General features: G+C 66.6%; 57 protein-coding genes (1 of these 57 running past the window's edge). 36 read left to right on the top strand and 21 right to left on the bottom strand.

What is annotated here, in order from left to right:
- Positions 1-383: the 3' end of an amino acid ABC transporter substrate-binding protein gene (locus AC1DN0_RS22715; protein ID WP_441628658.1), read on the top strand. 523 nt of this gene lie to the left of the window's left edge; only the last 383 of its 906 coding nucleotides appear in the window; its start codon lies beyond the left edge, outside the window; its stop codon occupies positions 381-383.
- Between the two features lie 40 nt (positions 384-423).
- Positions 424-1,392 carry a threo-3-hydroxy-L-aspartate ammonia-lyase gene (locus AC1DN0_RS22710; RefSeq protein ID WP_441628656.1) on the top strand — a complete coding sequence of 323 codons (969 nt, stop codon included), beginning with the start codon at positions 424-426 and terminating at the stop codon, positions 1,390-1,392.
- A 65-nt stretch (positions 1,393-1,457) separates the two neighbouring features.
- Here the strand turns inward: AC1DN0_RS22710 and AC1DN0_RS22705 are convergent, their stop codons facing one another.
- Positions 1,458-2,996 carry an amino acid permease gene (locus tag AC1DN0_RS22705; RefSeq protein WP_441628654.1) on the bottom strand — a complete coding sequence of 513 codons (1,539 nt, stop codon included), beginning with the start codon at positions 2,994-2,996 and terminating at the stop codon, positions 1,458-1,460.
- A gap of 533 nt (positions 2,997-3,529) precedes the next feature.
- Between AC1DN0_RS22705 and AC1DN0_RS22700 the strand changes: the two genes are divergently transcribed.
- From AC1DN0_RS22700 to AC1DN0_RS22630, 15 genes are all read left to right on the top strand, one after another.
- Positions 3,530-5,611, top strand: a complete 2,082-nt coding sequence (locus AC1DN0_RS22700; protein WP_441628652.1) for a 3-hydroxyacyl-CoA dehydrogenase NAD-binding domain-containing protein — start codon at positions 3,530-3,532, stop codon at positions 5,609-5,611.
- A 96-nt stretch (positions 5,612-5,707) separates the two neighbouring features.
- Entirely contained in the window at positions 5,708-6,343 is a 636-nt protein-coding gene (pncA, locus tag AC1DN0_RS22695; protein WP_441628650.1) for a bifunctional nicotinamidase/pyrazinamidase, read from the top strand.
- 128 nt (positions 6,344-6,471) lie between these two features.
- Positions 6,472-7,650: an acetyl-CoA C-acyltransferase gene (locus AC1DN0_RS22690; protein ID WP_045236328.1), complete on the top strand. Its 1,179-nt coding sequence runs from the start codon at positions 6,472-6,474 to the stop codon at positions 7,648-7,650.
- 16 nt (positions 7,651-7,666) lie between these two features.
- A complete protein-coding gene (locus tag AC1DN0_RS22685) occupies positions 7,667-8,095 on the top strand; it encodes a PaaI family thioesterase (protein WP_441628648.1) in 429 nt (142 codons plus the stop codon).
- A 199-nt stretch (positions 8,096-8,294) separates the two neighbouring features.
- Positions 8,295-10,145 (top strand): acyl-CoA dehydrogenase, encoded by a 1,851-nt coding sequence (locus AC1DN0_RS22680; protein WP_441628646.1) that lies wholly within the window; start codon positions 8,295-8,297, stop codon positions 10,143-10,145.
- 69 nt (positions 10,146-10,214) lie between these two features.
- On the top strand, positions 10,215-10,997 hold the full coding sequence (locus AC1DN0_RS22675; protein ID WP_441628644.1) for an SDR family oxidoreductase: 783 nt from the start codon (positions 10,215-10,217) through the stop codon (positions 10,995-10,997).
- Between the two features lie 89 nt (positions 10,998-11,086).
- Entirely contained in the window at positions 11,087-11,530 is a 444-nt protein-coding gene (locus tag AC1DN0_RS22670) for a PaaI family thioesterase (protein ID WP_045236331.1), read from the top strand.
- A 123-nt stretch (positions 11,531-11,653) separates the two neighbouring features.
- Complete coding sequence (locus AC1DN0_RS22665) at positions 11,654-13,009, top strand: serine hydrolase domain-containing protein (RefSeq protein ID WP_441628641.1); 1,356 nt, start codon at positions 11,654-11,656, stop codon at positions 13,007-13,009.
- 76 nt (positions 13,010-13,085) lie between these two features.
- On the top strand, positions 13,086-14,096 hold the full coding sequence (locus AC1DN0_RS22660; RefSeq protein ID WP_035867707.1) for an NADP-dependent oxidoreductase: 1,011 nt from the start codon (positions 13,086-13,088) through the stop codon (positions 14,094-14,096).
- Between the two features lie 87 nt (positions 14,097-14,183).
- Positions 14,184-15,038 carry a class II aldolase/adducin family protein gene (locus tag AC1DN0_RS22655; protein ID WP_441628639.1) on the top strand — a complete coding sequence of 285 codons (855 nt, stop codon included), beginning with the start codon at positions 14,184-14,186 and terminating at the stop codon, positions 15,036-15,038.
- A gap of 4 nt (positions 15,039-15,042) precedes the next feature.
- The gene (locus AC1DN0_RS22650; protein ID WP_441628637.1) at positions 15,043-15,864 is read left to right on the top strand and encodes an SDR family oxidoreductase; all 822 of its coding nucleotides are present in this window, start codon (positions 15,043-15,045) and stop codon (positions 15,862-15,864) included.
- A 51-nt stretch (positions 15,865-15,915) separates the two neighbouring features.
- Positions 15,916-16,851 (top strand): glutathione S-transferase family protein, encoded by a 936-nt coding sequence (locus AC1DN0_RS22645; protein WP_441628635.1) that lies wholly within the window; start codon positions 15,916-15,918, stop codon positions 16,849-16,851.
- 65 nt (positions 16,852-16,916) lie between these two features.
- Positions 16,917-17,822 carry an SDR family oxidoreductase gene (locus AC1DN0_RS22640; RefSeq protein WP_441628633.1) on the top strand — a complete coding sequence of 302 codons (906 nt, stop codon included), beginning with the start codon at positions 16,917-16,919 and terminating at the stop codon, positions 17,820-17,822.
- A 119-nt stretch (positions 17,823-17,941) separates the two neighbouring features.
- On the top strand, positions 17,942-18,862 hold the full coding sequence (locus AC1DN0_RS22635; protein ID WP_441628631.1) for an alpha/beta fold hydrolase: 921 nt from the start codon (positions 17,942-17,944) through the stop codon (positions 18,860-18,862).
- Positions 18,863-19,019: 157 nt separating this feature from the next.
- Positions 19,020-19,730: an aspartate/glutamate racemase family protein gene (locus tag AC1DN0_RS22630; RefSeq protein ID WP_441628629.1), complete on the top strand. Its 711-nt coding sequence runs from the start codon at positions 19,020-19,022 to the stop codon at positions 19,728-19,730.
- A 42-nt stretch (positions 19,731-19,772) separates the two neighbouring features.
- Here the strand turns inward: AC1DN0_RS22630 and AC1DN0_RS22625 are convergent, their stop codons facing one another.
- The 5 genes from AC1DN0_RS22625 to AC1DN0_RS22605 all read right to left on the bottom strand — a co-directional run bounded on the left by AC1DN0_RS22625 (position 19,773) and on the right by AC1DN0_RS22605 (position 23,007).
- Positions 19,773-20,153 (bottom strand): type II toxin-antitoxin system VapC family toxin, encoded by a 381-nt coding sequence (locus AC1DN0_RS22625; RefSeq protein ID WP_441628627.1) that lies wholly within the window; start codon positions 20,151-20,153, stop codon positions 19,773-19,775.
- Positions 20,150-20,356 (bottom strand): type II toxin-antitoxin system VapB family antitoxin, encoded by a 207-nt coding sequence (locus tag AC1DN0_RS22620; protein ID WP_441628625.1) that lies wholly within the window; start codon positions 20,354-20,356, stop codon positions 20,150-20,152. The genes AC1DN0_RS22625 and AC1DN0_RS22620 overlap by 4 nt, the downstream gene beginning before the upstream one ends.
- A gap of 194 nt (positions 20,357-20,550) precedes the next feature.
- Positions 20,551-20,919 (bottom strand): VOC family protein, encoded by a 369-nt coding sequence (locus tag AC1DN0_RS22615; protein WP_441628623.1) that lies wholly within the window; start codon positions 20,917-20,919, stop codon positions 20,551-20,553.
- 336 nt (positions 20,920-21,255) lie between these two features.
- Positions 21,256-21,777, bottom strand: coding sequence for an O-acetyl-ADP-ribose deacetylase (locus AC1DN0_RS22610; RefSeq protein ID WP_441628621.1), 522 nt, complete (start codon positions 21,775-21,777; stop codon positions 21,256-21,258).
- 81 nt (positions 21,778-21,858) lie between these two features.
- Positions 21,859-23,007 (bottom strand): iron-containing alcohol dehydrogenase, encoded by a 1,149-nt coding sequence (locus tag AC1DN0_RS22605; protein WP_441628619.1) that lies wholly within the window; start codon positions 23,005-23,007, stop codon positions 21,859-21,861.
- A 287-nt stretch (positions 23,008-23,294) separates the two neighbouring features.
- Between AC1DN0_RS22605 and AC1DN0_RS22600 the strand changes: the two genes are divergently transcribed.
- The 3 genes from AC1DN0_RS22600 to AC1DN0_RS22590 all read left to right on the top strand — a co-directional run bounded on the left by AC1DN0_RS22600 (position 23,295) and on the right by AC1DN0_RS22590 (position 25,919).
- On the top strand, positions 23,295-24,263 hold the full coding sequence (locus AC1DN0_RS22600; RefSeq protein ID WP_441628706.1) for an alpha/beta hydrolase: 969 nt from the start codon (positions 23,295-23,297) through the stop codon (positions 24,261-24,263).
- A gap of 131 nt (positions 24,264-24,394) precedes the next feature.
- Positions 24,395-25,381 (top strand): tripartite tricarboxylate transporter substrate binding protein, encoded by a 987-nt coding sequence (locus tag AC1DN0_RS22595; RefSeq protein WP_045236343.1) that lies wholly within the window; start codon positions 24,395-24,397, stop codon positions 25,379-25,381.
- Between the two features lie 100 nt (positions 25,382-25,481).
- Positions 25,482-25,919 (top strand): YbgC/FadM family acyl-CoA thioesterase, encoded by a 438-nt coding sequence (locus tag AC1DN0_RS22590; RefSeq protein WP_441628617.1) that lies wholly within the window; start codon positions 25,482-25,484, stop codon positions 25,917-25,919.
- A 90-nt stretch (positions 25,920-26,009) separates the two neighbouring features.
- On the opposite strand, the gene denD is transcribed toward AC1DN0_RS22590, so the two are convergent.
- From denD to AC1DN0_RS22555, 7 genes are all read right to left on the bottom strand, one after another.
- Entirely contained in the window at positions 26,010-26,987 is a 978-nt protein-coding gene (denD, locus tag AC1DN0_RS22585) for a D-erythronate dehydrogenase (RefSeq protein WP_441628615.1), read from the bottom strand.
- A 52-nt stretch (positions 26,988-27,039) separates the two neighbouring features.
- Positions 27,040-27,822: a 2-oxo-tetronate isomerase gene (gene otnI, locus AC1DN0_RS22580; protein ID WP_441628613.1), complete on the bottom strand. Its 783-nt coding sequence runs from the start codon at positions 27,820-27,822 to the stop codon at positions 27,040-27,042.
- A 39-nt stretch (positions 27,823-27,861) separates the two neighbouring features.
- On the bottom strand, positions 27,862-29,205 hold the full coding sequence (locus tag AC1DN0_RS22575) for an MFS transporter (RefSeq protein WP_477146024.1): 1,344 nt from the start codon (positions 29,203-29,205) through the stop codon (positions 27,862-27,864).
- Positions 29,206-29,356: 151 nt separating this feature from the next.
- Positions 29,357-29,995: a 3-oxo-tetronate 4-phosphate decarboxylase gene (gene otnC, locus AC1DN0_RS22570; RefSeq protein WP_441628609.1), complete on the bottom strand. Its 639-nt coding sequence runs from the start codon at positions 29,993-29,995 to the stop codon at positions 29,357-29,359.
- The gene (gene otnK, locus AC1DN0_RS22565; RefSeq protein ID WP_441628607.1) at positions 29,992-31,296 is read right to left on the bottom strand and encodes a 3-oxo-tetronate kinase; all 1,305 of its coding nucleotides are present in this window, start codon (positions 31,294-31,296) and stop codon (positions 29,992-29,994) included. The genes otnC and otnK overlap by 4 nt, the downstream gene beginning before the upstream one ends.
- A 10-nt stretch (positions 31,297-31,306) precedes the next feature.
- Positions 31,307-32,203, bottom strand: a complete 897-nt coding sequence (gene ltnD, locus AC1DN0_RS22560; RefSeq protein ID WP_477146023.1) for an L-threonate dehydrogenase — start codon at positions 32,201-32,203, stop codon at positions 31,307-31,309.
- Between the two features lie 26 nt (positions 32,204-32,229).
- A complete protein-coding gene (locus AC1DN0_RS22555; protein ID WP_441628603.1) occupies positions 32,230-32,982 on the bottom strand; it encodes a FadR/GntR family transcriptional regulator in 753 nt (250 codons plus the stop codon).
- Between the two features lie 175 nt (positions 32,983-33,157).
- Between AC1DN0_RS22555 and AC1DN0_RS22550 the strand changes: the two genes are divergently transcribed.
- Positions 33,158-33,583 carry a GNAT family N-acetyltransferase gene (locus tag AC1DN0_RS22550; RefSeq protein ID WP_441628601.1) on the top strand — a complete coding sequence of 142 codons (426 nt, stop codon included), beginning with the start codon at positions 33,158-33,160 and terminating at the stop codon, positions 33,581-33,583.
- Here the strand turns inward: AC1DN0_RS22550 and AC1DN0_RS22545 are convergent.
- Positions 33,580-34,803 carry an MFS transporter gene (locus tag AC1DN0_RS22545; RefSeq protein ID WP_441628704.1) on the bottom strand — a complete coding sequence of 408 codons (1,224 nt, stop codon included), beginning with the start codon at positions 34,801-34,803 and terminating at the stop codon, positions 33,580-33,582. The genes AC1DN0_RS22550 and AC1DN0_RS22545 overlap by 4 nt on opposite strands.
- Positions 34,804-35,019: 216 nt before the next feature.
- On the opposite strand from AC1DN0_RS22545, the gene AC1DN0_RS22540 reads away from it, so the two are divergent.
- Positions 35,020-35,919, top strand: coding sequence for a LysR substrate-binding domain-containing protein (locus AC1DN0_RS22540; protein WP_441628599.1), 900 nt, complete (start codon positions 35,020-35,022; stop codon positions 35,917-35,919).
- 86 nt (positions 35,920-36,005) lie between these two features.
- Entirely contained in the window at positions 36,006-36,488 is a 483-nt protein-coding gene (locus AC1DN0_RS22535) for a hypothetical protein (protein WP_477146022.1), read from the top strand.
- A 31-nt stretch (positions 36,489-36,519) separates the two neighbouring features.
- Here the strand turns inward: AC1DN0_RS22535 and AC1DN0_RS22530 are convergent, their stop codons facing one another.
- From AC1DN0_RS22530 to ygfZ, 3 genes are all read right to left on the bottom strand, one after another.
- On the bottom strand, positions 36,520-37,347 hold the full coding sequence (locus tag AC1DN0_RS22530; protein WP_441628596.1) for an NRDE family protein: 828 nt from the start codon (positions 37,345-37,347) through the stop codon (positions 36,520-36,522).
- 109 nt (positions 37,348-37,456) lie between these two features.
- Positions 37,457-37,747, bottom strand: coding sequence for a DUF4936 family protein (locus AC1DN0_RS22525; RefSeq protein ID WP_035867655.1), 291 nt, complete (start codon positions 37,745-37,747; stop codon positions 37,457-37,459).
- Positions 37,748-37,774: 27 nt separating this feature from the next.
- Positions 37,775-38,770 carry a CAF17-like 4Fe-4S cluster assembly/insertion protein YgfZ gene (gene ygfZ, locus AC1DN0_RS22520; protein ID WP_441628589.1) on the bottom strand — a complete coding sequence of 332 codons (996 nt, stop codon included), beginning with the start codon at positions 38,768-38,770 and terminating at the stop codon, positions 37,775-37,777.
- 352 nt (positions 38,771-39,122) lie between these two features.
- Between ygfZ and mltG the strand changes: the two genes are divergently transcribed.
- The 5 genes from mltG (at position 39,123) to AC1DN0_RS22495 (ending at position 42,943) form a co-directional block, all read left to right on the top strand.
- A complete protein-coding gene (gene mltG / locus AC1DN0_RS22515) occupies positions 39,123-40,118 on the top strand; it encodes an endolytic transglycosylase MltG (RefSeq protein WP_441628702.1) in 996 nt (331 codons plus the stop codon).
- Positions 40,119-40,126: 8 nt separating this feature from the next.
- Positions 40,127-40,741, top strand: coding sequence for a dTMP kinase (gene tmk, locus AC1DN0_RS22510; RefSeq protein WP_477101693.1), 615 nt, complete (start codon positions 40,127-40,129; stop codon positions 40,739-40,741).
- A gap of 117 nt (positions 40,742-40,858) precedes the next feature.
- The gene (locus tag AC1DN0_RS22505; RefSeq protein WP_441628585.1) at positions 40,859-41,866 is read left to right on the top strand and encodes a DNA polymerase III subunit delta'; all 1,008 of its coding nucleotides are present in this window, start codon (positions 40,859-40,861) and stop codon (positions 41,864-41,866) included.
- Between the two features lie 84 nt (positions 41,867-41,950).
- A complete protein-coding gene (locus AC1DN0_RS22500; protein ID WP_441628583.1) occupies positions 41,951-42,373 on the top strand; it encodes a PilZ domain-containing protein in 423 nt (140 codons plus the stop codon).
- Positions 42,374-42,421: 48 nt separating this feature from the next.
- Positions 42,422-42,943, top strand: a complete 522-nt coding sequence (locus AC1DN0_RS22495) for a GNAT family N-acetyltransferase (protein WP_441628581.1) — start codon at positions 42,422-42,424, stop codon at positions 42,941-42,943.
- A gap of 15 nt (positions 42,944-42,958) precedes the next feature.
- Here the strand turns inward: AC1DN0_RS22495 and AC1DN0_RS22490 are convergent, their stop codons facing one another.
- Positions 42,959-43,855: a LysR family transcriptional regulator gene (locus AC1DN0_RS22490; protein WP_441628579.1), complete on the bottom strand. Its 897-nt coding sequence runs from the start codon at positions 43,853-43,855 to the stop codon at positions 42,959-42,961.
- A gap of 156 nt (positions 43,856-44,011) precedes the next feature.
- On the opposite strand from AC1DN0_RS22490, the gene AC1DN0_RS22485 reads away from it, so the two are divergent.
- The 5 genes from AC1DN0_RS22485 to AC1DN0_RS22465 all read left to right on the top strand — a co-directional run bounded on the left by AC1DN0_RS22485 (position 44,012) and on the right by AC1DN0_RS22465 (position 49,748).
- Positions 44,012-44,989: a Bug family tripartite tricarboxylate transporter substrate binding protein gene (locus AC1DN0_RS22485; protein ID WP_477111164.1), complete on the top strand. Its 978-nt coding sequence runs from the start codon at positions 44,012-44,014 to the stop codon at positions 44,987-44,989.
- A 39-nt stretch (positions 44,990-45,028) separates the two neighbouring features.
- The gene (locus AC1DN0_RS22480) at positions 45,029-46,264 is read left to right on the top strand and encodes a CaiB/BaiF CoA transferase family protein (RefSeq protein ID WP_477146021.1); all 1,236 of its coding nucleotides are present in this window, start codon (positions 45,029-45,031) and stop codon (positions 46,262-46,264) included.
- A gap of 42 nt (positions 46,265-46,306) precedes the next feature.
- The gene (locus tag AC1DN0_RS22475; protein ID WP_441628573.1) at positions 46,307-48,127 is read left to right on the top strand and encodes an acyl-CoA dehydrogenase family protein; all 1,821 of its coding nucleotides are present in this window, start codon (positions 46,307-46,309) and stop codon (positions 48,125-48,127) included.
- 135 nt (positions 48,128-48,262) lie between these two features.
- Positions 48,263-49,057 (top strand): TatD family hydrolase, encoded by a 795-nt coding sequence (locus AC1DN0_RS22470; RefSeq protein ID WP_276288844.1) that lies wholly within the window; start codon positions 48,263-48,265, stop codon positions 49,055-49,057.
- A 1-nt stretch (position 49,058) separates the two neighbouring features.
- Positions 49,059-49,748: an ankyrin repeat domain-containing protein gene (locus AC1DN0_RS22465; protein WP_441628700.1), complete on the top strand. Its 690-nt coding sequence runs from the start codon at positions 49,059-49,061 to the stop codon at positions 49,746-49,748.
- A gap of 46 nt (positions 49,749-49,794) precedes the next feature.
- On the opposite strand, the gene egtB is transcribed toward AC1DN0_RS22465, so the two are convergent.
- On the bottom strand, positions 49,795-51,084 hold the full coding sequence (egtB, locus tag AC1DN0_RS22460; RefSeq protein WP_441628571.1) for an ergothioneine biosynthesis protein EgtB: 1,290 nt from the start codon (positions 51,082-51,084) through the stop codon (positions 49,795-49,797).
- Positions 51,085-51,449: 365 nt separating this feature from the next.
- Positions 51,450-52,052 carry an FMN-dependent NADH-azoreductase gene (locus AC1DN0_RS22455; protein WP_441628569.1) on the bottom strand — a complete coding sequence of 201 codons (603 nt, stop codon included), beginning with the start codon at positions 52,050-52,052 and terminating at the stop codon, positions 51,450-51,452.
- Between the two features lie 148 nt (positions 52,053-52,200).
- On the opposite strand from AC1DN0_RS22455, the gene AC1DN0_RS22450 reads away from it, so the two are divergent.
- Together AC1DN0_RS22450 and AC1DN0_RS22445 are read left to right on the top strand one after the other, a co-directional pair.
- Positions 52,201-53,157, top strand: a complete 957-nt coding sequence (locus AC1DN0_RS22450) for a LysR family transcriptional regulator (protein ID WP_477146020.1) — start codon at positions 52,201-52,203, stop codon at positions 53,155-53,157.
- Positions 53,158-53,334: 177 nt separating this feature from the next.
- Positions 53,335-53,748 (top strand): DoxX family protein, encoded by a 414-nt coding sequence (locus tag AC1DN0_RS22445; protein WP_045236369.1) that lies wholly within the window; start codon positions 53,335-53,337, stop codon positions 53,746-53,748.
- Positions 53,749-53,791: 43 nt separating this feature from the next.
- Here the strand turns inward: AC1DN0_RS22445 and AC1DN0_RS22440 are convergent, their stop codons facing one another.
- A complete protein-coding gene (locus tag AC1DN0_RS22440) occupies positions 53,792-55,006 on the bottom strand; it encodes an EAL domain-containing response regulator (RefSeq protein WP_441628565.1) in 1,215 nt (404 codons plus the stop codon).
- A 258-nt stretch (positions 55,007-55,264) separates the two neighbouring features.
- On the opposite strand from AC1DN0_RS22440, the gene AC1DN0_RS22435 reads away from it, so the two are divergent.
- Positions 55,265-55,892: DNA translocase FtsK 4TM domain-containing protein (locus AC1DN0_RS22435; protein WP_477146019.1), on the top strand; the 628-nt coding region annotated here is incomplete at its 3' end.

Below are 55,892 nucleotides of genomic sequence, written 5' to 3'. Positions count from 1 at the left end.
AGTACGCATTCAACGACGTGTATGCGAAGGATCATAACGAGTCCTTCCTGTTGCTGGAGACCGGCCGCGCCCAGGCGTTCGTGCTGGATGATGTGGTCCTGTACGGCCTGCGCGCGAATTCGAAGGCCCCGTCTCAGTACACCGTTGCCGGACCGGCGCTGTCCATCGAGCGTAATGCGCTGATGCTGCCGAAATCCGATCCCGAGTGGAAGCAACTGGTCGACCAGACGCTGACATCGGTCTTCGCCGGCCCCGAGGTGGTCGCATTGCAGAAGCGCTGGTTCCAGCAGCCCATCGGCGCACGCGGCATCAACCTCGCACTGACGCCGTCTCCCGAAGTGCTGGCCGCCTGGAAGCAGCCCACCGATCAGGCAGCGGAGTGAGGCCGGTGTCCTGTCCAACTGCGATGCGGGGAGCCGGCCGATGAGCGAAGTCCTGCCGACCTACGACGATGTGGTGGCCGCCGCGAGCCGGCTGGCCGGGCACGCATGGCGCACGCCGGTACTGCGCTCGCCGGCGATGGATGCCTGGGTGGGGGCCGAACTGTTCTTCAAGTGCGAGAACCTGCAGCGCACCGGCGCCTTCAAGTTTCGTGGCGCATTCAATGCCCTGGCGCGATTCGATGCCGTGCAGCGCCGCCGTGGCGCGATCGCGTTCTCCGGCGGCAACCACGCGCAAGGCATCGCGCTCGCCGGGCAGGTGCTTGGCATTCCGGTGACGGTGGTGATGCCGCGCGACGCGCCGGCGTCCAAGGTGGAGGCGACCCGCGCCTGCGGTGCGCAGGTGGTCCTGTACGACCGCCAGGTGGACGACCGCGAAGCGATCACGCAGCGCTTGTCGGAGGAGCGCGGACTGACCCTGATCCCGCCATACGACCATGCCGATGTCATCGCCGGACAGGGCACGGTCACGCGCGAACTGATCGAGGAAACCGGACCGCTCGATGCGTTGCTCGTTTGCCAGGGTGGTGGCGGCCTGCTCGCTGGTGCCGCGCTCGTGACGGAGCGGCTCTCGCCCGGCTGCCGGCTGTACGGCGTCGAGCCCGAGACCGGCAATCATGGGCAGCAGTCGCTTCGCCGCGGCGCCATCGTGCATATCGATCCGCCCGATACGATCGCCGACGGGGCGCGCGCACAGCATCTCGGCGCGCTGACGTTCGCCCTGATTCGCCGCCGCGTGACCGACATCGTCGCCGTGCCGGACCTTGCGCTGATCGAATGCATGCGCATGTTCGCGCAGGCCATGAAGCTGGTGGTCGAGCCGACCGGCTGCCTTGGCCTTGCGGCGGCGCGTCATGCGGGATTGCCGGTGCAGGGCAAGCGTGTCGGCATCGTGGTCAGCGGCGGCAATGTCGACCTGCCGCGCTATGCGGAATTGCTGTCGGCACGTTGAAGGGACACGCCGGATGACCAGGAAGCCTGGCCGGTCCCCGGGCGTGGCACGCCCGGGGTGCGTGGCTAGCGCATCAGCGGGCTGCCCGCTTCTTGCGCGAGCGGCGAGGCCGTGGCCTGGTCGGCCGCCCGCTTGCAGTTGAACGGCATGTCTTCATAGTCGATCAGCCGGGTTTTCCGTACCAGCCGGTAGCCGAGCCAGAGCAACAGGAACAGCGGCACGCCAATATAGGTGCCGACAATCTCCATCCAGCGCCCGCGCACGTCGGTGAAGGCCTGGTAGTTCTGGCCCAGCACGATCACCACGCACAGCACGATGGCAAAGATCGGGCCGAAGGGATAGAGCGGCGAGCGGTAGGCCAGGTCGGACGCCTTGAAGCCCTGGTGCACCAGCCCGCGGCGGAAGCGGTAGTGGCTGACAGCGATGCCGAGCCAGGCGATAAAGCCGGTCATGCCGGACGTGTTGAGCAGCCACAGGTAAACCGCCTTGTCGCCAAACAGCGAGCTGAGGAAGCACAGGGCGCCGATGGCGGTGGTGGCGAACAGGGCGTTGTAGGGCACGCCGCTGGCCGAGAGCCGGGCGAGCGCCCGTGGCGCGCGGCCGCTGACGGCCAGGCCGTACAGGATCCGCGTGGAGGCGTACATGCTGGAGGTGCCGGCGGAGAGCAGCGCGGTCAGCACCACGGCGTTCATCAGCCCGGCGGCGAAGGCCAGGCCGGCGTGGCGGAACACCAGCGCGAAGGGGCTGACGCCGATGTCGGTGACGTCGTTGCGCAGCAGGCTGGGGTCGGTGTAGGGGATCAGCACGCCGATGATGAGGATCGCCAGCACATAGAACAGCAGGATGCGCCAAAAGGTCTGGCGGATGGCGCGCGGGATGGTGCGTGCCGGGTCGGCGGCTTCGCCGGCGGCGACGCCGACGGTTTCCGTGCCCTGGAAGGAGAACCCTGCGATCATGGCCACGCCGAACATGGCGGGGATGCCGCCGACGAATGGGGCATCGCCAAGCGTGAAGTTCTGCCAGCCGGATTGCGGGCCGCCCTGCATGATGCCGAAGATCATCATCAGCCCCGCCGCCAGGAAGATCAGGATCGTGGCCACCTTGATCAGCGCGAACCAGTATTCGGCCTCGCCGAAGCCGCGTACCGAGAACGCGTTCAGGCCGAACATCAGCAGCAGGAAGCCCGCACTCCAGACCACGCCGGAGACATGCGGGAACCAGTACTGCATCACCAGTTGCGCCGCCACGAGTTCCACGGCAATGGTCACGGCCAGGCTGAACCAGTAGCTCCAGCCGAGGGCGAAGCCGAAGCCTTCCTCCACATAGAGCGCGCTGTAGGTGACAAAGGAGCCGGCCACCGGCATATGCACGGCGAGTTCGCCCAGGCTGGTCATCAGGCAATACACCATCAGGCCGATCAGGCAATACATCAGCAGCGCGCCGCCGGGTCCCGCCTGGGAGATCGACGCGCCGGAGGCCACGAACAGCCCGGTGCCGACCGCGCCGCCAATGGCGATCATGGTCAGGTGGCGGGCTTTGAGTTTGCGCTGCAGGTCGTCGTGCTCGACGACGGGGTGCTGGTGAGGATGAGGATGGGAAGACATCAGGGTCACTGGAACTTCGGCGGGCGGGGCCGCGGCTTCGGCACGGGCGACACCTCGTGGGGCGCCCGAGCGGGCAAAGGGCGCGAGTTTACCGGGTTATCCGGGTAAATCCGAGGGTTATGGCGGTTTATGTCAGGAAAGTCGCCTACTGTGACTAGAGGCATTCCTCGGGATCAGGGGAATGTGCTGCATGGGGCATGGCGGTCCGGATTTACCCTAGCTTTCCGGGTGCCTTTCCCAGCTTGAATGCACGCCGGTGAGCTCGCCCATGAACCGGGCGCATGGCGCCACCGGACGGGCCCCAAAATGAAATTGAACGACCGTGCTATTTTGTGTATGCTTGTCCCGCTTGCACCGGCGGCACCAGGGGCGGGCACCGGCAAAGGGGCGCTGGCATGCGTTCCCCGGCAGCCGGGCGGTGGTCGGGCGGAACACGGCGGCGTTGGCCGCGCCGGCGCTCTCCACAGCGCGCAGAACAACATCATTCGAGAATTCGAATCCCGAGACAACATCCAGTTACCAAAGGAACCAGCATGACAGCGCAGTATCAGGTTCAGGACGGCGTAGCCGTCATCACGCTCGACAATCCCCCCGTGAACGGCCTGGGTCTCGGCACCCGGCTCGGCATCGTCGAAGGCATGACCCGTGCGCTGGACGATGCGGCCGTCAAGGCCATCGTCATTACCGGCGCCGGCAAGGCTTTTTCCGGCGGCGCGGACATCCGTGAATTCAATACGCCCAAGGCCACCCAGGAGCCGACGCTGCATTCGGTGATCAAGGTGGTGGAAGGCTCGGCCAAGCCGGTCGTGGCGGCGATCCATTCCGTGGCCATGGGCGGCGGCCTGGAACTGGCGCTGGGTTGTAACTACCGTGTGGCTTCGAAGGGCGCGCAGATCGCCCTGCCGGAAGTGAAGCTGGGCCTGCTGCCCGGCGCCGGCGGCACGCAGCGCCTGCCGCGCGTGATCGGCCTGGAAGCCGCCCTGAACATGATTGTCTCGGGCAACGCCATCCCCAGCGAGAAGTTTGCCGGTACCAAGCTGTTCGACGAGATCGTCGACGGCGACGTGCTGCCCGCGGCCGTGGCCTTCGCCAGGACGGCGGCGGCCAACCCCGGCCCGTACCCGAAGGTGCGCGACCTGAAGGTCAAGCACGAGAACGCGGAAGGCTTCATCGCCTTTGCCCGCAACACCGTCGCAGCCGTCGCCAAGAACTTCCCCGCGCCGCTGAAGTGCGTGGACGCCGTGGCAGCCTCGCTCAAGCCGTTCGATGCCGGCCTGAAGGACGAGCGCGAAGGCTTCATGTACCTGATCACCACGCCGGAATCGCGCGCGCTGCGCCACGCCTTCTTTGGCGAGCGTGCCGCCAGCAAGATCCCCGACGTGCCGGAAGGCACCGCCACCCGCAAGCTCGAGAAGATCGCCGTGATCGGCGCGGGCACCATGGGCGGTGGCATCACCATGAACTTCCTGAACGCCGGCATCCCGGTGATCATGCTGGAAACCAAGCAGGAAGCGCTGGACCGTGGCGTGGCCACCATCCGCAAGAACTACGAAAACAGCGCCAAGAAGGGCAAGCTCACGCAGGAGAAGGTCGAGCAGCGCATGGGCCTGCTGACCACCACGCTGTCCTATGACGAGATCAAGGACGCGGACATGGTCATCGAAGCCGTGTTCGAGGAAATGGGCGTCAAGGAAATCGTCTTCAAGAAGCTGGATGAAGTGATGAAGCAGGGCGCGATCCTGGCTTCCAACACCTCCACGCTGGACGTCAACAAGATCGCTTCCTTCACCAAGCGTCCGCAAGACGTGGTCGGCATGCACTTCTTCAGCCCGGCCAACGTGATGAAGCTGCTGGAAGTGGTGCGCGGCGAAAAGACCGGCAAGGACGTGCTGGCCACGGTCATGCAGGTCGCCAAGAAGATCAAGAAGACCGCCGTGGTGTCGGGTGTGTGCGACGGCTTCATCGGCAACCGCATGATCGAGCAGTACAGCCGCCAGGCCGGCTACCTGCTGGACGAAGGTGCGCTGCCGGAGCAAGTGGACAAGGCCATCGAGAAGTTCGGCTTTGCCATGGGCCCGTTCCGCATGGGCGACCTGGCCGGCAACGACATCGGCTGGGCCATCCGCAAGCGCCGCGCCGTGGACAAGCCGGACATCCAGTACTCGAAGACCGCCGACCTGCTATGCGAACAGGGCCGCTATGGCCAGAAGACCGGCGCGGGCTGGTACGACTACAAGGCGGGCGACCGCAAGCCGTACCCGAACCAGCAGGTCAACGACATGATCGTGCAGCACTCGAAGGACCTGGGCATCACCCGCCGCAAGATTTCCGATGAGGAAATCGTCGAGCGCCTGGTGTTCGCGCTGGTCAACGAAGGCGCCAAGATCCTGGAAGAAGGCATTGCCTCCAAGGCCTCGGATATCGACATGGTCTACCTGACCGGCTACGGCTTCCCGCTGTTCCGCGGTGGCCCGATGCTGTACGCGGACCAGGTTGGCCTGTTCAACGTGGCGCAGTCGATGGCGCGCTATGCCAAGGGCTACCACGGCGAAGCCTGGAAGCCGGCAGCGCTGCTGGAGAAGCTGGCTGCCGAGGGCAAGGGCTTCAACGGCTAAGCATAGCCAGCGGCGATTCGATCCTGCGCGGCCAGGCTGGCCGCGCAGGGTTTCCACCACAGATCGCAAACCGGTCACAAAGCGGGGAGTAGCGGCATGGCCAAGCAATACGGCCCGGAAGATTGCCTGCTGGTCATCGACGTGCAGAACGATTTCATGCCCGGCGGCGCGCTTGCCGTGGCGCAGGGCGATGAAGTCGTGCCCGTGATCAACCGCCTCGCGGCGGCGTTTGCGCATGTGGTGCTGACGCAGGACTGGCATCCCGCCGGCCACGTTTCGTTTGCCGCCAACCATGCCGGCACCCAGCCGTTCCAGACCGTGGCGTTGCCCTATGGCCAGCAAGTCCTGTGGCCCACGCACTGCGTGCAGGGCACCCATGGCGCGGCGCTGCATGCGGGGCTGGATGTGCCGCATGCGCAGATGGTGATCCGCAAGGGCCATCATCGCGAGGTGGACAGCTATTCGGCCTTCATGGAGGCCGATCGCGCCACCCCGACCGGGCTTGCGGGCTACTTGCGCGAGCGTGGCGTGCGCAGGGTGTTTTGCGTGGGACTGGCGACGGATTACTGCGTTGCCTGGAGCGCGCTCGATGCCCGCGCGGCGGGGTTCGGGGCCATCGTGGTCGAGGACGCCTGCCGCGCCATCGACCTTGGCGGATCGCTGGCCCGTGCGTGGCAAGACCTGCAAGCCGCGGGCGTGCAGCGCCTGCAGTCCGCCGGCCTGCTGTCCTGAAACGGAAGAATCGCCAAGCCAACCCAAGCTAACCCGGCTGAACCCAGCCAACGACATATTGCATGACACTGCCGGACGTGAATGCACGCCGCAGGTCACCAGATACCAGAGATACCGAGGAGCAAGACATGAAAGAGGCAGTCATCGTTTCCACCGCACGGACCGGCCTGGCCAAGAGCTGGAAGGGCGGTTTCAATATGACCCACGGCGCCACCCTGGGCGGCCATGCGGTCCAGCACGCCATCGCCCGCGCCAAGATCGACGCCGCTGAAGTGGAAGACGTGCTGATGGGCTGTGCCAACCCGGAAGGCGCCACCGGTGCCAACATCGCGCGCCAGATTGCCCTGCGCGCAGGCTGCCCGGTTACCGTGCCCGGCGCCACCGTCAACCGCTTCTGCTCGTCCGGCCTGCAGACCATCGCCATGGCCGCGCAGCGCGTGATCGCCGATGAGGGCGATATCTTCGTGGCCGGCGGTGTGGAAAGCATCTCCTGCGTGCAGCAGGAAATGAACCGCCACATGATCCAGGAAAGCTGGCTGACCAAGAACAAGCCGGAAATCTACTGGAACATGCTGCAGACCGCCGAGAACGTGGCCAAGCGCTACAACATCTCGCGCGAGCGCCAGGACGAGTACGGTGTGCGCAGCCAGCAGCGCGCCTTCGCCGCCCTGGAAGCCGGCAAGTTCAACGACGAAATCGTGCCGATCACGGTGCTCGCGGGCGTGGCCGACAAGGCCACCGGCCAGTTGATGACCAAGGAAGTCACGGTCTCGGCCGACGAAGGCATTCGCGGCGACACCACGCTGGAAGCCGTGTCCAAGATCCGCACCGCCATGCCCGGCGGCGTGGTTTCGGCCGGTAACGCATCGCAATTCTCCGACGGCGCTTCGGCAGTCGTGGTGATGGACGCCAAGGTGGCCGAGGCCAAGGGCCTGCAGCCGCTGGGCGCCTTCCGCGGCTTCGCCGTGGCCGGTTGCGAGCCTGACGAAATGGGCATCGGCCCGGTGTTCGCGGTGCCCAAGCTGCTGAAGAAGGCCGGCCTGACCGTGGCCGACATCGGCCTGTGGGAACTCAACGAAGCCTTTGCCGTGCAGGTGCTGTACTGCGCCGACACGCTGGGCATCCCGATGGATCGCCTCAACGTCAACGGCGGCGCCATCGCGGTGGGCCACCCCTACGGCGTGTCCGGCGCCCGCCTGGTCGGCCATGCGCTGATCGAAGGCAAGCGCCGCGGCGTCAAGTACGTGGTGGTGACCATGTGCATCGGCGGCGGCCAGGGTGCTGCCGGCCTGTTCGAAGTCCTCTGAGCGCCAGGGCGAGCCCGTGAGCGAGCAAGCGGATGCCCTGCTGGCGCATGGCCGGGAGGTGCTGGCCAGCCAGCCCTTCTCGGTGCTGGTCGGCACGGAGCTGGCCGCGCTCTCGCCCGGCCGTGCCGAACTGCGCCTGGCCATCCGGCCGGACCTGCAGCAACAGTACGGCTTCCTGCACGGGGGCGTGGTCAGCTATCTGGCCGACAATGCACTCACCTATGCGGGCGGCGCGGCCATGGCCGCGCCGGTGGTGACTTCGGAGTACAAGATCAACTACCTGCGTCCGGCGATCGGAGATACGCTGATTGCCCGTGCCGAATGCCTCAGCCGGGGCCGCCAGCAGGCGGTGGTACGGTGCGATGTATTCGTGCTCAAGGATGGCGAGGAAAAGCTCTGCGCGGTAGCGCAGGGCACGATCGCCCGCATGGGCGAAGGCAGCTAGAGTACGGCAAGGGAGGGAAGGGCGCGCGAGCGCCTTTTTCTTTCCCCGCGCCATTTACAGAATTAGCAGAATTTGCGGCGCGCCATGCAGCGTGCCGTTGTGGAGACAGYGACGATCCATGCCGCGAGGCCGCCACTGGCGCCAACGCCGGGTCGCGCATCTTTGATTTTCCCTTTCAGTCTGGGAGCCGTTTCCTGCCATGTCGCTGATCCTTTCCCGCCGTGACCTGAACTTCGTGCTGTACGAGTGGCTCAAGGTCGAGGGGCTGACCCGCATTCCGCGCTACGCCGACCATTCCCGCGAGACCTTCGACGCCGCGCTCGATACCTGCGAGAAGATCGCCACCGACCTGTTCGCGCCGCACAACAAGAAGAACGATCAGCAAGAGCCGCATTTCGACGGCGAGACTGTCGCCATCATTCCCGAGGTCAAGACCGCGCTGAAGGCCTTCTGCGAGGCCGGCCTGATGGCCGCCGGGCAGGACTACGACATCGGCGGCATGCAGTTGCCGGTAGTGGTGGAGAAGGCCGGCTTCGCCTATTTCAAGGGTGCCAACGTCGGCACCAGTTCCTATCCCTTCCTGACCATCGGCAATGCCAACCTGTTGCTCGCGCACGGCACGCCGGCGCAGGTGGAGACCTTCGTCAAGCCGGAGATGGAAGGCCGTTTCTTCGGCACCATGTGCCTGTCCGAGCCGCAGGCGGGCTCGTCGCTGTCGGACATCACCACGCGCGCCGACTACGAAGGCGAATCGCCACTCGGCCAGCAGTACCGCCTGCGCGGCAACAAGATGTGGATCTCGGCCGGCGAGCACGAACTGTCCGACAATATCGTGCACCTGGTGCTGGCCAAGATCCCCGGGCCGGACGGCAAGCTGATTCCGGGCGTGAAAGGCATCTCGCTGTTTATCGTGCCGAAGTACCTGGTCAATGCCGACGGCAGCCTGGGCGAGCACAACGACGTGGTGCTGGCCGGCCTGAACCACAAGATGGGCTATCGCGGCACCACCAACTGCCTGCTGAACTTCGGCGAAGGCATGAAGTACAAGCCCGGCGGCAAGGCCGGCGCGATCGGCTACCTGGTGGGCGAAGCGCACAAGGGCCTGGCCTGCATGTTCCATATGATGAACGAGGCCCGTATCGGCGTGGGCCTGGGCGCGGTGATGCTGGGCTATACCGGCTACCTGCACTCGGTGGACTACGCGCGCAACCGCCCGCAAGGCCGCCCGATCGGCCCCGGTGGCAAGGATCCGGCCAGCCCGCAGGTGCGGCTGGTCGAGCACGCGGATATCCGCCGCATGCTGCTGGCGCAAAAGAGCTATGTGGAAGGCGGGCTGGCGCTCAATCTGTATTGCGCGCAACTGGTGGACCAGGAGCGCGCCGCCGAGGGTGCGGAGCATGAACGCCTGGCGCTGTTGCTGGATATCCTGACGCCCATCGCCAAGAGCTGGCCGTCGCAGTGGTGCCTGGAGGCCAACAGCCTGGCCATCCAGGTGCATGGCGGCTACGGCTACACCCGCGAATACAACGTCGAGCAGTTCTATCGCGACAACCGCCTGAATCCCATCCACGAAGGCACGCACGGCATCCAGGGCTTGGACCTGCTGGGCCGCAAGGTGGTGATGAAGGACGGTGCCGCGTTTGCGGCGCTGGGCGAAGAAATCCAGTCCACCATCGGCCGCGCCCTGGCCAGCGGCGATGCCGCGCTGGGCAGCCATGCGAAGGCGCTGGGCGCCGCCGTCAAGCGCGTGGCGGAAGTCACGCAGGCGCTGTGGGCGGCGGGCGACGCCAAGGTGACGCTGGCCAATGCCTCGGTCTACCTGGAAGCGTTCGGCCATGTGGTGCTGTCGTGGACGTGGCTGGAGCAGGAACTGGTGGCGCAGGCCGCGCTGGCGGGCGCCAGGAGCCAGGAGGACCAGGACTTCTACCGCGGCAAGCTGGCGGCTGCGGAATACTTCTTCCGCTGGGAACTGCCCAAGGTGGGCCCGCAGCTTGACCTGCTGGCCTCGCTCGACCGCACCACGCTGGACATGCAGGACGCCTGGTTCTGAGCGGCAGCCGCACTAGATGAACGAGCGCGCGCACCGATTTGCGCGCGCCACACCAAATCGGGAGACACCATGAATACCATCCAGCAATTGTTCGACCTGAAGGGCAAGACGGCGCTGATCACCGGCGGCTCGCGCGGGCTTGGCCTGCAGATCGCCGAAGCGCTTGGCGAGCAGGGCGCGCGCATCGTGCTGTCGGCACGCAAGGCCGACGAGTTGCAATCGGCGCAGGCTCACCTGAAGACGCTCGGCATCGATGCCGAATGGATCGCCGCCGACGGCGCCCGCGACGCGGATATCGCGCGCCTGGCCGACGAAGCACTGGCCAAGCTGGGCCATGTCGATATCCTCGTCAATAACGCTGGCGCCACCTGGGGTGCGCCCGCCGAGGATCATCCGGTGGAAGCGTGGGACAAGGTGATGAACCTGAATATCCGCGGCGTGTTCCTGCTGTCGCAGCGCATCGGCAAGCTGTCGATGATTCCGCGCCGCTATGGCCGCATCATCAACGTGGCTTCCATCGCCGGGCTGGCGGGCAACCCGCCGGGATCGATGGAAACGATCGCCTACAACACCTCCAAGGGTGCGGTGGTGAACTTCACCCGCACGCTGGCGGCGGAATGGGGCGAGCACAACATCACGGTGAACGCGCTGGCGCCAGGCTTCTTCCCGTCCAAGATGACCCAGGGTTCGCTGGACCGCCTGGGCGTGGAAGCCATGTGCGCGTCGGTGCCGCTGCACAGGCTGGGCGACGACGAAGACCTGAAGGGCGCGGCGCTGCTGTTCGCCAGCGCCGCCGGCAAGCACATCACCGGCCAGGTGCTGGCGGTGGACGGCGGCGTGAGCGCGGTTTAAGTCCATGCTCTAATGCGGTTGGCATATGGCTTGCGTGGCTCAACCCGAGCCTGCCGGCCAACCGTACTGTCCTCGCCTCTTTAGCAAACATGACTCAAACCAACGGTTTCCCCCTCAAGATTCCCTTTCTTGCCGATCTCGGCGTGCAATGCACGCGCATGGACAAGGAAGGCAGCGAGATCGAACTGGCGCTGGAAACGCGCCACCAGAATAGCTGGGACATGGCGCACGGCGGCGTGCTGATGACGCTGCTCGACGTGGCCATGGCGATTGCCGGCCGCGCAGCCGATCCCGACGGGCGCGGCGTGGTCACCATCGAGATGAAGACTACCTTCATGGCGCCCGGGCGCGGCAAGCTCATCGCACGCGGCCAGTGCGTGCACCGTACCAGCACCATGGCCTTCTGCGAAGCCGAGATTCTCGACGCCGATGGCAAGACCGTATCGCGCGGCTCCGGCACGTTCAAGTTTGTCAGGCGTGTGCCGCCGCAACGCGCGGCGGGCGGCGCCTCGGATACCGGCGCCGACGGCTGATACGGCACATGTCCGGCAGCGGCGCGCCGCATGCCGGGCCCGCCGGCGCAGGGAGCAGCACACCAAGAACCAGACCGGAAACAACCGGCACGCGGCACCGATAAAACTAATAATGGAGACCAGATGCTGTTTGAACGGATTGCCGCCACGCGGCTATTGAAACTGACCGTGCTCGCCGCCTGCGGCGCAGGAGCCCTTGCCATGTACCAGCCGGGCCATGCCCAGAATGCGCCAGCTCCTGCGCCCGCCGCGCCGAGCTTTCCGGATGCCGCCGCTACCGATCCCGTGACCGCGGGCTGGATGCAGGGCTTTCCCCCGGCAGCCGCCAAGATCATCAGCTTTACGCCCGCCAGCAACGGCTTTCCGCGCTCCCGCTGGAGCTTTTCGCATATCCGCGAACTGGTCCCGACCGCGTCGGTCTGGCACGGGCGGGGCCCGGCCGCGGCATTCCCGCGCGCCGAGCACGATATCGGCGGCGTGGCCTTTACCGATGCCGACGGCACGAGTCGCACCTTCAGCGACATGCTGGGCCTGACCTATACCGATGGCATCCTGGTGATGCACAAGGGCCGCGTGGTCTACGAGAAGTACTTCGGCGCGCTTGACGACCATACGCCGCACATCGCCATGTCGGTTACCAAATCCTTCGTCGGTACGCTGGCCGCCATGCTGGTGGCGGACGGCAAGCTCGATCCCGCCGCGCCGGTCACGCGCTACCTGCCGGAGATGGCCGGCACAGCATACGGCGATGCCACCGTGCGCGAAGTCATGGACATGACGGTAGGCGTGAAGTATTCGGAAAACTACGCCGATCCCAAGGCCGAAATCTGGGACTACAGCCGTGCCGGCGGCATGATGCCGCGCGAGCCTGGCTATGCCGGGCCCAAGACCTTCTATGAATTCCTCGCCACGCTGAAGAAGGAGGGCGAGCACGACCAGGCCTTCGCCTACAAGACCGTCAATGCCGAAGTCCTCGCCTGGATCGTCAAGCGGGTGTCGGGGCAGTCGCTGGCCAAGCTGCTGTCCGAACGCGTATGGCAGAAGATGGGCGCGGAGAACGATGCCTATTTCATGGTGGACAGCATCGGCAGCGAGTCCGGCGGCGGCGGCCTGAATACCACGCTGCGCGACCTGGCCCGCTTCGGCGAGACCATGCGCAACGGCGGCCGCTATAACGGCCAGCAGGTCATCCCGGCCGAAGTGGTGGCGGACATCCGCCGCGGCGGCGACCGCGCCAAGTTCGCCAAGGCCGGCTACGCCACCTTGCCGGGCTGGAGCTATCGCTCGATGTGGTGGGTCTCGAACGACGACCACGGCGTGTTCGAGGCGCGCGGCATCCACGGCCAACGTATCTATATCGATCCAAAGGCGGAACTGACCATCGTGCGCTACGCATCGCACCCCATCGCTGCCAATGGCGCCAACGACCCCGTCACGCATCGCGCATACCGGGCACTTGCGCTGTCATTGATGAAGTAATCGGCCCGCCATTGACAACGAACAACGCATGACAAAGGACGAGTGTCCTTGTCCATTTCACTGTAAGGAAACCATCATGTCGAAGACCTTCAAGCGCATCGTCCTGGCCTCGCGTCCCACCGGCGCCGTGACTCCGGACAACTTCCGCCTGGAAGAGGTGCCTGTGCCCGAACTGGGTGACGGCGAGGTGCTGGTCCGCAACCATTTCCTGTCGCTCGACCCCTATATGCGCGGCCGCATGAACGAAGGCAAGTCCTACGCCACGCCGCAGCCGCTGGGCGAAGTCATGATCGGCGGCACGGTCGGCGAGATCGTGGCGACGAAGAACCCCAAGTACGCCGTCGGCGACAAGGTGGTCGGCATGTTCGGCTGGCAGGAGATGGGTGTCACCAACGGCATCGGCATCCAGAAGGTCGATACCACCCATATCCCGCTGTCGGCGTACCTTGGCTCGGTTGGCATGCCCGGCGTCACCGCCTGGTATGGCCTGAACAAGATCATCCAGCCGAAGGCCGGCAAGACCATCGTGGTGAGCGCGGCTTCCGGCGCGGTCGGCAGCGTAGTGGGCCAGCTGGCCAAGCTGCAGGGCTGCCGCGTGGTCGGCTTTGCCGGCGGCAAGGACAAGTGCGACTACGTGGTCAATGAGCTGGGCTTCGATGCCTGCATCGACTACAAGGCGGCCAAGGACAGCAAGGAGCTGTACACCATGTTCAAGGAAGCCACCCCGGATGGCGTGGACGGCTACTTCGAGAACGTGGGGGGCGAGATACTCGATACGGTGCTGGCCCGCATGAACGCCTTCGGCCGCATCGCCATCTGCGGCATGATCGCCGGCTACGATGGCCAGCCGATGCCGCTGAAGAACCCGCAACTGATCCTGGTGTCGCGCCTGACCGTGGAAGGCTTTATCGTGTCCGAACACATGGACGTGTGGCCGCAAGCGCTGCAAGAGCTGGGCACCGCCGTGGCGCAAGGCAAGCTCAAGTTCCGTGAGAGCGTCGCGCAAGGGCTGGCGAGCGCGCCGGAAGCGTTCATGGGCCTGCTCAAGGGCAAGAATTTCGGCAAGCAGCTGGTCAAGCTGGTGTAAGGACGGGCCTGCGGACGTTCCCTCTCCCGCTTGTGGGAGAGGGAACGCAAACCGGTGGTATGAATGACGAAAAAAAGGAGACACCCCATGAATGCTCCAGCAGAACAAGCCAGGCCGCTGGCCGATCAGGACGAAATGGCTGCCGGCCTGTCCGAAGAGGTGAAAGCCAAATATCGCGTGCTGCCGCGTCCGCCCAAGTTCGATACGCCGGCCGAGGAACGCCTGCACCGCAAGCAGCGGCTGGCGGCGGCCTTCCGGCTGTTCTCCAAGTTTGGCTTCGATGAAGGCGTGGCCGGCCACATCACGGCGCGCGATCCGGAGTTTCCGGACACGTTCTGGGTCAACCCCTTCGGCGTGCACTTCAGCCAGGTCAAGGTCTCCAACCTGATCCGCTGCGACCACCACGGCGAAGTGGTGGAGGGCGACTACCCGGTCAACGCCGCCGCCTTCGCCATCCATTCGCGCGTGCACCAGACCCGTGCCGACGCAGGGGCCGCCGCGCACTCGCACAGCACGTATGGCCGTGCCTGGTCCACGCTGGGCCGGCCGCTCGATCCGCTGACACAGGACGTGTGCGCCTTCTACAACGACCATGCCCTGTACGACGATTTCGGCGGCGTGGTGGTGGAACTGGACGAGGGCCAGCGCATTGCCACCGCGCTCGGCGGCAACAAGGCCGCAATCCTGCAGAACCACGGGCTGCTGACTGTGGGCAAGACGGTGGACGAAGCCGCCTGGTGGTTTATCACCATGGAGCGTTCCTGCCAGGTGCAGTTGCTGGCCGAGGCTGCCGCCGCGCGCACCAACGCGCCCCTGAAGGTCATCTCGGACGCGGCCGCGCGCCAGGCTTACTCGATCGTCGGCACCGCGCAGGCAGGCTGGTTCCAGTTCCAGCCGCTGTACGCCCGCATCGTCAAGGAACAACCCGACCTGCTGGATTGACGCCATGGCTGCCTTCGCACCGTTTACCGGCAAGGTCGTTCTGATTACCGGCGCCTCGGACGGCATCGGCGCGGAACTGGCCGTGCTGCTGGCCCGGCAAGGCGCGCGCCTGGCGCTGGCGGCCCGCCGCGTGGACATGCTGCACGCGCTGGCGGAACGCATCCGCCGCCAGCACCCGGCCGCCGACGTGGCGGTCTGGCGCGCCGACGTGTCCGACGAGGTCGATTGCAGGCGGCTGGTAGCCACCGTGGCTGCGCAATATGGCGGGATCGATGTGCTGGTCAATAACGCTGGCGTGTCGGCCCACGGCTACTTCGAGCAAGTCTCCGACTACAGCTACTACGAGCAGGTGATGCGCGTGAACTACTTCGGCGCCATGTGGTGCACGCGCGAGGCGCTGCCATACCTGCGCCAGCGCGGCGGCCTGATGGTGGCGGTGTCCAGCCTGGCCGGCAAGATCGGCGTGCCGGGCCGCACCGCCTACTCGGCCAGCAAGTTCGCGCTGGCGGGCTTTTGCGAGGCGCTGCGGGCCGAACTGCGCGGTACCGGCGTGGATGTGTGCGTGGTGTTCCCTGGCGTGGTGGCGACCGATACGCGCATCAACGGCTTCGGCCCGGACGGGCGCGCGCTGGGCGAAAGCCGGCTGCGCGAGGATGACGCCATGACCGCGCAGGAATGCGCGCGCCAGATGCTGGGCGCCATGGCGGCACGCAAGCGCGAACTGGTGATGACGGCCAGGGGCAGGCTGGGCCTGTGGCTCAGGCTGCTGGCGCCCGGCATGGTCGAGAACATGGCGCTCAAGGCCCTGAAGCAGGCGGGGCGGTAACGGCAGCAATCAGGACAATTTCAGCTGGACAACAAGAGCGACAACGACAACATGGCCGATCTAATCCTTCACCAGTACGCAACCTCGCCGTTCTCAGAAAAGATCCGGCTGCTGATGGGCGCCAAGGGCCTGGCCTGGCAGGCGGTGGAAGTCCCGCCGATCCTGCCCAAGCCGGATGTGGTGGCGCTGACAGGCGGCTACCGGCGTACCCCGATCCTGCAGGTGGGCGCGGACATCTATTGCGATACCGCGCTGATCTGCGAGGTGATCGACAGCGTGGCGCCCGCGCCCGCGCTGTACCCCGCGGCGCAGGCGGCCAGCGCGCGTGTCGCCGCGAGCTGGTTCGATACCGCGCTGTTCACCGCCGCCGTGACTTACCTGTTCCAGCCGGCCGGTGCGCAAAGCATGCTGGGCCATCTCACGCCAGCGCAGATCCAGGCCTTCGCCGCAGACCGCAAGGCCATGCGTGGCGACACCAATGCGTTGCGCATGCCCTTGCCCGAGGCCATCGCGCTGCTGCACGAAACCTTCGGCCGGCTGGAGCAGCAATTCACTGCCGGCGTGGCGCACGTGGCGGGGCCCGAGCTGTCGGTGGCGGATTTCTCGCTGTATCACAACGTCTGGTTTATCCGGCGCGCCAGCGAACTGGCCCGGCTGCTGGACGCGTATCCGGCCGTGCAGGCCTGGTATGACCGCATGCAGGCCTGCGGCCATGGCACCGTGCGGGTGATCGGCAGCGAGGCCGCGCTGGACGTGGCGCAACGCACCGATCCGCTGGCGCAGACCGGTGGGGTGGCGGCCGACAGCGGTTTTGAGGCCGGCGATGCGGTTACCGTGACGCCGACCGACTACGCGCGCGACCCGGTGGCGGGCGTGCTGGTGGCGCTGGATGCGCACCGCGCCGTGCTGCGCCGGCAGGACCCGCGCGCGGGCGCGGTCAATGTGCATTTCCCGCGCCAGGGCTATCAGGTGCTGCGCGCGGGCTAGGACCGGCGCGCGGCGGGACTGGCAAGACAACCCCATACCAACCAGAGCAACCAGAGGCAGACAACATGAAGCAATTCCAGGGCAAGGTGGCAGTGATCACTGGCGGCGCATCCGGCTTCGGCAAGGAATTCGCCAGGCTGGGAGCGGGACTCGGCATGAAGCTGGTGCTGGCGGACGTGCAGGAAGATGCACTGGACGCAACGGTGGCGGAATTCAAGGCGCAAGGTGTGCCGGTCGTCGGCGTGCGCGTGGACGTGTCCAAGGCGGAGCAGGTCCAGGCGCTGGCCGATGCCGCCATCGCCGCCTTCGGCCAGGTCAACCTGCTGTTCAACAACGCGGGCGTCGGCGCGGGTGGACTGATGTGGGAGAACAGCGAGCGCGACTGGGAGTGGGTACTGGGCGTCAACCTGTACGGCGTGATCCACGGCGTGCGGATCTTCACCCCGCTGATGCTGGCCGCCGCGGCCAAGGACCCGTCGTTCGAAGGCCATATCGTGAATACGGCTTCCATGGCCGGCCTGCTAAGCCCGCCTGCGATGGGTGTCTATAACGTTTCCAAACACGCCGTGGTTTCCTTGTCCGAATCGCTGTACCAGGATCTCAGCCTGGTCAGCGAGCAGGTGCGTTGCTCGGTGCTATGCCCGTATTTCGTGCCGACCGGCATCACGCAATCGGGCCGCAACCGCCCCTCGGAACTGGCCAACGAGGCGCCGCCCACGCGTTCGCAACTGGTGTCGCAAGCGCTCTCGGACAAGGCGGTCAGTTCGGGCAAGGTCACGGCCGCAGAAGTGGCGCAACTCACCTTCGATGCGATCCGCGACAACGGTTTCTATATTTACTCGCATCCGCAGCAACTGGCGCCCGTGCGGCAGCGCTTCGAAGATATCATTAGCCAGCGCAACCCGAGCGATCCGTTCGCCGACAAACCGGAGGTGCGCGCGGGACTGGTCGCGGCCCTGCGCGGCGAGTAAGCCGCCAGGCGGCGGACAGGGCATCGGCTGGTGGACCGGACGACCTGCCGGCCCTGGGCGCCGCGGGCGGCAGCCAGTCCATCGGAGACAAGTCAGCCATTGCGGCAAGGGAGGATTCCATGACCAAACCTGCAGTCATTCGCCATCTGCAGTACGCCACCTTACCCAACGGCACGCGCCTGCATTACGCCAGCGCGGGGGAGCGCGGCAGGCCGCTGGTGCTGTTCGTGCATGGCTTCCCGGAATTCTGGTACGAATGGGAAGAGCAGCTCGCCGAGTTCGGCAAGACCCACTACGCGGTGGCGCCGGACCTGCGCGGCTTCAACCTGTCGAGCAAGCCCGCCGACGTGGAATCCTACCGGCCGCGCCACATTGTCGAAGACCTGGTGCAGTTCATCAATGCGCTTGGCTATTCGCACTGCGTGGTGGTGGCGCACGACTGGGGCGGGGCGATCTGCTGGAACCTGGCCATCCAGTTTCCGAAGATGGTCGAGCGGCTCGTCATCATCAACTCCCCGCATCCTTACGTGTTTGCCAGGGCCCTGACCAGCGATCCGCAGCAGCAGGAAGCCTCGGCCTATATGAACTGGCTGCGCGCGCCGGGATCGGAAGACGCGCTGGCGGCCGACGGCTTCGCCAGGCTGGAGAGTTTCCTGACCGGAGGCGGCAAGCAGCCCGCGCCCTGGTTTGCCGGCGAGACACGCGAGAAATACCACGCTGCCTGGTCGCAGCCTGGCGCCGGCGGCTCGCACTCGCTGACCGGCGGCGTCAACTATTACCGCGCCTCTCCGATGCATCCGCCGGGTCCCGGCGAAACGCCGCCCGATATTTCCAAGCTGGACCCCGCGGCATTTACGGTAAGGGTGCCGACCCTGGTGATCTGGGGCGAGCGCGATACCGCGCTGCCCAGGAGCCTGCTGGATGGCCTGGATAAGTTCGTCCCGGACATGCGGCTGGAACGCATTCCGGACGGCACGCACTGGGTCATCCACGAACAACCGGAGCGCATCAACCTGCTGATCCGCAGCGCCTTGCCCTGAACCGCGCCTGACGCGGCTGCCTTTCCGGCCAGCCGCGTCAGGCGTTTGCCGCAGCGCTGGCCCGGTGGGAAACCGGCGCACTGTGCATGGGGCAGCGTGCCGCCGGCTGCTACATTGACCGGATTCGACAGCGCCGGTGCGCGCAAGGAAGGTCAAGATGAAGACGATCGGACTGATCGGCGGCATGAGCTGGGAATCCTCGGCCGAGTACTACCGCCTGATCAACCAGGACATGAAGCAGCGCCTGGGCGGCCATCACAACGCGCGCAGTGTCATGGTCACGGTGAGCTTCGAGCAGATCAAGGCACTGCAGCACGCGCAACGCTGGGACGAACTCGGCGAGTGCATGCAGCAGGCCGCCTTGCAGGTACAGGCGGCGGGAGCGGATTTCGTGCTGCTCTGTACCAATACCATGCACCGCGTGGCGCCGGCCCTGGAAGCCGCGCTCGACATTCCCTTCCTGCATATCGTCGATCCCACCGCGCAGGCCTTGCGCCGCTCCGGCATCACGCGGGTCGGCCTGCTCGGCACGGCCTTCACGATGGAGCAGGACTTCTATCGCGGCCGCATGCAGGAGAAGCATGGTATCGAAGTGGTGGTGCCGGAGGCCGCGGACCGTGCGCTGGTCCACGGGATCATCTATGACGAACTCTGCCATGGCATCGTGCGCGACGGCTCGCGGGATGCGTACCGCCGGATCATCGATGGCTTGCAGGCCCGGGGCGTGGGCGGGGTGATCCTGGGGTGTACCGAGATTGCGTTGCTGATCGGGCAGGATGATGTGGCGCTGCCGGTGTTCGATACCACTGCGCTGCATGCACAGGCGGCGGTGGGATGGGCGCTGGAGGGGGCGGTGGCCACGCGCTAGACCAGGCACGGGGGAGGGAGAGGACGTTTCGGGAGCCTGCACCTAGTGAAGCTTGGGGCGATGCGCCACACCAAAACGCTCCGACAAATCGTCGAGACGCTTGTCCAGTGTCCATAGCTGCGCGCCTGGTGTGATCAGAGTGGAAGCCAGTAATGAGACGTCTACCAGGCCGCAACCTAGCCCATACAATTTCTCGTGTTCGATAAACGCCATTACCTCTGCAAGGCTAGCCTGCTGGGCAGGCTGCAACAGTCCGATGTCCCCGAGTGTCCGGGTACGTGGTGCCGGAGGCGTCCCGAAAGCCAATTCAACCACGACCATAGGATGGGTCAGTGCTTGATCTGACAGGATCAAATTGACCAGTGCGTTATTGCGGTTCCTAAAATGATCTACCCATACCGAAGTGTCGACGAGTACGCTCATTTCGCTTGAGGCCCCGTACGGCGACGCGACACATCTTGCATGTCTGGAGCGGTACCACCGAGGGCCGCGAGGCGCTTGGCCGCTTGTACCCGGACGAACGTCTTAATCGCCTCCCGAAAGAGGTCAGATTTGTCCATGCTGGGGTCGGCCACGTCTAGCGCTTGTTCATAGAGGGCATCGTCGATCATGACGGTAGTGCGCATAACGTGCTCCTTGCCTCAAAGTTGATGTAAATTTGCACCAATAACAGCATCTCGGCAAGGCGCTCGAAGCTGGCGTTTTCCGCTGTTGCACGCGGCGGACTTCGTCGTGGCGGCTTCTCACGGGAAGCGCGATGCCGCGGAATGCCGAAGCCCGTGGCAGTCGTCGCGCCACTTCCTCTCGATGCGCATGCGTCTTATCCCTTCGTGAAGATTTCCAGGAGATGCTTGCTCGGATCTTCGAAATAGATTCTGCGGCAGCCATCGTCCGTGCTGACCTCGCCGGGGCGGCGGCGGTATGGGTCCGACCAGTACATCAGGTTGCGCGCGCGGATTCGGGCGAGGCTTTGCCCGAATTCGACGTCGCTGATCAGAAAGGCATAGTGCTGCAGGGCAACATCGCCTTGCGCGTCCATGAAGTCCAGGGTGACTTCGTTGTCCAGCCGTACGGCAAGAAACGGCCCGAACGGCACGGCAGCGGGACGTCCGAGGATCTCGCAGAGGAAGTCGGCGGACACCTTCTTGTCATGAGAAAAGACGATGGTGTGGTTGAGCTGGATGGCCATGTCGCAATCTCCGGGACGAGGTATGTGCAAGCGGAGCCCACGCTGAACCCTTACGAGCGCGCGGATATTGCTTGCGGCTTGCTGGTCCAGCCAATCCGGTGCCGCATCTGCGCGGCCACGCGCCGGGCATCATCTTCCGCATGCAGGTGGGCGCTGGTGGTGGGCAATGGACTCGTGCCCGAAATTGTCTCTGGCAAACCGCAGGTTCACCTGCTGGCCATGCAACCAACCGGGAATCGCCAGCGCCCGATGCCCGGTTGCCTGAAATCGCTTCGGCCACGTTGCGGCAAGCACCGCCGGCGTGGCCCGAAGCTCAACGCGATCAACGCAACGCGATCAACTCAACCGATGCCGGTACAGCCGGTAATTCTCATCGTCGAAGCACACAAAACTGACCTGCTCGATGCTGGGGGCCGCCGCCAGCGCCTTGCGCACTGCCTCGATGGCAATATCCACGGCCCGCTCGCGCGGGAATCCGTAGATGCCGGTGCTGATGTTGGGAAAGGCGATGGTCCGTAGCTTGTGCTGCGCGGCCAGCGCGATGCTCGCCTGATAGGCGCTGGCGAGCAGGGCGTCTTCGTCGTGGCCGCCCCCTTGCCAGACGGGACCGACCGCATGGATGACGTAAGGCGCGGGCAGCAGGCCGCCGGTGGTCATCACCGCCTGGCCGGTGGGGCAGCCGCCCTTGGTTTCGCGGATGCCGCGGCAGGCGGCCATGATGGCGGGGCCGCCGGCGCCGTGGATGGCGCCATCGACGCCGCCGCCACCGAGCAAGCCGCTATTGGCGGCATTGACGATGGCGTCGACTTCCATGCGGGTGATGTCTCCGTGCAAGACCTGCAGGTGTTCCCCTGTCATGACCTCTTCTCCGTGCTGGTTGGATAAAGCTGGACCGCCCCGGCTGTTCCGCGCACCTGTGCTGCCGGCCCGCCGCGGCACTTACATGGATTCCGCCAGCATACGCCGATAATCCGCGGCGCTGGCCTCTTTCGGGTTGGTCTTGTGGCAATGGTCCACCAGCGCACCGGCGATCACCTTGTCGAACATGTCCTCGGTGACGCCCATCTGGCGCAGGCCGGTGGGCAGCCCGAGGCGCGCCGTCATGTCATGCACGGCCTGGGCCAGGTCGGCATCCGCGGGCAAGCCCATGGCGTGGCGCAGGCGGGCGTAGCGGTTGTCGCGCACCACGCTGGGCGCGTCGGCGTTGAAGCGCAGCACGGCCGGCATCACCACCGCGTTCAGGGTGCCATGGTGCAGGCCGGTCTTGCCGTCCACCTTGAGGCCGCCCAGCGGGTGCGACAGCGAGTGCACGCAGCCCAGGCCCTTCTGGAAGGCCATGGCGCCCTGCATGGACGCGCTCATCATGTTCAGCCGTGCCTCGCGGTCCTGGCCGTCACGCGTGGCGCGTTCGATGTGCTTCCAGCCGCGTTCCAGGCCGTCCAGCGCGATGCCGTCAGCGGGGGGGTTGAAGGCGGGTGCCAGGAAGGTCTCCACGCAGTGCGCGATCGCATCCATGCCGGTGGCGGCGGTCAGGCTGGCCGGCAGGCCCAGCGTGAGGCCCGGATCACAGATGGCGGACTTGGGCAGCAGGTGCCAGGAGTGGAAGCCGAGCTTGCGGCCGTCTTCCAGGATGATGATGGCGCCGCGCGCGACTTCGCTGCCGGTGCCCGCGGTGGTCGGCACGGCGATCAGCGGTGCGGCGCGCTCGGTGATCCTGGCGCTGCCGCCTTCGATGGTGGCGTAGGTGGTCAGCTCGCCGGGATGGGTGGCGAGGATCGCAATGCCCTTGGCCAGGTCGATGGAGGAGCCTCCGCCCACCGCCACCAGTCCGTCGCAGCCGCCTTCCCGGTATTGCGCGGCGGCCTTCTTGACCATCGCCTCGGTCGGGTTGGAGGGGGTTTCGTCGAAGATCCCGTGCGGCAGGCCGCCCAGGGCGTCGATGGCCTGCTGGGCTACTCCGGCGGCGACCACGCCTTTATCCGTCACGATCAGGGGGCGGCGGATGCCGATGCGCTCGCACTCCGCCTTGAGCTGGCCGATCGTGCCGAAATCCAGGTGGATATGGGTGAGGTAATAAATGAAGGCCATCTATGCTGTCTCCGTCGGTGAGGGGTTTTATTTTCTTCTGACGATGGCCGATGATCGCGCAAAACCTGCCGATCTGGCCAGCCCCGGCTAAATTTCATAGGCTTTGCTGCCGAAACATACGGAATCATACTAAAATCGAACGATCGTTCACAATTCGAACATCCGGCATGCCAGAGCGGCCGGCGCTTCGGTTTGCCGAAGGTTCGTTGCCACTACACTGACCGTCTTTCATGTCCGCTGTTCCGTCTGCCTCCGTGTCCGCCCAGCCCGCGCCTGCCATGTCCGGCATGCCCACGGCCCCGCTCGACCCGCAGGTGGCGGCACTGCTGGAGTTGATCGGACGGGTCAAGCGCCCATCCATCCACGAACTGGATCCGGCCGACGCCAAGATCGCTTACGAGAAGAGCGCGCCCATCATGGATATCGCGCCGCAGCCCGTGCACAGCGTGGAAAACCTGAGCGTGGCCGCGCGCGATGGCTACGATATCCCGGTGCGCCTGTACGCGCCACGCGAGGCCAACTGGACCGAGCCGCTGCCGCTGTTGCTGTATTTCCACGGCGGCGGCTTCACGGTGGGCAGCGTCAATTCGCATGATCCGCTGTGCCGGTTGCTGTGCGCGCAGGCGGATTGCATGGTGCTGTCGGTGGACTACCGCCTGGGCCCGCAGTGGAAATTCCCCCACGCGGCGAACGATGCCTTCGACGTGATGCAGTGGGTGTTCGACGAGGCCGCGCGCCTGGGTGCCGACGCCAGCCGCATCGCCCTGGGCGGCGACAGCGCGGGGGGCACGCTGGCCAGCGCCTGCGCGGTGCACGCGCGCGATCTCGGCCTGGCGCCGGTGCTGCAGATGCTGATCTACCCCGGCACGTGCGCCCGCCAGGACATGCCGTCGCACCGCGCGCTGGCCGAGGGCTACCTGCTGACGGCGCCGATGATCCAGTGGTTTTTCGCGCAATACCTGGACAGCGAAGCCAGCCGCGACGACTGGCGCTTCGCCCCGCTCGATGGCGGCGGCCAGGGCGCCAATGTGCACGGCTGCTGTCCCGCCTGGATCGCCGTGGCCGGCTACGATCCGCTGCACGACGAAGGCGTGGCCTACGCGGCCAAGCTGCGCGCCGCGGGCGTGCCGGCGCATCTGGCCGACTACCCGGGCATGATCCACGATTTCTTCAAGCTGGGGCGCTTCGTCCCGGCGGTGGCCGGCGCCCATGGCGACGCGGTCGCCGCCTTGCGCATCGTCTTCGATGGCGGATGAGCGCGGCTCGCCGGACACCGCCGGCAGCCGGATCGAAGCGGTCGCAGAACCCCCGGTTTTGATGGCTTTACCAGTAGTGCATTACTTGTACTTGTAGTAGCAATTGCAATAGCAACAGGAGACAGAGACTCATGCATCGCCGCCAATTCCTCGCCCATGCGGGCGCGCTCGCCGCTACCGCGGCAACCCTCGGCCTGGCCAGCGCGCCGGCCCTGGCGCAGGCGGACAATTTCCCGCAACGGCCGATCCGCCTGATCATCGGCTATACCGCCGGGGGCTCCACCGACCTGCCGTTCCGCGTGCTGGCGGAAAACGCTTCCAAGATCTTCGGCCAGCCGGTGATCATCGAGAACAAGCCGGGAGCGGGCGGCGTGCTGCCCGCCCAGCTGATGCAGTCGACCCAGCCTGACGGCTACACGCTGGCGCAGGTAGCGATGCCGGTCTACCGCCTGCCGTACACCACCAAGATCAACTGGGACCCGGTCAAGGACCTGTCCTACGTGATCAACCTGGCCGGCTACTCGTTCGGCCTGGTGGTCCCGGCGGATTCGCCAATCAAGACCATGCAGGAATACATTGCCTATGCGAAGGCCAACCCGGGCAAGCTGACCTACGGCTCGCCGGGTTCGATGACCACGCTGCACCTGACCATGGAAGAGCTGGCCATGAAGCAGAACGTGCAGTTCTCGCATATCCCGTACAAGGGCAACTCGGAATCCATGCAGGCCCTGCTGGGCGGTCACGTGATGTCGGTGGCCGATACCCCGGCCTGGGCGCCGTACGTGGAATCGGGCAAGCTGCGCCTGCTGTCGACCTGGGGCGAGAAGCGCTCGGCGCGCTTCCCCAATGTGCCGACGCTCAAGGAACTGGGCCTGGGCATCGTGCAGACCTCGCCGTTCGGCGTGGTGGCGCCCAAGGGCACCGATCCGAAGATCGTCAAGAAGCTGCATGACGGCTTCAAGAAGGCCATGGAAATGCAGAACTACCGCGATGCGCTGGCCAAGTTCGACATGGAGCCTTACTACATGAGCAGCGAGCAATATGCCAAGTTTGCGGCGGATACGGTCAAGAAGGAAAAGGCCATTATCGACAAGCTGGGGCTGAACAAGCCGCAATAAGCAGGGCATAGCCTGCCTTGAGCCGGCGCCGCCCTGTCAGGGGCTGGCGCCGTTTTCATATCGGGCCGGTTTTCGGCCGGCAATCAAGGGGAACGCCGTCATGGCAAAGGAAGATTTCCGTCACAGCATGCCGCTGCGCGTGCGCTGGGCTGAGGTCGATCCGCAGTCGATCGTCTTCAACGCGCACTACCTGACCTACTGCGATATCTGCGTGACGGAGTACTGGCGTGCGCTGGGGATCCGGTATCCGGAGGACGTGCTGCACGCGCATGGCGTTGATATTTTCGTGGTGAAGTCCACGCTGGAGTATCACGCGTCCGCGCGCTTCGACGACATGCTGGAAATCCGGGGGCGTATCGCACGTCTGGGCCGCTCCAGCATGTTGTTCCGCGTGGAGATGTATCGTGGCGACGAGCACCTGATTACCGGCGAGATCGTCTATGTGTGCGCGGACCCGGCCACGAAGAAATCGGCGCCGGTTCCCGGGCCGGTACGGGAAACGATCACGGCTTATGAGGCCGTGAAGCCGGACGCCTGAGCCGGCTGGCTCCCGGCTGCGCGGTGGTTGCTTAAGCGGCGGCGCTGGCCTGCGTGCACGCCAGCGCCGCTCGAAAAGGCGCCTGGAAACTCAGCGCGCCGCGATACCGGCATCCTCCATGTAGGCCCGGATCACCGCATCGAAATCCGCGTCCCCCTGGAACCCCAGCGCCAGCGCCCGCGCCGTGTTCCACGCGGCGGGCCAGGTGCCGACGATATTCTCGATGCGCGCCTCGCGCTCCCAGCTCACCCGATCCGCCACGGCATCGCCGGCCACGCGCCGCAACGCCGCCACCATCTCCCTGGGCGTTACCGACAGCCCCGGCAGGTTCACGGTCCGGCGCTCGCCGAAATCAAGGCCATCGATTTCCATGCCGCGCACCAGCGCAGCGATGGCCCCGCGCGGCGACAGCAGCCACAGCGGCGTGTCCGGCGCCACCGGGCAATTGGCCGCCTCTCCAGCCAGCGGCTCGCGAATGATCCCGCTGGCGAACGACGATGCCGCGGCATTGGGCTTGCCCGGCCGTACGCTGATGGTCGGCAGCCGCAGCACGCGCCCGTCGACAAAGCCGCGCCGGCTGTAATCCGACAGCAGCAGCTCGCCAATCGCCTTTTGCGCGCCGTATGAGGATTGCGGGTTGAGCGCGGTATCGTCCTGCACCACGGCGGGCAGGGTGCCGCCATACACGGCGACCGAACTGGTGAACACCACGCGCGGCCGATGGCCCTGCGCGCGGCAGGTTTCCAGCAGCGCACGGGCGGCGTCGAGATTGACGCGCATGCCCAGCTCAAAATCCGCTTCCGCCTGGCCGCTGACGACGGCCGCCAGGTGGAACACCGCGCCGGTACGGGCATCGACGGCCTGTGCCAGCACCGCGGGGTCGGACAGGTCGCCCGTGACCACGCGCACGCGTGCGTCGTCCAGCGGGGGCGGGGCCACCACGTCGAGCAGGGTCAGGCCTTCGATGGCGGCCGGCTTGCCGTCGATGTCCAGGGTGCCGCGCTTGAGCAGCAGGCGGGCCAGTTGCAGGCCGAGAAAGCCGGCGCCGCCCGTGATCAGTACATGCATCTTGATCTTCCAGTTGTCTTGCAGTTGATTGGTTCGTGCCGCAAGCGGGCGCTTAGCCCTTCAGGTAAGGCTTGAGCCAGCCCAGCCCCGCCGAGGTGCCGGCGCGCGGCCGGTATTCGCAGCCGATCCAGCCGTCATAGCCAAGCCCGTCGATCACATCGAACAGGTACGGATAGTTCAGTTCGCCCAGATCCGGCTCGTGCCGCTCGGGCACGCCGGCGATCTGGATATGCCCGATGCCGGCAAAGTCACGCTTGAGCTTGACGGTGAGGTCGCCTTCCACGATCTGGCAGTGGTAGCAGTCGAACTGCACCTTCAGGTTGGCCGCCCCGACTTCCTTGCAGATGGCCTGGCCGTCGTCCTGGCGGTTGAGGAAATAGCCGGGCATATCGCGGGCGTTGATGGGCTCGATCAGCACGGTGATGCCTTGCGCGGCGGCGGCACGGGCGGCGTGCGCCAGGTTCTCCAGGTAGCAGGCACGATGGCGCGCGCGATCGGCGCCGGCGGGCACCAGGCCGGCCATCACGTGGACCTTGTCGTTGCCGATCACGGCCGCGTATTCCAGCGCGCGGGCGAAGGCATCGCGAAAACCGGCCTCGCGTCCCGGCAGGGCCGCCATGCCGCGCTCGCCGGCGTTCCAGTCGCCCGGCGGCGCGTTGAACAGGGCCTGGGTCAGCCCGTTGGCATCGAGGCGAGCCCGGATCTCGGCAGCGGGATGTTCATAGGGGAAGAGGTACTCCACGGCCTTGAAACCGTCCGCCGCCGCGGCGGCGAAGCGGTCCAGGAAGGCGTGCTCGGTGTACATCATCGACAGGTTGGCGGCAAAGCGCGGCATGCGGTGCTCCAGGAGAAAGGGTGGTTCTTGTGTCTTGGCTTAGCGGTTGACCAGCTTGCCCGGCGTGAGCCAGACCAGCCCGGCGCCAAGCACCAGCATGGCCGACAGCACATACATGCTCGACTGCGTGCTATGGGTGAGGTCGGTCAGGTAGCCCACCATGTACGGTGCCACAAAGCCCGCCAGGTTGCCCACCGAATTGACCACGGCAATGCCGGAGGCGGCGGCCAGGCCCGACAGGAAGGCGGTGGGCAGCGACCAGAACAGCGGGGCACAGGTCAGCACGCCGGCGGCGGCCAGGGACAGCGCGGCGATGGCCACCACCGTATTGTGGGTAAACGAGGCGGCAATGGCAAAGCCCACCGCGCCCATCAGCGCCGGCACGATCAGGTGCCAGCGGCGCTCGCGGCGGGCGTCGGCGCTGTGGCCCAGGAAGTTCATCACCACGATGGCGCAGACAAAGGGAATGGCGCTGAGCAGGCCGATATTGAGGTTGCCCTTCACGCCGCTGGTCTTGACCAGGGTGGGCATCCAGAAGGTCAGCGCGTATTGTCCGGTGACGAAGCAGAAGTAGATCAGGCACATCCACCACACGCGGCGATCCGAGAACACCGCGCGCAGCGAGTGGCCGGTGCCCGAGGCATTGGCCTGGCGCGAGTCTTCCTCGATATTGCGCTTGAGCACGCGCTTCTCGTCGGCGTCCAGCCAGGGCGCCTGGTCGATGCCGTTCTTGAGCACGAACACCGTGATCACGCCGATCAGCAGCGCGGGCAAGGCTTCGAGCAGGAACATCCATTGCCAGCCGCGCATGCCGCCGTAGTCATGGAAGGCGTCCATGATGAAGCCCGACAAGGGATTGCCGAACATGCCGGCCACCGGGATGCCCGACATGAACAGCGCGATCATCTTGGCGCGCCGGTTGGCGGGGTACCAGTAGGTCAGGTAGAGGATCACGCCGGGATAGAACCCCGCTTCGGCCAGGCCGAGCAGGAAGCGCATGATGTAGAAGGTGGCCGGCGTTTTCACGAACACGAACAGCGCCGAGATGATGCCCCACGTGATCATGATCCGCGCAATCCAGATGYGCGCGCCCAGTTTGTGCATCAGCAGGTTGCTGGGCACCTCGAACAGGAAGTAGCCGATGAAAAACAGTCCGGCGCCGAGGCCGAACACGGTCTCGGAGAAGGCCAGGTCCTGCGCCATCTGCAACTTGGCGAAGCCCACGTTGACGCGGTCCAGGTAAGCGATCACGTAGCACAGCATCAGGAAGGGCATGATGCGCCAGAACACCTTGCTGTAGGCGCGCTTTTCGATGTCCCGGTCGATGCCCCGGTCGATGTCTTGGCCGGCGCCGGTCAGCGCGGCCTGGGTGGAAGTATTCATGGTTGTCTCCGTTGTTTCGGCTTGATGCCGGCCTGGATCCGGTCCGGATCGGCAAGCCGAGGGCGAACGCTGCCCTTGCCGCGGCCCGAGGGGAAATCGGGGCGTGCGGCCGGGCCGTTCTGTTTTGCTTATGTTTGTGGTTGTGCTCTGCCTACCAGCGCGCCTTGAAGGTATTGCGCAGTTCGGCCAGGGCGTGCTCGTCGAGCGGGTCGGGCTTATCCTTCAACATCAGCCAGAGCCTGGCGGTTTCTTCGAGTTCCTCGAGCGCGAACGCCGCGCGCGAGACGGTGGTCTCCCACATCACCGGGCCAAGGCGCGCGAGCAGCACGCCGCGCACTTCAGGGGCAAGCCGGGCAACGCGCGCCGCCACCGCCGGGTCACCCGGCCGGTGGTAGGGAATCAGCGGGATATGCCCCACCTTCATCACGTAGTAGGGCGTGATTGGCGGCAGCACATCGTCCGGCTGCCAGGCGCCCGCCAGGCTCAGCGCCACCAGGTGGGTGGAGTGCGTGTGCACCACGCCGTGCGCCTGCGGGTTGTTGTCGTAGATGGCGCGGTGCAGGGTGAGCGTCTTGGACGGTTTGTCGCCGGCCACCCAGTTGCCGCCGCTGTCCACCTTGGCAATGGCGGCGGGGTCCAGCATGCCGAGGCAGGCGTCGGTCGGCGTGATCAGCCAGCCGTCGTCCATGCGCGCGCTGATATTGCCGGCGCTGCCGACGGTGTAGCCACGCTGGTAGAGACTGGCGCCGATGCGGCAGATCTCTTCGCGCAGGCTGGCTTCGGTGCTCATGCTTCACCTCCGAGCTGGCGCAGCGCTTCGTCGAAGAAGTCGACGCCGCCGAAATTGCCGGATTTGAGGGCCAGCGCCAGCGGTTGGGCCTCCAGCGTGACAGTGGCGGGCACGCCCGGCGCGATCTGCGTGCCGATGCGCAGCGCTTGCACGCCCAGCGCCTGCACCACCGCGCCGGAGGTTTCGCCGCCGGCCACCACAAAGCGGCGCGTGCCGCGGGCCTTCAGCGCGGCGGCGATGGCGGCCAGCGCCTGCTCTACCAGATGGCCGGCACGTTCCACACCGAGCGCGGCCTGCGCGGCCTTGACCGCTTCAGGCGTGGTGGTTGCGTAGACCAGCACCGGCTCCGCATGCGAGGCAATCAGGCCGAGTGCCTGCTCCACCAGCGGCGCGCCCTTGGCCAGCGCGAGCGGGTCGATGCGCAGGGCCGGGCGCTGTTGCTCCAGCCACCGGGCCACCTGGGCATTGGTTGCCCTGGACGCACTGCCGGCCAGCACCACGGCAGGGCCGGCAACCGGGGCGACGCGATCGGCGTCCGCGCGCGCCGGCAGCAGGCCCGCGCGGCGGAAATTGGCAGGCAGGCCGAGCGCCAGCCCGGAGCCACCGGTGAGCAGCGGCAGTTCGGCGCAGGCTTCGCCAAGCGTATGCAGGTCGGTATCGCTGACGGCGTCGGCGATGGCAAGGCGCACGCCGTCGCCGCGCAACGCTGCAATGGCTTGCCGGACGGCCGCGCTGCCGCGCGCCACCGCGTCGTAGCGCAGCAGGCCAACCTTATCCTGGCTTTGCCGCTGCAGCACGCGCACCAGGTTGGCGTCATGCATCGGCGTGAGCGGGTGGTGCTCCATGCCCGATTCGCTGAGCAGTACATCGCCTACGAACAGGTGGCCACGGAAAATGGTGCGGCCGTTCTCGGGAAACGCCGGGCAGGCAATGGTGAAGTCGCTGCCCAGCGCCGCCAGCAGCGCCTCGGCCACCGGGCCGATATTGCCTGCGGCCGTGGAGTCGAAGGTGGAGCAGTACTTGAAGAAGAACTGGCGGCAGCCCTGTGCCTGCAGCCAGCGCAATGCATCCAGCGACTGCGCGATCGCGTCGTCCGCCGGGATGGTGCGCGACTTCAGCGCTACCACCAGCGCATCGGCATGCTCCACGCCGGGCAGCGCTTTACCGCCGGCTGGTACGCCGATGGTCTGCACCGTGCGCATGCCGTTGCGCACCAGCGTATTGGCCAGGTCGGTGGCGCCGGTGAAATCGTCGGCGATACAGCCGAGCAGGGCGCGCGGGGATTCGTTCTGTGCGGTCATGCTGGCGTCCTCAGTCGGCCTTCTTTCCCGGCAGGTCGATGCCGGGGAACACCTTGATCACGGCGGAATCGTCTTCGYCGCCGTGCCCGGCGCTGGACGCCATCATGAACATCTGGTGCGCCGCGGCCGACAGGGGCAGCGGGAATTTGCTGGCGCGCGCGGTATCGAGCACCAGGCCGAGATCCTTGACAAAGATGTCTACCGCCGACAGCGGCGTGTAGTCGCCCGCCAGGATGTGGGGCACGCGGTTCTCGAACATCCAGGAGTTGCCCGCGCTGTTGGTGATGACCTCATACAGGGCCTCGGCATCCACGCCCTCGCGCAGGCCCAACGCCATCGCTTCGGCCGCCGCGGCGATATGCACGCCGGCCAGCAGCTGGTTGATGATCTTGACCTTGGAGCCCGCGCCATGCGCGTCGCCCAGGCGGTAGACCTTGCCGGCCATCGCGGCCAGCACGTCCTCGGCGAGCGCGTAGGCTTCGGCCGGCCCGGAAGTCATCATGGTCATTTCGCCGCTGGCGGCGCGGGCGGCACCGCCGGAGACCGGCGCGTCCAGCAGCAGAATGCCGCGCTCGCCCAGCCGCTTGCCCAGCGCCTGCGCAAAGCTCGGCGGCACGGTGGCGCTGGCGATCACCAGCGTGCCGGGGCGCAGGCTGCTTGCCGCGCCTCGTTCGCCAAACAGCACGGCCTCGGTTTGCGCGGCATTGACCACCAGCGTCACCACCACATCGCATTGCCCGCCCAGTTCGGCCGGGCTGGCGCAAGGGATGCCGCCGGCGTCGGCAAAGCGCTGCAGCACTTCGGGCCGCAGGTCGCACGCGTGTACCTTGAATCCGGCGCGCAGCAGGCTGTGCGCTACGCCGTTGCCCATCGCGCCGAGGCCGATGACGCCAATTGATTTGCTCATGAAGACTCCTGCCGGGAGGGCGGTGATCAGTGGGACGGGCCGCGCGCGGGCGCTTCGGCAAGGTCGGCTGCGGTGCCGGGCTGTCCACCCAGGGACAGGCGCCGCGCCGCGTTGTACATATGGGTCTGCGCCGCGTTGCGCGCGGCCAGCGCGTCGCCGGCACGGATGGCGGCAACAATGGCCTGGTGTTCCTCGCGCACCTGGCGCGAGAAGTCCGAGCGGCGCGCCTCGTTGGTACGGGTTACGCGGGTTGCGGTTTCCAGGTATTGGCTCAGGAAAGCCAGCGTCTTGAGGAAGAAAGGGTTGCCGGTAGCCTCGGCGATGGTCCGGTGAAAGGCCACGTCGGCGGCCACGCCGTCGCCGCCGGCGGCTTCCTCGGCGTCGATGCGGGCCAGTGCGGCATCGATGGCCACCATGCTGGCGTCCGTGCGGTCGCGCGCCGCCTGTGCCGCTACCTCAGCCTCGATGGCGCGGCGCAGTTCGACGATGTGCAGCACGGATTCGAGCGTGGCCACATCGGTGTAATCGATCCGCAGCGGCCGGATGCCAGCCTGCTCGGTGACGAAGACGCCGCTGCCCTGGCGCGACTCCACCACGCCTTCGTGACGCAGCCGGGCGATGGCTTCGCGGATGACTGTGCGGCTCACGCCGAATTCGTCGGAGAGCACCGCCTCGGTGGGGAGCTTCGCGCCGCGCGCAAAGGCGCCGCCTTCGATCTTCTCCAGCAGTTGTTCAGCAACGGTGTCTGTCAGGGCTCGGGCCGGGACTTTCTGGAACACGGGACGCTCAGGTGATTGGGTAATATGGTCATCATACAAATTTGCGGGAAGGAATGCAGATCGGGAGTTACCCCTACGCGTCAGCCTTGCTGCGGTGCGGCAAACGGTGGCGCGCCGCGGGCGGAGTATCATGGCGGCCCGCCCGTATCCTTATCTTTTCCGCATCCGAGCCATCATGACCATCACCATCCGCCTCGCCCCCTGGTCCGAAGTCCGCGAAATCGCGCGCTCCATCCGCTACGCCGTTTTCGTCGAAGAGCAGGGCGTGCCGGTGGAACTGGAATGGGACGAATGGGATGAGCCGAGCTGGCATGCGCTGGCGCTGGCCGAGGACGGCAGCGCGCTGGCCACGGGCCGCCTGCTGCCGGATGGCCATATCGGCCGCATGGCGGTGCTCAAGGCAGCGCGCGGCAGCGGTGTCGGCGCCATGGTGCTGGACGCATTGATGGCCAAGGCCGCCGAGCTTGGCTATCCCGAACTGGTGCTCAATGCCCAAAGCTACGCGGCGCCGTTCTATGCGCGCGTGGGCTTCGAGCAAGTTGGCGAGGAATTCGAGGAAGCCGGCATCCCTCACGTAGAAATGCGCAAGCGGCTGGGTTAAGCGTCGCCAACTCCGGCCGGCCGGGGGAATAGCGGCCGCGCCAACAGCGCGCAAACGCCGGCCGCCAGCCACACCGAGGGCCAGCCAAGCCCGGCGGCCATGGCCGGGATCGCCAGCGGCACCAGGAAGAAGCCGGAAAAAGCGAAGGTGTTGCCCAGGCCGAGTGCCGTGCCGGCACGGCTCGCACCCGCGATCGTGGCCAGCTCGGTAAAGGCGACGCCATGCCAGGCGGAGGTGCAAATGCCGCCCAGCACGAGGCAGGCCACCAGCATGGGCGTGAGCACGGCGTGCCAGACCGGAGCGGCAGTGCAGAGCCAGGCCAGCCCGCCGACTGCCCCGAAGACCAGCAACGTCAACCTGCTGCAGGCGCGCATGTAAGCGCGCCGGTTGCCGTGGCGGTCGGTCCAGCGGCCGCTCCATACCCGCATCACGGCAGCGCCCGCCTGGACCGCGGCCACGGACAAGCCCGCGGCGGCAATGCCGATCTGGCTGAAATCGTGCAGGAAGACCGTGGCGAAGCTCAGCACGGCCACCTGCGGCACGCACATCAGGCCCATGCCGCTCACCAGCCGCCAGACCAGCGCGTTGTGCAACAATCCGGGCCCGGCTTGCCGTGGCGGCGGCATGCCGCTGGCCGGCAAGGCGGCTCGTTCTCCGGCGGCCGGCGGTTCATGCATCCAGCGCCAGGCAAAGATCACGGTGATCCCGCAGAACGCGGCCAGTGTCCCGTACACCGCTACAAAGCCAGACGTCTGTGCCAGCATCGGCAAGGCCAGCGCCCCGATCCCGCCGCCGGCCGGCACCGCGGTCTGGCGGATGCTCATGGCCAGGCCCCGTTCGCCTTCGCGGAACCACGCCATCACGGCGCGGCCGCTGGAGCCGTTGACGCTGCCGCCCAGCAGGCCTAGCACCAGCAAGCCGAGCGCCAGCAGGGCATGGCCTGGAACGTGCCCCGGCAGTGGCGCAATGAACGCGGCCATCAGCACCAGCCACAGCGTGGTGGCGAGCAGCCCGGTCAACAGCACCCGGCGGTCGCCCCAGCGGTCGGTCAGCAAGCCCCACGGCACTTCACTTGCCGCGATACCGAGCCCCATCATGCCAATGCAGAAACCCAGCGCGGCGTTGTCGAGCCGGTAGCCGGCGCGCATCAGCACCGCCGTGGTGGGAATGCCCGAGAACGCCGCGGCGAAGCTCGCATTGGCAGCCACGCCGATGGCCAGGACTTTCCAGCGATGGCCGGGGCCGTGGCGTGGGGCGAGCGCTGCGCCGGCAGGGCCGGAAACAACGGGGAACGAAAGCGGGGAGCGGGCGCGGGACACGGCATCATCCTTGTAAGCGGCACGGGTGGCCTTGACGCTCCGATTCTGTCAGTCGAGAATGATCCTGAATATCAGATAATTTTTCACTAAATATCCCAAATAACAGGATGATTTGCGATGGCTACGGTGAACTTCGACCTGGATGTGCTGCGCAGCTTCGTGGTGGGCATGGAACTAGGCAGCTATGCCCGTGCCGCCGACCGTCTCGGCCGCTCCACCTCGGCGGTCAGCGCACAGTTGAAGAAGCTGGAGGAGCAGGCCGGCACGGCGATCTTCCGCAAGGCGGGACGCGGCCTGGCGCTGACCGAGGCTGGCGAGACCATGCTGGCCTATGCGCGCAGGCTGCTGGATCTCAACGACGAGGCCGCCTCCGCCGTACATGGCGTAGCGCTGGAGGGCTGGGTGCGGTTTGGCCTGCAGCAGGACTTCGGCGAGGTGCTGCTGCCCGAGGTGCTGGGCCGGTTCGCCCGCGCGCATCCCAAGGTCCGGATCGAGGCGCGCGTGGCCCGCAATGCCGAGTTGCTGGATAGCGTCGCGGGCGGACGCCTGGACCTGGCGCTGGCCTGGGACGATGGGGTGCGGATGCCGCATGTGGAGCAGGTCGCGGTGTTGCCGATGCGCTGGATCGTCCCCGCCGCCGCGCGCGCGCCGTGGCAGGGCAGCGAGCCGCTGCCGCTGGTGGCGTTCGAGGCACCGTGCCGCTTTCGTTCGGCCGGCACCGCCGCGCTTGATCGTGCCGGTATTGCCTGGCGGGTGGCATTCAGCAGCGCAAGCCTGGGTGGCTTGTGGGCCGGAGCGGCGGCCGGTCTGGGCCTGACTGTCCGCACCGGCATGGGCTTGCCGCCGTCGGTCAGGGCCTGGGAGCGGGGGGAAGGCGGACTGCCCGAACTGCCCTCGCTGGCGCTGGCGTTGTACCGCAAGGACGCCGAGCTGGAGGCGCCCGCCGCCCGGCTGGCGGCGATCGTGAGCGAAGCGGTTCGTTCCGCGCTGCCGGCCAGGCTGGCGGCAGCGGCCTGAAGCCCGGCAGGACTTGCATCCCGCCGTATGCGCGGTACCATCGCGGTCTTTGTTTTTGCCGTTATCCGGTTGTCTTTATCCCGCTTATGTCCGAAATCCGTTCCCGCCTGCTGCAGTCTCTTGCCGATGCCACGCCTGCCCTCGATCTGGCCGCTGCGCCCGCCGGAGATCCGCCTGCCGGCGAAGATTTGCTGTCGGCCTGGCTAAAACCCTGGCTGGCGGAACATTGCCTGGTGCAAGTCGACTGGCGGGAGTTCAGCACGCTGGGCGCGCAAGCCGTGGCGCGGCTTGCAACGCTGCGCGCGRCAGGGGTGTCGGCCATCGATGTCGATGATCTCTACGACGAGGACGGGATTCCGCTGGGCGGCGACGACAACGATTTCGATATGGAGCCGGCGGCCCTCTACCTGGCGCACGTCAATCGTGAGCTTGCGCCGCACGGCATGCAGTTGCTGGAGATCGGGCATTTCGAGGACGCCTGGCTGCTCGCCGTGCGCAACGACCCCGGCGCCATCCGCGCGTTGAATGCGGCGCTGCGTCCGCTAGGGCTGGTGGCCCGTCAATACTGAGTGTTGCGCTGAGTCGCCTTGACGGGGTGCCCTAACGGGGCGCCTGCACCGAGTCGGCGTCGCGGGCAACCCGCAGGTGGCCGCGATATGACACCTCGCCGGTACGGCCGTTGGTATCGAAGCTGCGCTCGCTGAGTTCGAAGCGGCCATCGTGGCGCACGCGCAGTACCGTGCTGGCGCGGGTCCCATAGCTAGGCGAGCGGATGAAGGCCGAAGACAGCAGCTTCTCCCACTCAGGCGTCACGCCGGTGCTGGGCAGCTCGAAATCCAGTGCCTGGCGATCATTGGCCAGCAGATCGAAATAGGGTTCCGCGCTGGCCCCCGGCTGGCCGGTGTCGGCTGCCACCGCTTCGGCGAGCGCGCCGACGCGGCTGCGCACCTTGGGCCAGGGCGTATCCAGCAAGGCATTGGACAGGCCATAGAGCCCGGGCCTGAGGCGCTGCGGATGCGGCGCCGCGCCGCGGTTGCTGTACCACCAGAGTTCGCGCAGGTCGCACGCCAGGAGGTTGAAGCCGTTATAGACGCCGGCGCGAGGTTGCAGTCCGGCCAGGTAGGACTGGGGGTCGCCGTCGCCACGCAGGAAGCCGGCCACCAGTTCGCCGCGCGACCGGGCATCGGTGCGTTTCTCGGACGGTGCGCGGTAGTTGGTCAGGGCGGCAAAGCGGCCGTCGCCGGCCAGGCCCATCCAGGTGCCCGGCTCGCCGATCACTTCCGCCAGGTCGCGGCCGGCCAGCACATTGGGCGCATCTTCCCACCAATGCACGGGCGCGGCCGGGCGTGCGTAGAATTCGTCGCGGTTGCCGGCCACCACCAGGGCATAGTCCGGGTGCGATTGCCAGGCCACCAGAATCAGGCACATAGCGCTTCCTTTCCTGCGTTCACTGCGATTGCCGCATCGACTGCAATCACTACGACTACGGTTTCATCTTTCGCGGCACCACCGGGCGGTGATCCTGCCGCTGCCGCCATCAGAGCTGGTCCAGGTCGACAAAGCGCTCGACCTGCCTTTCGCCGCTGATGAAATCCTGCAGCCCGCTCTGCCGCCAAAGTCCATCAAGGAGCAGATCGAAGGCAGGCGGCACGTCGGCATAGGCCTCCATCCAGGTCTGCATGCCGTCGCGCGTTTCGGGCCTGCGTAAGAGCGTACCACCAATTCCGCCGGCTTCGGCAACGGTCTCCATCCAGCGATGCCAATGCGGCAGCGCGGCATCGGCCAGGGCTTCCGGCACCCGGAAATAGACGTAAAGGTGGTCGCTCATGACAGTCTCCTGCGCGGGGCTGGCGGTTCAGGCTGCGTCGCCGATGGGTACCGCGTAGGGCAGTTCGCCCACGCGCACCGGGCTGCCGCCGGCGCTACCCAGGTGCAGGGCGCCACCGGCGGCATCGATCTTGAGTTCGGCCAGGCCGTCCCAGCCGCCTTGCGGCGCGGCGGCGGCATTGACCACCATGCCGCAGGGCTGTTCGGGATCCTCGGGGCGGAAGATCTCGGTGGCCGCGGCCGGCACTTCGCCTTCGCCGTGGATCAGCCACATGCGGCGCTTGAGCGTACCCCGGTACTGGCTGCGCGCCACGATTTCCTGGCCCGGATAGCAGCCCTTGCGAAAACTCACGCCGCCGACCAGTTCCAGGTTGATCATCTGCGGCACGAATTGCTCCTGCGTGGCAAGCGCGATGCGCGGCACGCCGGCCTGCACCTCCAGCCAGTCCCACACCGCCGCGTCCGCCGGCAGCAGTTGCGCCGACAGCGCGGCTTGCACCTGCGTTGCCTGTTCGGCCGGAAGCACCACCTGCCAGCGCGGCAGGCCGGCGCCATCGGGGAGCCGGATCACGGTAGCGGCACCTGCTGCCCCCGTCGACCACGGCTCGGCGGGGGCGGGCAGGCCGGCTGCCTGCAGTGCCGCGGCGCCGCCGGCGCCGGCTACGCCCAGCACGGCGCGGTCAGGCGTCAGATCGGACAGGCGCGCCTTGGCGCGCAGCACGAACATCGACAGGCGCTTCTGGATGGCGGGCTGCAGGTCCGCCGACAGTTGCAGCACAATGCCTTCTTCGTCCCGCCACATCAGGAAACTGGCGAGCAGCCGGCCCTTGGGCGAGCAATACCCGGCCACGCGCGCGGTGCCGGTGGCGAGATCGTCGACGGCGTTGGTGAGCTGGGTGTGCAGGAAACTGCCGGCGTCGTCGCCGGCAACCCGGATCAGGCCCAGCTGCGCGGGCCGGCAGACGACTCCGCTCTGGCGCACGGCTTCGAACTGGGTGGCGAGGTCGGGGGTAGGGGAATTCATGGCAGGTATCGCAAGCAAGAGGGCGCTGGGCAGCGCCGGATGGAAGGCGCAAACGCCGACAAAAGGCACAAAGGCTACAAAGCTATAAACGCCGACGAATGACAGTGAATGTGGCAGCAAAAAGCGCGGTAAATCGCACGGTAAATGGCACGGTGTATGGCGCAAACCGGAGCCCGCCGGGCCGGGGCGCCGCTGTCCGGTTGATCTCCGGCATATGGGGCGCGCTCGTGGCGGAGCAAGGCTCCCGGTATTATATGAGGCTGTCGCCATTTCAGCCGGCGCCCTGCGCAATTGATGCAGCGCGCGGCCGGCGTTGCCGGGGCGCATGATGCGCCACCACTACCTGTCCTACATGAAACGTATTTTCCTGCGACTGACCCTGGTCGCCGTGGTTTTCACGATTGCCGCCGCCGGTGCCTTTGCCTGGTGGGCCAATCGTCCGCTCCAGTTGTCGGCCTCGCCGATCGAGGTGGTGATCAAGCCCAATTCCAGCGTGGCCAGCGTCGGCCGCCAGATCGAGCGCGGCGGCGTGCGCATGGATCCGCGCCTGTTTGCCTTGCTGGTGCGGCTTACCGGCCACAGCGCCGACCTCAAGGCCGGCGGCTACGAGTTCGACAGCAGCGCCACGCCGCTGTCGGTGATCGGCAAGATCGCCCGGGGCGAGGTCAACCACTATGTGCTGACCGTGATCGAGGGGTGGGAATTCCGCAAGATGCGCGCCGCCGTGGATGCGCACCCGGCGCTCAAGCACGATAGCCGCGGCTTGTCGGATGCGGAGTTGATGAAGGCGATCGGCGCGCCCGAGCCGGCCCCGGAGGGCATGTTCTTCCCCGATACCTACCTGTTTGCGCGCGACAGCAGCGACCTGGAACTGTACCGCCATGCTTACCGCGCGATGCAGCGCCGCCTGACAGATGCCTGGAACGCCCGGGCGCCCGACCTGCCATACAAGTCGCCCTATGAAGCGTTGATCATGGCTTCCATCGTGGAGAAGGAAACCGGCCAGCCGGCCGAGCGCCCGCTGATCGCCGCCGTATTCGTCAACCGGATGAAGAAGGGCATGATGCTGCAGACCGACCCAACCGTGATCTACGGCCTGGGCGAAGGGTTCGACGGCAATATCCGCAAGCGCGACCTGCAGACCGACACCCCTTACAATACCTATACGCGTAACGGCCTGCCGCCCACCCCGATCGCCTTGCCCGGGTTGGCCTCGCTGGCCGCGGCCACCGCGCCGGCCCCGTCCGATGCGCTGTATTTCGTGGCGCGCGGCGACGGCAGCAGCCATTTCTCCAACTCGCTTCCCGAACACAACCGCGCGGTAGACAAATACCAGCGCGGCAAATAAGTCTCCCCATGCGCGGAAAATTCATCACATTCGAAGGCATCGACGGTGCCGGCAAGAGCACCCACGTGGAGTGGGTGGCGGAGCGCCTGCGCGCCCGCCTGGCCGGCGATGTCGCCGTTGTCACCACCCGCGAACCGGGTGGCACGCCGCTTGGCGAGGACCTGCGGCAACTGTTGCTGCACCGCAAGATGCACCTCGAAACCGAGGCCTTGCTGATGTTCGCCGCTCGCCGCGAACATATTGCCGAAGTCATCGAGCCGGCCCTGGCGCGCGGCGACTGGGTCGTATCCGACCGCTTCACCGACGCCACCTTTGCCTACCAGGGCGGGGGCCGGGGCTTGCCGCGCGCGCGCCTCGAAGTGCTTGAGGCATGGGTCCAGGACGGCTTGCAGCCGGACCTCACGCTGTTGTTCGACGTGCCGCTGGAAACCGCCAGCGCCCGGCTGGCCGGTGCCCGCGAGCCAGACAAGTTCGAGGCCGAGTCGCGCGCCTTCTTCGACCGCACCCGGCAGGAATACCTGCGCCGCGCGGCCGAATCCCCGCAGCGCTTCCGGGTCATCGACGCCACCCGGACCATTGCCGGAATTCAGGTGGAGCTTGAGACAATTCTGGCAACACTTTGAATTGACATCATTATTCGCAGATTGTGATAGTGGTGGACCTTGCAGCGGCTGGCGCACGTCATTGCACTCTCAATTTATGTAGTCACTCGAAGTTTCAACCCTAACTCACTGATTCGCATGCTTTATCCCTGGCAGAAAGAAGACTGGCAACGGCTGAACGCGCTGCGCGAGCGGCTCCCGCATGCCTTGCTGATTCACGGCCAGCAAGGCATCGGCAAGCGCGACCTGGCGCTGCATTTCGCCCAGGGACTGCTGTGCGAAACACCGCGGCCCGATGGCCAGCCCTGCGGCACATGCTCTGCCTGCCACTGGTTCAGCCAGGGCAATCATCCGGATTTCAGCGTGGTGCGCCCGGAAGCCATGGAGGCCGCGGGCGACGCCGAGACCGACGAGAGCGGCAAGAAGAAGACGCCCAGCAAGGTGATCCGCATGGAACAGGTGCGGGCGCTGATCGATACCGTGGGTATCGGCACGCACCGTGCCGGCCTGCGCCTAGTGGTTGTCTATCCGCTCGATGCGTTGCAAAGCGAGGGTGCAAACGCCTTGCTCAAGACGCTGGAGGAGCCGCCGCCGTCGACCGTGTTCCTGCTGGTGACCGACCGCCTGGACCGCGTGCTGCCCACCATCCTGTCGCGTTGCCGCCAGTTCTCCGTGCAGCGGCCCAGCGCCGCCGACGCCATGGCCTGGCTCGGCAGCCAGGGCGTGGGCGATGCCGAGGCCCAGCTGGCGCTGGCCGGCGGCTCGCCGCTGACCGCGCTGCACGCGGCCGAAGCGGAGGAGCAGCCGATGCAGCGCTGGCTGGTGAGCCAGCTTGGCGCGGGCGCCGGCTTCGATGCCCTGGGGGCAGCCGAACAGGTCCAGAAGATGCCGGTGCCGTCGGTGCTTGGCATCTTGCAGCGCTGGACGTACGATCTGCTGTCGGCGCGCCTGGCGGCCGCCCCGGTGCCGCGCTATTTCCCGCGCGAGCAAGCGGTCCTGGCACGCTGCGCGCAGGCCACCGATGCGCACCGGCTGCAGGCCTTCTCGGCGCGGCTGCTGAACCATCGCCGCAGCGAGAATCACCCGCTGGCGGCGCGGCTGGTCATGGAATCCGTGTTTCTGGAGTACCGGCAGTTGTTCCAGTAAGCCGGGGCGCTCGGATAGGTAGTTGAAATAAGTCCAATAAGTCCAATAAGGCCTGAAGGCCATAGAGTGAGCAAGGGGTCAGTCATGAACACAGAAGTGACAGGGGCACGGGGCGCCAGCATTCCCGGCGCCGCAGGTGGAATTGGGGCGCCGACCGTTCCCGGCGCATCCTCCCGGCCGAACGTGCTTTCGCTTTCGATCAAGGACCAGGCAGGGCTCTATGCCGCCTACATGCCGTTCCTGCAGCGCGGCGGGATCTTTGTCCCGAGCAACCGGCCCTTCAGGCTGGGCGAGCAGGTATTCCTGGTGCTGTCGCTGCTCGACCGGCCGCAGAAGTACCAGATCGCGGGCCAGGTGGCATGGATCACGCCCGTCGGCACGCCGCACAAGACACCGGGCATCGGGATTCACTTGCCGGACGACGATATGGGCCGCAACCTGCGCCGCACGGTGGAAGAGATCCTGGGCAAGACGATCGAATCGGCCAAGGCCACCCAGACTTTGTAGTTGACCTTAACTTTGTTGCCCAAGTTATTGTTTTAGAAGAATTTCAAAATGAGTGATTCCGATTTTTCCGTCCGGGTCGCGGAGCAGCGCGACCTCGCTGCCATCGTTGCCATCTACAACAGCACCGTGGCGTCGCGCATGGTCACGGCGGACACCGAGCCGGTCACGGTGGCATCGCGCCAGGCCTGGTTCGATGAACACAAGCCCGGGCGGCGGCCGCTGTGGGTGGCGGAGGACAGAGAAGGGAAGATGGCCGGCTGGCTCAGTTTTTCCGACTTCTATGGGCGCCCGGCTTACGGCGCCACCGCGGAAGTCTCGATCTATCTCGACGCCAGCCGCCGGGGACAGGGCCTGGGACGCTTCCTGCTGCAGCAGGCCATCGCGCATGCGCCGCGGATCGGGGTCAACACCCTGCTGGGCTTCATCTTCGGCCACAACGCGCCCAGCCTGGGCCTGTTCGCCTCGCTCGGCTTCGAGAGCTGGGGTAACCTGCCGCGCGTGGCGGTGCTTGACGGCGTGGAGCGCGACCTGGTCATCCTCGGCCGGCATTTGACGAAGCCCGGGGAGTAACCGGATGGCGGTTGCCTAGGCCTGCATCTCCCCATTTCCATTTGCCTCCAGCGCGGCAAGCAATGCCAGCACGGCCGGCGCCTGCTCGTCCGCGCGCCAGACGCCATGCAGTTCGGAGGCCCGGCCCGGCCTTGCCAGTGGCCGGCAGGCCAGGTTGGGCAACTGCACCAGCGCAACCGACGCGGGCACCAGCGAAACGCCGAAGTTCTGCGATACCAGCGTAGCGATCGTCAGCATATGGCGCACTTCATGGCGGATGCTGGGCGTAAAGCCGGCGCCCATGCAGAGGGCGACGATCTTGTCGTAGTACTCCGGCGCGAAATGGCGCGGGAACAGGACAAAATCTTCCAGGCGCAATTGCCGCAGATCGACTTGCGCCTGCGCCGCCAGCGGATGATCCGACGGCAACACGCAGATAAACCGTTCGGCATAGAGCACGCGGGACGCCAGGCCGACCGGGATGACGCGCGGATGCGCGATGCCGATATCGATCAGGCCGCGCTGCAGCGCCTCGATCTGCTCGAAGCTGTTCAGCTCGTGCACCACCACCTCCACCCCCGGCCGTTCTTGCGCGAACGCATGAATCGCCGCGGCCAGCTTCGTCAGCATGGCCGAGCCGACAAAGGCGACGTGCACCGCGCCGGTTTCCCCCTTGGCGGCCCGGCTCGCCAGGCCCTGCGCATCGCGCGCCAGGGCAAGGATCTTCACCGCTTCCTGGTACATCACCCGCCCGGCGGGCGTTAGCGCAACCTCGCGCGTGCTGCGCCGCAGCAGCGCGAAGCCGAGCGAGTCTTCCAACTGGCGGATGTTGAAGCTCAGCGGCGGCTGGGTGATGGCAAGGCGCTCGGCCGCCCGGCCGAAATGCAGTTCCTCGGCGACGGCAACGAAGTAGCGCAACTGTCGAAGGTCCATGGAAGTCCAGGGTGATTGATTCAATACCGATATAAATAGCGCAAAAAACGATATTGGACGAGAAAACTCGCGAGTTTGAGAATGGTTCTTGCGCACCCACCCGCGGCGGCCTTCCGCGGCCAGCGGCGCGCAATAAAAAGAACCAGGGAGACAGCCGTGAATCCGAAGACCCTCGTCGTCTTGCTCATTGCCCCATTGCTGACCGTGATGACAGCAACCAAGGCCGCCGCGCAAGCCTATCCGCGCCAGCCCATTCGCATCGTCGTGCCCTATGCGGCCGGCGGCATGACGGACGTCGTGGCGCGCGTGATCGGCCTGCGCCTTGGCGAGCGGCTTGGCCAGCCTGTGGTGGTGGAAAACCGGCCGGGGGCAGCCACCATCGTCGGCGCGGAGCAGGTCGCAGGAGCCAGCGCCGATGGCTACACGCTGCTGGCGGCCACCAATACTACGCTGACCATCAATCCCTGGCTGTACCCGAAGCTGCCTTACGACCCCGCCCGGAGTTTCGCGCCGATCGCGCTGGTTGCCACAGCGCCGAGCGTGATCGTGGTGAATCCTGCCGTGCCCGCCAGGACCATGGACGAACTGGTGCAACTGTCCCGCACCAAGCCAGGCAGCTTGAGCTATGCATCGTATGGCAACGGCTCGACCGCGCATCTTGCCGGCGAGATGCTGAAGGCGCGCGCCGGGATCGACGTGCTGCACGTGCCGTACAAGGGCAGCGCGCCGGCCAAGGCCGCCGTGATGGCCAACGAGGTGTCGATGACCTTCGAGCCCGCCTTCACCGGCCTGCCGCAGATCACGGCGGGCAAGCTGCGCGCGCTTGCCGTGATGAACGCGAAGCGCTCGGCGGTGATGCCCGATGTGCCGACCACGGCGGAGCTTGGCTTCGGCGGCGTCGAGATGTCGGCCTGGGTCGGCCTGGTGGCGCCCGCCGCCACGCCGCCCGCCGTGGTGGAGCGGCTGGCCAGCGAGATCGAGCGCATCGTGGCCGAGCCGGCGGTGCAACAAACCTTGCTGCGCAGCGGGGCCGAGCCGGTGGGCTATTACCGCGAAGCCTTCGGTGCCTATATCCGCGAGGAAACCGCCCGCTACGGCAAGGTGATCACGGCCGCGCACATCCGCGCCGACTGAACAAGCACGACCCGCCACCCAAGCCACGACCATGCCAACATGAACAAACCGCTTTCCCATATCYGCGTACTCGACCTGACCAGGGTGCTGGCCGGCCCCTGGTGCACCCAGAACCTGGCCGACCTGGGCGCGGAGGTGATCAAGGTCGAGCGGCCCGGCGCGGGCGATGAAACCCGCGGCTGGGGGCCGCCCTGGATGCCCGTCGACGCCGGACAGGAACGGCAGGACTCCACCTACTACGCCTCAACCAACCGGGGCAAGAAATCGGTCACTGTCGATTTCGCGACCAGCGAAGGCCAGGAGATCGTCCGGCGCATGGCAGCCACCTGCGATGTGCTCGTGGAGAACTACAAGGTCGGCACGCTGGCGCGCTTCGGGCTCGGCTACGAGGACCTGCGCGCGGCCAACCCCGGATTGATCTATTGCTCGGTCACCGGCTATGGGCAGACCGGCCCCTATCGGCACCGTCCCGGCTACGACTTCGTCTTCCAGGGCATGAGCGGGCTGATGAGCCTGACCGGCGAGCCCGACGATGCCTGCGGCGAATGCGAAGGCGGCGGGCCGCAGAAATTCGGCGTGGCGGTGGCCGACATGACCACCGGCCTGTACGCCAGCCTCGCGATCACGGCCGCCCTGGCATGGCGCGAGCGCAGCGGCCTGGGCCAGCATATCGACATGGCCTTGCTCGATTGCGCGCTCGCGCTTGGCAGCAACCAGGCGGTTGGCTACCTGGCTTCGGGCAAGGTCCCGCGCCGCTACGGCAATGCGCATCCCAACGCCGTGCCGTACCAGGTCTTCGCCACCCAGGACGGCAAGCTGATCGTGGCGGTAGGCAACGACGGACTGTTTGCCTCGTACTGCGAGGCCATCGGCCGGCCGGATCTTGCCGCCGATGCGCGCTTTGCCAGGGTCAGCGGCCGGCTGGTCAACCGCGACGCGCTGTTGCCGGTGCTGGCGGATATCATGCGCGCCGACACTACTGCAGCCTGGCGCGCGCGCCTGGAAGCGGCCGGCGTGCCTTGCGGTCCCATCAATGACTTTGCCCAGGCCTTCGATGATCCGCAGGTCCGGCATCGCGGCATCCGCGTGGACCTGCCGCTTTCCACCGGCGGGACCTGTCCCGCCATCGCCAGCCCGATGCGGTTCTCCGCCACGCCGCTGGACTACCAGAGCGGGCCGCCTGTCCTCGGCGAGCACACCGAGGCCGTGCTGGGCGACAGCCTGGGCATGGCACCCGAGGATCTGATCCGCCTGCGCGCTGCCGGCGTGATCTGAATACGTCTCTCGTCCTTCCATCCTCCTTGCCGGAACGCTCCCATGTCCTTCCAAGCCAGCTACGCCGAGTTCGTCAGTCCACGCCCCGGTGATGCGGGGACCAGCTCCCGCCACCTCGCGCCGGATTGCGCCGGCCTGGATTTCTTCGCGCTCGACCGGGGCCTGCGGGACCTGCTGGCGCTGTACCTGCCGGCGCAGGAACACCAGCACCTGCTGCCGCATTTCCAGCGCATGGGCCAGTTGGCCGGCGGCCGTCTGAATGCGCTGGCGGCGGTGGCCGACAAATACGCCCCGGTGCTTCACGCGCGCACCCGCTGGGGCGAGGACGACGACTGGATCGAATACCACCCGGCCTACCAGGAGATGGAACACATCGCCTTCGCCGATTTCCAGTTCCATGCGATGGGCCACCGCGCCGGCGTGCTGGGGTGCGCCGCGCCGCTGGCGCCGGCGGCGAAATACGCCTTCCAGTACCTGTTCGTGCAGTCGGAGTTCGGCCAGATGTGCCCGATCAGCGTGACGGATACCTCGATCCACCTGATCCGCAAGTTCGGCAGCCAGGCCTTGCAGCAAAAATTGCTGCCCAGCATGCTGTCCGCCGACCTGGCGTCGCTCTGGAAGGGCACCCAGTTCATGACCGAGAAGGCCGGCGGCTCGGACGTGGGTGCCATCGAGACCGTGGCGCGCGAGGAAGGTGGCCAGTGGCGCCTGTACGGCGAGAAGTGGTTCTGCTCGCATGCCGACGCGGACGTTGTCCTGCTGCTGGCCCGCCCCGAAGGCGCGCCGTCGGGCACCCGAGGGCTCGCGCTGTTCGCGCTGCCGCGCCGGCTGGACGATGGCAGCCGCAACACATACCGCATCGTCCGGCTGAAGGACAAGCTGGGCACGCGGTCGATGGCCAGCGGCGAAGTCCGGCTCGAAGGGGCGGTGGCCTATCCGGTGGGCGCGCTCGACCAGGGCCTCAAGCAGATGATGGAGCAGGTCAACCTGTCGCGCCTGTCGCACGCGGTGCGCGCTGCCGCCATGATGCGCCGTTGCCTGAACGAAGCGCTGCAGGCCGCGCGGCACCGCTCTGCCTTTGGGCGCGAGGTCATTGGCCATGCGCTGCTGCGGCGGCAATTGCTGAAGATCATGGTCCCCACCGAGGCGGCCTTGTCGATGGTCATGGCCACGGCGGACGCCATGCGGCGGGCCGGCGAGGAAGAGGGCGGGGGCGAGGGCGAGGGCGAGGGCGACGGTAGCGCACGGCAAGCCTTGCGCCTGCTGACGCCGCTGATCAAGCTGCGCGCCTGCCGGGACAATATCGCCGTGGCGACCGGCGCCATGGAAGTGCGGGGCGGCAACGGCTATATCGAGGATTTCGTCAACGCGCGGCTGGTCCGCGACGCCCACATCGGCGTGCTGTGGGAGGGCACCAGCAATATCAATGCGCTGGATGCCATCCAGCGGGCGGTGGGAAAGGAAGGGGCTCACCGTGCCCTGGGGAGCTTGCTGGCGGGTCGGCTGGAGCAATCCGGGAACCTGCCGGCGCCACTGCGGCAGGCCTTGTGGCAAGGGTGGCAACGTGCCGCTTCGCTCGCCGAGGCCGTGGCCGGCGGCGCGCGGCACGAGGCGGAGAGCCGCCGTGCCGCCAGCGCCCTCTACCACGCCAGTGCCGCCATCCTGATGGCCTGGGAGGCTACCCGGCCTGGCGTCGACGCCCGCCGGCTGCTACTGGCCGACGCGCTGCTGCGGCATCGCCTGCTGCCATCCGATCCGCTGGCGAGCCCGGATGAGGAGGGCGAATCCGCGGCGTGCCGGCTGCTGCTGGACCCGGCGCCGCTCACGCTGGAGCAGGCCTGCGCGGCGATCGCCCCGGCCTGATCCGGGCTGGCGCAAGTGGCGTATCCGGCGGCGGGCCGCGCCCGCTGATCCGCCGTGGGCGGGCGCGCGGGCACGACCGGATACAATGGCGGGTGGCGCCGCCCGCGGCGGCGTCTCTATACGGAAACCGCCCCAATGTTTGTCGATTCCCACTGCCATCTAGATTTCCCCGAACTGGCCGAACGCTTGCCCGAATTGCTGGAGAACATGCGTGCCAGCCAGGTAACGCATGCGCTGTGCATCTCGGTCACGCTGGAAGATTTCCCGCGCGTGCTGGCACTCGCCGAGCAGTTTCCGCATCTCTACGCTTCGGTCGGTGTGCATCCCGACTACGAGGAGGGCGAGGAGCCCACGCTGGAGCGCCTGCTGGCGCTTTCGGCGCATCCGCGGGTGGTCGGCACCGGCGAGACCGGGCTCGACTACTACCGGCTGAACGGCCGCAGCATCGCCGACATGGAGTGGCAGCGGGAGCGTTTCCGCACCCATATCCGCGCCGCGCGGCAGACCGGCAAGCCGCTCATCATCCATACCCGCTCGTCCGCCGACGACACCCTGCGCCTGATGCGCGAGGAAGACGCGCGCGCCGCCGGCGGGGTGATGCATTGCTTCACCGAGAGCTGGGAGATCGCCCGGCAGTCGCTGGATGAAGGCTTCCACATCTCGTTTTCCGGCATCGTGACATTCAAGAACGCGGTGGAGCTGCAGGAAACCGCGCGCAAGATACCGCTGGAGCGCATGCTGATCGAGACCGATTCACCTTACCTGGCGCCCGTGCCTTACCGCGGCAAGACCAACCAGCCAGCCTGGGTGCGCCATGTGGGCGAATTCATCGCCAATCTGCGCGGCATTCCGGTCGAGGAATTGGCGGAGCAGACTTCCGACAATTTCTTCCGTCTTTTCAAGCATATAGATAGGAATACTCATGTTTAACATGAAGGCTGTACGGCGTCTCGCCGCTGTCGCGGCGCTGCTTTGCGGCACCGTTGCCTGGGCGACGCCCGCCGACGATATGCGCAAGGCGGTGGAGTTCGATGACATCAACGCCGTCCAGAAGATGCTGGCGCGCGGCGTCGATCCCAACCTTGTCGATGCCAAGGGCAATCCCATGCTGGTGGTGGCATTGCGCGAGAAGTCGCTGAAGGTGGCAGGGGCACTGATCCGCGCCAAGAATATCGATTTCGACAAGACCAATGCGGCCGGCGAGACGCCGCTGATGATGGCCAGCCTGCAGAACGAACTCGATATGGTCAAGCTGATGGTCGACCAGATGGAGGTCGAGATCAACAAGACGGGCTGGACGCCGCTGCACTACGCGGCGACCAACGGCAACAACGAGATCGTCAAGTTCCTGGTTGATCACGCTGCCTATATCGACGCCGAAAGCCCCAACGGCACCACGCCGCTGATGATGGCAGCGCGCGGCGGCCATATCGAGACGGTCAAGCTGCTGCTGGACGAGGGCGCGGACATGCGGCTGAAGAACCAGCAGGGCATGACGGCAATCGACTTTGCCGAGCGCTACCACCAGAAGGAAATCGCGGACGGGCTGAAATCGCGCTGGCAGAAGCTGTATCCGCAGACGCCGCTAAGTTCGCAGTCCCCGCAAAAGGGCTGGAACTGAATTTGCGGGAAGCACGCCGGTCTTGCCCGGCGTGTTCCCGCCCCGGCTACGCGTCGTCCGCGAGGCGCACGCCGGTGAACTGCCAACGCTGGTGCGGATAGAAGAAGTTGCGGTAGCTGGCGCGGATATGCGATTCCGGCGTCACGCAGGAACCGCCACGCAGCACCAGCTGGCTGCACATGAACTTGCCGTTGTATTCCCCCACCGCGCCGGCGCCCGGCCGGAAGCCCGGGTAGGGCTGGAAGGGGCTGGCGGTCCATTCCCACACGTCGCCAAACATCTGCCGCAGCGCGCCCGAGGTATTCTGCCGGTCGGGCAGCGGCCGCAGAATCCGTCCTTCGACAAAATTCCCGGTGGCCGGCAGGTTGCGCGCCGCATGCTCCCATTCCGCCTCGGTTGGCAGGCGGCGCTCGGCCCAGCGGGCGAAGGCATCGGCCTCGTAGAAGCTGACATGGGTGACCGGGCTATCGGGATCGACCGGCTGCATCCCGCGCAAACTCATCTGCCACCAGGTGCCCTCGCGTTCCTCCCAGTACAGCGGCGCTTCGATGCCCTGTTCGCAGACCCAGCGCCATCCATCCGACAGCCAAAGGCCGGCGGTACGGTAGGCGCCGTCCTCGATGAATTCAAACCACTGGCGGTTGCTGATGGGGTGCGAGCAGAGCTGGTACGGCTGCAGCAGCACATTGTGGCGCGGGCCTTCGCAATCGAAGGCGAAGCCGTCGCGGTCGTGGCCGATGGCGACCACGCCGCCGGCAAAGCGGATCCATTCGGGGGCCGGGCGCGGGTCGGCGATGACGGGCGCCAGCAACTCCGGCGCGAAAGCCGGCTTCAGCGGGTTTTGCGCGAACAAGTGCAGGATGTCGGTCAGCAGCAATTCCTGGTGCTGCTGCTCGTGGTTCAGGCCAAGCTCGATCAGCGCTGCCTCGGCATCCGTCTGCGCGCTCGTGAGCAGCCCGAGCATGGTTTCGTCGACCGCTTCACGRTAAGCCAGGATCTCGTCCAGCGAGGGCCGCGAGAGCAATCCCCGGCGCGGGCGCGGGTGGCGGGCCCCGACCGACTCGTAATAGGAGTTGAAGAGGTAGCGGTATTGGGGGTCGACTGGCTCGTAGTCCGGGATGCGGGCCGTCAGCACGAACTCCTCGAAGAACCAGGTGGTATGGGCCAGGTGCCATTTGGCCGGGCTTGCGTCGTCCATCGACTGCACCGTGGCGTCGGCGTCGGTCAGGTCGGCGACCATGGCCTCGGTGGCCGAGCGGATGTGGCGGTACCGGGCAAGCAGGGCCGGCTCGTGCGGAGGATGCACGGCGCTGGCAGGCAGCAGGGCAGAGGACATGCGGGCTCCCTTATCGAACCTTGCGGACTTGGCATCTGCCGCGGATGCCGCGCGAAGGGCGGCTGGCCGTGGCGTGTGGATTGCGGACAGGTTCCGACCCAGGCCCTCGCAACAAGGCCGCGCGGGCTTCCCCCTGGATGGACGTGCACCGAAACCGCTCGGGCGTTCCGAACCATCATAGACCCGATCATGCACGGGGCATAGCAGGCTCTCGCCTGCAAAACCGGGGGCAATGCTCTCACCGGGCGGGCCGGCCAACGAGGTGGGAAACGGCTTGCCAGAGCGCAAAACGCCCGCCGGCATGAATGCGGGCGGGCGTTTTGCCTGGCGGCGCGGCGGCGTGCCGCCGCCTGGCGGTCAGGCGATCACGCGGCCAGGGCTGCCACGGCGCTGTTGGCGGAGGCCAGGCTGGCTTCGCGGGCTTCCGGGCCCATGGCGAGGCCATGCGCGCGCACATACGTGATATCGGTGATGCCCAGGAAGCGGAACACCACGTCGACGGTCTGCTCATGCAGGTCCAGGGCGTTGGCGTCCTGGCGCACGCCGCCGCGCGACGACACCACGATCACGCGCTTGCCGCCGGCCAGGCCAACCGGGCCGGTCTCGGTGTACTTGAAGGTGCGGCCGGCCTGGGCGATGCGGTCGATCCAGGACTTGAGCTGGCTCGGGATGCTGAAGTTGTATTGCGGCACGCCCACGACCAGCACGTCGGCTTCAAGGAATTCCTTCAGGAAGGCTTCGGTGCGTTGCAGTTCGCTTTCTTGCAGCGCGTTCAGGCCGTCCTTCGGGCCGCCCAGCACGGGCAGCAGTGCGTTCGACAGGTGTGCCGGAGCGTCCTGGTCGAGGTCGCGCACGGTCAGGGTGGCTTCCGGGTGCCTGGCGCGCAGGTCGGACACGACCTTGGCGGTCAGGGTGCGGGAAGCGGAGTGGCCGCCAAGTACGCTCGAGTCGATTTGCAAGATCTTCATGTTCATCTCCACAGGGGTTCGGGTTGGATGAAGCAAAGATAGCGGTCTGCCATTGATGCCGGTAGTGGGGCAAAATGGAACTTATTGTTCCAGGGGCAGAACGCCAGCCGGCTGCTACCCTGGCGCGCTCCCCCGCCGAGGAAGTCCGATGCAAGACCTGAACGATCTCTCGCTGTTTGCCCAGGTGGTCCAGCATGGCAGTTTTTCCGCCGCCAGCCGTGCCAGCGGCGTGCCAAAGTCCCGCCTGAKCCGGCGCATTGCGCAGCTGGAGCGCGACCTGGGCGTGCAATTGCTGCGCCGGACTACCCGGCAGGTACGCGTGACGCCGATTGGCGAGGCGTACTACGAGCGCTGCCGCGCCATGCTCGCGGAGGCGGAAGCGGCGCGCGAAGTGATCGAGCAGGCACGCGACCAGCCGGGTGGCAATTTGCGGATCAGTTGTCCGGTAGCGATCGCCCAAAGCCTGCTGGCCCCGGCGATCGGGCATTTCATGCAAGCCAATCCCGGGATTCGGATCGAGGTGGAGGCTACCAACCGCCGTGTCGACGTCATCGCCGAAGGATTCGACCTGGCGCTGCGCGTGCGCGATGTGATGGACGATTCCTCGCTCGTGGTGCGCACTTACGGCGAAAGCCCGCTCATGCTGGTTGCCAGTCCGGCGCTGCTCGACAGCATCGGCCGCCCGCGTACGCCCGAGGCGCTGGACGGCATGCCCGGCGTCAACCAGAAGCCGCACGATGGCAAGCATGTCTGGACGCTGAGCTGCAATACCGGCCAGTCCATCCACATTGCCTACGAGCCACGCCTGATCACCGACGAATTCGCCCTGCTGCGCGAGGCCGCCATCGCGGGCGTGGGCGTGGCGATGCTGCCGCGCATGTTCTGCCGCGACGCCATCGAAAACGGCGAACTGGAAGTGCTGCTGCCTCAGTGGATCATGCCGGTCGGCACCCTGCATGCGGTATTTCCCTCGCGCAAGGGGATGCCGCCGGCGCTGCGGCGCTTTCTCGATTTTCTTGCAGACATCCTGCCCGAAACGGCCCGCAAAGCCGGCATGCAGCCGCCGCGCCATCCCGGCATGCACCGGCCGATTGGCCAGATTTGAGGACAGGCATGCGGACAATGACGAGCCGGTGCAACTTGTGGCTTTACCTTCACGGCGCGGCGCACTAAGGTACATGTGCGTGCCTCGCGTGGAGCTAAAGGCGCTTCGTCAGTGCTGCCCGGCTGGACTTGCCTGCTTGCGGCGCTTTCGTTTTCGGACCGGAAAGGAGTGACAACCATGAGTGGTTCTCAGGCATCCCAGGACTTGGGCAAGGCGATACTGCGCATCGTGCTCGGCGTGCTGATCCTGTTGCATGGGATTTCCAAGCTCATCGAGGGGCCAGGGTTCGTGACGCAGGTGGTGGCGCAGGCCGGGTTGCCTCCGGCTATTGCGTACCTTGTCTATATCGGCGAGATCGTGGCGCCCGTCCTGCTGATCCTGGGCCTCTGGGCCCGGCTCGGCGCACTGATCGTGGCCGGCAACATGCTGGTCGCGGTCGGCCTGGTGCACATGAAGCAGATCGGCACGCTGGCTAACACCGGCGGCTGGGCGCTGGAGTTGCAGGCCATGTTCCTGGCCGCGGCGCTTGCGGTTGCGCTGCTTGGCGCGGGGCGCCTGAGCGTGGGCGGCATCAGCGGCAAGTGGAACTAGCGTAGCCGCCCATGGCTTTCCGGTCCGCCCTCCGCCTGCGTCCTCAGGGCGTCCAGCGACCCAGCGCCTCGGCCACGAACATATCGGGCGGCAGCGCGGGCGACCACAGGTAGCCCTGTCCAAGATCGCAGCCCAGGGCTTGCAGCGCATCGCGCTGCACGGGCGTTTCGATGCCCTCGGCCACGCACTCCAGCTTGAGGTCGCGCGCGAGGTTGATGACGTTGCGGCAGATCGCCGCGCGCTGGCCGTTGCCCGGCACGGCGACCACGAAGGAGCGGTCCAGCTTGATCTGGGTGAATGGCAGGTCGGCCAGGAGCTTGAGGGTCGCGATGCCGATCCCGAAATCGTCGATCGCCACGCCGTAGCCGAGCAGGCGCAAGCGGTTCAGTGCGATCGACAGGGCACGGGTGTCGTGCACCGGATAGCCTTCGGTCAGCTCGATGATCAACAACTGGCGTGGCATGCCGCTGGCTTCCACCATGGCATCGAAGGCGTCCAGTACGCCGGGCCGGCATAGTGTCTGGGCGGATGCGTTGATGCTGAGCGGGATGCGCACGCCGCGCGCCAGCAATTGCCGTTGCACCGCCAGGCATTGCTGGCCCGCCAGCTGGAAGATCGCATCGGCCTCGCCCAGCGCCTCCAGCCTGGGAATGAACAGGTCGGGCCGGATCAGGCCCTGCTCCGGATGGCGCCAGCGGCAGAGCGCTTCGGCGCCCGCCAGCGCGCCGCTGCCGATCCGGAACTGGGGTTGCAGCATGATGAAGATGGCGCCAGGCGTTTGCATCGCGGCCAGCAAGTCGTGGTCTTCCGGCTGGCTCGGTGCCGCCGCGGGTACTTCCGTGGTGAGGTCGCGCCTCAGCACATCCTGCAGGATTTCCTCCAGCACCACTGCCGAGATCGGCTTGCGAATCGCCCGCACATCGGACAGGCCGACCGAATCGGCCAGGCTCACATGGGACTCGATGATGTCGTCCTGCAGCGCCGACACCCAGACCCACAGCGGCTGGGCGCCCGCGAACGCGTTCTTGCGCCGGGTCAGTTCGTCCATCATGCCCGGCCCGTTGAGCCCCGGCATCTCGATATCGCAGAGCACGAGGTCGAACTTGCGTGCCGCCAGCAGGTCCAGCGCGGCGTGGCCRTCGGCGGCGCACTGCACCTCGCTGACGCCGAGCTGGGTCAGCAACTGCTCTGCCGCCAGCAACTGGAAAGGGTGGTCATCGACCACCAGGGCGGACAGTCCGGCGTAGCGTGTCTGCATGGTTGGCTGGGGAATGTATCGACCGCACGGTCGATGAAGTGAGAGGGGCGTCGCGCCATAGTAGCGCACATGATGCGCGCCGCGCGTGTCCTGGCATGGGGGCCGCGGGCTTCGGCGATGGCGGTCCGCACGGCGGGGGAGGGCGTTTCTTCACGGAAATCGCGCGATATTCCGTCCTCGCAGCCATCTTGCGCGGAAACGCCGCGCCCAGACCCGCTACAATCGCTGCCCGAGGTATTAGATGATGGCGTTTCGATAATGGGTTTTGGCTGGTTCGGATTTTCGACCTTGTGGCTTGTGCCGCTGGTGTGGCGACAGGTGGCGCGCCTGCTTGCCGGTGAGCGCCGTTTCTTTAGCGGACGCGGCACGCTGCGGGTCTGGCTCGGCACGCTGATCGTGCTGTGCGCGAGCGCTTCGCTCGAAGCGCTGACGGGGGCCGCGGGCGAGGCCGGCATGGCGGGCAGCACGTCCGGCGGCAGCGCCGGCCGTGCGCTGGGCGGCCTGGTTTCCGGCATGTTCGGCTGGAGCGCAAGCCTGCTGCTGATGCTGGGCGTGCTGGCGCTGGCCGCGCCGATGGTGTTCGGGGAAACCTGGCGCAGCCTGTTCCTGCGCAAGCCCGTCATGGCGGAGCCGGAAGAGGCGGATCCCGCGCCGTTGCGCACCCCCGCCCGTACCGCGCGCGAGCCGGACAACTGGGAGACCACGCACCTGGGCGCGATGCACGCCGCGGCGCCGGGCACGGCCGACCATGTACCGCGCCACAAGGGCATTGAAGCTGTTTCGGCGCGGCGCCAGCCCGTCTGGCAGCCGCCGGCGCGCACCCGTAATTCGCCGCCGCAGCCAGGCGAGATCTGGCTGCAGCAAGCCGGGCCGCCGGGAGCCGTCA

The organism is Cupriavidus sp. 05N39 (assembly GCF_056397325.1).
This window is presented reverse-complemented; position numbering and strand designations above follow the sequence as displayed.

Coding starts and splice junctions, on each gene's coding strand:
- AC1DN0_RS22635 (WP_441628631.1), top strand. CDS start 17,942: ATGACCAAACCTGCAGTCATTCGCCATCTGCAGTACGCCACCTTACCC.
- AC1DN0_RS22630 (WP_441628629.1), top strand. CDS start 19,020: ATGAAGACGATCGGACTGATCGGCGGCATGAGCTGGGAATCCTCGGCC.
- AC1DN0_RS22660 (WP_035867707.1), top strand. CDS start 13,086: ATGTCGAAGACCTTCAAGCGCATCGTCCTGGCCTCGCGTCCCACCGGC.
- AC1DN0_RS22645 (WP_441628635.1), top strand. CDS start 15,916: ATGGCCGATCTAATCCTTCACCAGTACGCAACCTCGCCGTTCTCAGAA.
- AC1DN0_RS22590 (WP_441628617.1), top strand. CDS start 25,482: ATGGCAAAGGAAGATTTCCGTCACAGCATGCCGCTGCGCGTGCGCTGG.
- AC1DN0_RS22620 (WP_441628625.1), bottom strand. CDS start 20,356: ATGCGCACTACCGTCATGATCGACGATGCCCTCTATGAACAAGCGCTA.
- AC1DN0_RS22490 (WP_441628579.1), bottom strand. CDS start 43,855: ATGGACCTTCGACAGTTGCGCTACTTCGTTGCCGTCGCCGAGGAACTG.
- AC1DN0_RS22470 (WP_276288844.1), top strand. CDS start 48,263: ATGTTTGTCGATTCCCACTGCCATCTAGATTTCCCCGAACTGGCCGAA.
- pncA (WP_441628650.1), top strand. CDS start 5,708: ATGGCCAAGCAATACGGCCCGGAAGATTGCCTGCTGGTCATCGACGTG.
- AC1DN0_RS22600 (WP_441628706.1), top strand. CDS start 23,295: ATGCCCACGGCCCCGCTCGACCCGCAGGTGGCGGCACTGCTGGAGTTG.
- AC1DN0_RS22670 (WP_045236331.1), top strand. CDS start 11,087: ATGACTCAAACCAACGGTTTCCCCCTCAAGATTCCCTTTCTTGCCGAT.
- otnC (WP_441628609.1), bottom strand. CDS start 29,995: ATGAGCACCGAAGCCAGCCTGCGCGAAGAGATCTGCCGCATCGGCGCC.
- AC1DN0_RS22705 (WP_441628654.1), bottom strand. CDS start 2,996: ATGTCTTCCCATCCTCATCCTCACCAGCACCCCGTCGTCGAGCACGAC.
- AC1DN0_RS22690 (WP_045236328.1), top strand. CDS start 6,472: ATGAAAGAGGCAGTCATCGTTTCCACCGCACGGACCGGCCTGGCCAAG.
- AC1DN0_RS22530 (WP_441628596.1), bottom strand. CDS start 37,347: ATGTGCCTGATTCTGGTGGCCTGGCAATCGCACCCGGACTATGCCCTG.
- AC1DN0_RS22605 (WP_441628619.1), bottom strand. CDS start 23,007: ATGGCCTTCATTTATTACCTCACCCATATCCACCTGGATTTCGGCACG.
- AC1DN0_RS22455 (WP_441628569.1), bottom strand. CDS start 52,052: ATGAAGATCTTGCAAATCGACTCGAGCGTACTTGGCGGCCACTCCGCT.
- mltG (WP_441628702.1), top strand. CDS start 39,123: ATGAAACGTATTTTCCTGCGACTGACCCTGGTCGCCGTGGTTTTCACG.
- AC1DN0_RS22700 (WP_441628652.1), top strand. CDS start 3,530: ATGACAGCGCAGTATCAGGTTCAGGACGGCGTAGCCGTCATCACGCTC.
- AC1DN0_RS22680 (WP_441628646.1), top strand. CDS start 8,295: ATGTCGCTGATCCTTTCCCGCCGTGACCTGAACTTCGTGCTGTACGAG.
- AC1DN0_RS22445 (WP_045236369.1), top strand. CDS start 53,335: ATGAGTGGTTCTCAGGCATCCCAGGACTTGGGCAAGGCGATACTGCGC.
- AC1DN0_RS22675 (WP_441628644.1), top strand. CDS start 10,215: ATGAATACCATCCAGCAATTGTTCGACCTGAAGGGCAAGACGGCGCTG.
- AC1DN0_RS22595 (WP_045236343.1), top strand. CDS start 24,395: ATGCATCGCCGCCAATTCCTCGCCCATGCGGGCGCGCTCGCCGCTACC.
- denD (WP_441628615.1), bottom strand. CDS start 26,987: ATGCATGTACTGATCACGGGCGGCGCCGGCTTTCTCGGCCTGCAACTG.
- AC1DN0_RS22495 (WP_441628581.1), top strand. CDS start 42,422: ATGAGTGATTCCGATTTTTCCGTCCGGGTCGCGGAGCAGCGCGACCTC.
- AC1DN0_RS22655 (WP_441628639.1), top strand. CDS start 14,184: ATGAATGCTCCAGCAGAACAAGCCAGGCCGCTGGCCGATCAGGACGAA.
- AC1DN0_RS22465 (WP_441628700.1), top strand. CDS start 49,059: ATGAAGGCTGTACGGCGTCTCGCCGCTGTCGCGGCGCTGCTTTGCGGC.
- AC1DN0_RS22710 (WP_441628656.1), top strand. CDS start 424: ATGAGCGAAGTCCTGCCGACCTACGACGATGTGGTGGCCGCCGCGAGC.
- AC1DN0_RS22640 (WP_441628633.1), top strand. CDS start 16,917: ATGAAGCAATTCCAGGGCAAGGTGGCAGTGATCACTGGCGGCGCATCC.
- AC1DN0_RS22625 (WP_441628627.1), bottom strand. CDS start 20,153: ATGAGCGTACTCGTCGACACTTCGGTATGGGTAGATCATTTTAGGAAC.
- AC1DN0_RS22615 (WP_441628623.1), bottom strand. CDS start 20,919: ATGGCCATCCAGCTCAACCACACCATCGTCTTTTCTCATGACAAGAAG.
- AC1DN0_RS22650 (WP_441628637.1), top strand. CDS start 15,043: ATGGCTGCCTTCGCACCGTTTACCGGCAAGGTCGTTCTGATTACCGGC.
- tmk (WP_477101693.1), top strand. CDS start 40,127: ATGCGCGGAAAATTCATCACATTCGAAGGCATCGACGGTGCCGGCAAG.
- AC1DN0_RS22610 (WP_441628621.1), bottom strand. CDS start 21,777: ATGACAGGGGAACACCTGCAGGTCTTGCACGGAGACATCACCCGCATG.
- AC1DN0_RS22475 (WP_441628573.1), top strand. CDS start 46,307: ATGTCCTTCCAAGCCAGCTACGCCGAGTTCGTCAGTCCACGCCCCGGT.
- AC1DN0_RS22550 (WP_441628601.1), top strand. CDS start 33,158: ATGACCATCACCATCCGCCTCGCCCCCTGGTCCGAAGTCCGCGAAATC.
- AC1DN0_RS22525 (WP_035867655.1), bottom strand. CDS start 37,747: ATGAGCGACCACCTTTACGTCTATTTCCGGGTGCCGGAAGCCCTGGCC.
- AC1DN0_RS22505 (WP_441628585.1), top strand. CDS start 40,859: ATGCTTTATCCCTGGCAGAAAGAAGACTGGCAACGGCTGAACGCGCTG.
- ygfZ (WP_441628589.1), bottom strand. CDS start 38,770: ATGAATTCCCCTACCCCCGACCTCGCCACCCAGTTCGAAGCCGTGCGC.
- AC1DN0_RS22540 (WP_441628599.1), top strand. CDS start 35,020: ATGGCTACGGTGAACTTCGACCTGGATGTGCTGCGCAGCTTCGTGGTG.
- AC1DN0_RS22665 (WP_441628641.1), top strand. CDS start 11,654: ATGCTGTTTGAACGGATTGCCGCCACGCGGCTATTGAAACTGACCGTG.
- otnI (WP_441628613.1), bottom strand. CDS start 27,822: ATGCCGCGCTTTGCCGCCAACCTGTCGATGATGTACACCGAGCACGCC.
- otnK (WP_441628607.1), bottom strand. CDS start 31,296: ATGACCGCACAGAACGAATCCCCGCGCGCCCTGCTCGGCTGTATCGCC.
- AC1DN0_RS22500 (WP_441628583.1), top strand. CDS start 41,951: ATGAACACAGAAGTGACAGGGGCACGGGGCGCCAGCATTCCCGGCGCC.